Origin of the sequence: Bradyrhizobium betae, assembly GCF_004123905.1 — a bacterium.
GTDB classification, from domain to species: Bacteria; Pseudomonadota; Alphaproteobacteria; order Rhizobiales; family Xanthobacteraceae; genus Bradyrhizobium; species Bradyrhizobium betae_A.
The window spans coordinates 56,497-113,300 of record NZ_MZXW01000008.1 but is presented as its reverse complement, the minus strand read 5'-3'; the positions used below and the strand labels follow the sequence as shown (position 1 = coordinate 113,300).

Genomic DNA, 56,804 nt, shown 5'->3' with positions numbered 1-56,804 from the left:
CATAGGGCGAGCCAGGATCGGTTTCGCTTGCCACCGGTGCATTGTTGCGGCCCTTGCGGCGGGTCTTGCCGATCGGGTGGATCGGCGTGAAGTAGAGCACGTCAAAGCCCATCGCGGCGATGTCAGGCACGCGCGCAATGCAGTCGCGGAGCGTGCCGTGCTGGCCGGAGATCTGGCTCTGGCTGCGCGGCATCATCTGATACCAGGCGCCGAAGCGCGCTCTGTCACGGTCGATGACCAGCGGGAAGAGTGGCGAGCGGGTCAGGTCGGGCCGCGACTGGCTGTCGGCCATGGCTTCGCCGAGCTCGGTTGAAAGCAGCGGGGTCACATCGCCGGTCTGAAGATAATCGTCGCATTGCCTGACAATGACCTCTGCGGCGTCCTGCCGCGCGCCATGCGCCTTGGTCAGAAGGCCGGCGCCCTCGATCGCATCGAGGCTGATATCGGCACCACTGCGCTGTTTTCGCGCGACGGCGTGCGACCACGTCGCGAACTCGTCGGTCCAGGCTTCGATCGCGTAGACATATGGGCCGGGCTCATGGGGCGTGAACGCGCCGGACCAGCGGTCATTGCCGTCAGGCGTCATTGGCTCGCTCCGCCATTCCCGGTCCTGCTCGCGGCGCCAGATCAGTGCGGCACTGACCACGGCGTCGCCATCGCGGTAGATGTCGGCCCAGACCTCGACACGCTCGCCCGCGATCCGCTTCACGGCGAAGCGGCCGCCGTCGATCAAGGGATAGACGTCCTCGATGATGAAAGTGCTGCCGGCTGCGGCACTCTCGACAGTTTGAATTGTCTTGTTCACGGTGATGCCATTGACAAGAAAGCAGGAGCCCGTTTCCCTTGTCGGGAACCTACGCTTTATACCTATATAGAAAGCCGCTTGTGTGTCATTGGTTCCCCAGGGAACGGCCAGCGCGGTTGGCGAGTTGACCCTGACTAACGTCTTCCACCGCCTCGTTAAAATCGATACCCCCGGCCAGAAACTGGCTTGCAAGCTGCGTGCCGAATGGATCTTTTAGCTCAAGCCCAGATCAAGGGCGTTCAGTCCGAATTCGTAGACGCCCTCGGAAAGTTGCGGGTCACCGCGCCCGAGGCGCTCCAATCCATCCTCGACGCCCTGCCGGAGAAGCGGGTCTATCGCTTCGTCGGCGGGCCCGTCGTGGTGCGTGCCTTGCGACATGCGCGCACCGAATTGGCGGCCATCGGCGCGCCGCCGCTGAAATGGGGCATCACCGGCAACGGCAATCTGATCGCACAAGGCGAGACGCGCGAGCCCGTGATCGCCTGGCCCGCCGACCTGCCGCTCGGTTATCACCGGTTGACGCTGACCGACGCCGAAGGAGCAACGGAAGACGTGCCCATGATCGTGGCACCCGAGCGCGCCTTTGGTGGCGATTTCGACCGCGGCTGGCTGCTCGCCGTCCAGCTCTACAGCATCCGCTCGGATCGCAATTGGGGCATCGGCGATTTCACCGACCTTGCCGGCCTCGTCCGGCTCGCCAAGCAACTCGGCGCCGACGGTGTCGGGCTCAACCCGCTGCATGTCCTGTTCGACAATCACCCGGCCGATTGCAGCCCCTATTCGCCGAACAGCCGGCTGTTTCTCAATCCGCTCTATATCGACGTCGAGGCGATCCCGGAATATTCCGCCGATCTCGTGCCTGATGCCACCGCAACCGCCGCGCGGCTGCGTGACGGCGACCGCGTCCCCTATGCCGACATGGCGGCGCTGAAATGGCTGGGCCTGCGCGCGGCCTTCAACAGCTTTGTGAAGAGTGCGAGCGGTGTCCGCCGCAACCAGTTCGACGCCTTCCGGGCCGAGCGCGCGCCGTTGTTGTCCCGCTTTGCCTGCTTCGAAGTGCTGCGCCATCGCTTCACGGCGCCGTGGTGGGAATGGCCGGTGGAATGGCAGCAGCCGGATGAGGCCAAATGCGCGGAGCTGCGCAACGGCCCCGACAGACACGAGGTCGAATTCGTCGAATTCGTGCAATGGACGGCCGATAGCCAATTGCATGCGGCCAAGGAGTTGGCGGGCCAGCTCGGCATGCGTGTCGGGCTCTATCTCGACGTCGCCGTCGGCGTGCAGTCCAACGGCTTCGATGCCTGGAACGAGCAGACCGCGATCTCGCGCCATCTCGCCGTCGGCGCGCCGCCCGACGTGCTCAACACCGCAGGCCAGGACTGGGGGCTCGCCGGCTTCAACTCGGGCGGCCTCGAAGCGCAGTCTTTCGTGCCGTTTGCGGACATGCTGGCAGCCTCGATGCGCCATGCCGGCGCCATCCGGATCGATCACGTCCTCGGGCTGAAGCGGCTTTATCTCGTGCCGCGCGGCTTCAAGCCTGATAACGGCGCCTATGTGCAGATGCCGTTCGAGGCCCTGCTTGGCGCGATCGCGCGCGAGAGCGCGGCGCATAAGTGCATCGTGATCGGCGAGGACCTCGGCACCGTGCCGGAAGGTTTCCGCGAGACCATGCAGGATTTCGGCATCTGGTCCTACCTCGTCATGATGTTCGAGCGGGACGATGCCGGCCATTTCCGCAATATCGACTTCTACCGGCCGAACGCGCTGGTGACGCTGAACACGCATGATCTCTGCACCTATGCAGGCTGGCGCTCCTTCAGCGATCTCAGGATGAAGCTGTCGCTCGGGCTCGATCCCGGCGAGGACGACCAGGCCCGCTGGAATGCGCTCGGTGCGCTCGACGAGATCCTGCGCCAGAACGGCATTACCGCCAACGACCTCTATTCGGTGCTCGGCTTCCTGTCGCGCACGCCGTCGCGGCTCCTGGCGGTGTCGCTGGAGGATCTGCTCGGCGTGCTCGACCAGCCCAACATCCCCGGCACGATCGACGAACATCCGAACTGGCGCCAGCGCCTGCCTGTCACACTCGACAAGATCGCCTCGAAGATCGATCTCGCGGCTTTGAAGGCCGCGACGCGGGAACGTTCGCTGATCGGCGGGAGTTGATCGGCCGAGATTTTCCAAGGGCAGTTTCCAAGGCTCGCAAGACCAAGGCTCGCAAGACATTGTCGCAGAAGATCGAAGACTATGCGCTGATCGGCGACTGCGAGACCGCGGCGCTGGTGGGGCGCAACGGCTCGATCGACTGGCTGTGCTGGCCGGCCTTCGATTCCGATGCCTGCTTTGCCGCCATCCTCGGCACGCCCAGGAACGGCCGCTGGCTGATCACGCCAAGCGAGGACGTTACGGCCATCTCGCGCCGCTATCTCGGCGACACCCTCATCCTCGAAACGCGCTTTGAAACGAAAAGCGGCACCGTCGCGCTGATCGACTTCATGCCGCCGCGCGGCAAGGCCTCCGACATCGTGCGGCTGGTGCGCGGCGTCACGGGCACGGTGAAGATGCGGATGGAGCTTGTGCTCCGCTTCGGCTTCGGCGTCGCCATTCCCTGGGTGCGGCGGATCGACCATTCGCTGCTGGCCATCGCCGGCCAGGACATGACGGTGCTGCGAACGCCCGCCGAGACCCGTGGCGAGGACATGACCACGGTGTCCGATTTCGAGGTGAAGGCCGGCGAGACCGTGCCGTTCGTGTTGACCTACGGTCCCTCGCATCTCGATCCGCCCGCGCCGATCGACCCCGAGATCGCGCTCCAGGAGACCGAAAAATTCTGGCAGGAATGGAGCAGCCGCTCGACGCATGACGGCGAGTATCGCGATCTCATCATGCGTTCGCTGATCACGCTGAAGGCGCTGACCTTCGCTCCCACCGGCGGCATCGTCGCGGCGCCAACCACCTCGTTGCCGGAGAAGCTCGGTGGTAGCAGGAATTGGGACTACCGCTTCTGCTGGCTGCGCGATGCCACCTTCACGCTGCTGGCGCTGATGAACTCGGGCTATACCGAGGAAGCCCTGGCCTGGCACAACTGGCTGTTGCGCGCGGCGGCCGGATCGCCTGATAACATGCAGATCATGTACGGCATCTGGGGCCAGCGGCGGCTGCTGGAATGGGAGGCGGGCTGGCTCGACGGCTATGAGGGCTCGCAGCCGGTGCGCATCGGCAATGCCGCGCATGCGCAGCTCCAGCTCGACGTTTATGGCGAGCTGATCGACGCCTTCCACCAGTCGCGCATGGCCAAGCTCAAGCTCGATGATGAAACCACCTGGGCGCTGGAATGTTCGGTGCTCAATCATCTCGCCGAGGTCTGGGATCAGCCCGATCACGGCATCTGGGAGCGGCGTGGCCAGCCAAGACACTACGTCTTCTCGAAGGTGATGACCTGGGTCGCGTTCGATCGCGGCATCAAGAGCGCCGAGACGTTTGGCTTCAAGGCGCCATTGCTGCATTGGCGCGCGCTGCGCGAGGCGATTCACCGCGATGTCTGCAACAAGGGCTTTGACGCCGAGGAAAACGCCTTCGTCGAGTCCTACGGCTCGAAAATGCTTGATGCCAGCGTGCTGCTGCTGCCGGCCGTCGGCTTCCTGCCGGCGGAGGACCCGCGCATCCGCGGCACCATCGCCGCCGTCGAGAAGCACATGATGCGCGACGGTTTTGTCTTGCGGCACGATCCGCGCGAGATCTCCGACGAGAAGCAGCCGATCGAGGGTGCGTTCCTGGCCTGCTCCCTGTGGCTGGCCGACGCCCATGTGCTGGCCGGCGATCTCGACAAGGCGCAGATCCTGCTCGACCGCGTGGTCGGCATCGCCAACGACGTCGGGCTGCTGGCCGAGGAATATGATTCAGGCGCCCGGCGCCAGACCGGCAATTTCCCGCAGGCGCTGACCCACATCGCCCTGATCAACACCGCGCATAATCTGTCGGCGGCAAGGCACGAGAGCCAGAAGCCGGCGGCGCAGCGGTCGAAGTAATAAACGCCTTGGCTGCATCACCAGCGGAGGTGCGCTCCCTCTTCCGCTTGCGGGGGAGGGCTGGGGTGGGGGTCTCTCCGCTGGGCGAGAATCCCCAAGAGGAGAGAACCCTCACCCGCCGCTACGCGGCGACCTCTCCCGCAAGCGGGAGAGGTTAAGAGACCGCGGCCCGATCAACCAATTCAACAACAACAGGCTTTAACTAGCCCGCCCCATTCCACTTCAAGATCATCTCCATCGCTTCCGCAAAACCGTCCTGCTCGTTGGTCGCGGTGACGTGCGTGGCCTGGTCCTTGACGCTGTCGGTGGCGTTGCCCATGGCGATCGAGGTGCCGCTGACGCGGAACATCGCGAGGTCGTTCTGCATGTCGCCGATGGTGGCGACCGCATCGAGGGAAATGCCGAGGCGCTTGGCCATGGCCTGCACGAAGGTGCCCTTGTCGAAGCCGGGCGGGGTGATGTCGAGATAATAGGTCTGCGAGCGGACTGCGGTCGCCTCGCTGCCGAGCGCCTCCTGCATCGCCTTCTCGCAACGCTCGAGGCCGGCTGCATCGGCGCTGGCGCCGACGATCTTGCAGGCGCTGGCGAGATACGGCGAGAAATCAGTCACGATCGTGGGCTCGGAGCGGATCGTGTGCTGCTCATGCGCGACGTACTTTCCGCTTGGATTGTCGATCAGCCATTTGTCGTAAGTGAACAGCCAGATGTCGGCGCCGAATTCGCGCAGGATCTGCAAGCTGCGCTCGGCGGCGCTTGCCGGGATCAAATGCTGCTCGACCGGATTCATCTCGGGATCGACGATCGAGGAGCCGTTGAACGGGCCAACCGGCAGCCACAGCGCCAGCGGCTCGATCAGGAAGCGCATGCCGATCGCGGGGCGGCTGGAGGTGATGGTGAAGCCGATGCCGGCCTGGTGCAGCCGTTGCACCGCGCTCCTCGCGCGCTCGGTCAGCGTCTTGTCCTTGGTCAGCAGCGTGCCGTCGACGTCGGAGACGACCAGTGAGATTTTCGTCATGGCAGGACCTTAGGGTTTCTCGGTCTCAGCGTTTGTCGCCGCCCAGTTTCAATTGCCTGATGACCCCGTCGACGATCGCCTCGACCGATTCGTCGATCGAGACGGTGATGACGTGCTCGCTCGCCTCGGGCGGCTCCAGCGTCGTGAACTGGCTCGTCAGCAGCCCGGGCGGCATGAAGTGCCCCTTGCGGTGCGCGAGCCGCTCGGCGATCAGCTCCTTGGTGCCCTTCAGGAAGACGAAGCGAACGTCGTCGCGTCCGCGCAGCAACACGTCACGATAGGTGTGCTTCAGCGCCGAGCAGGCGATGATGATGTGCTCGCCCTTGTCGCAAACCGCAGCGATCTCGTCGGCGATGGCGTTGAGCCAGGGCCAGCGGTCCTCGTCGGTGAGGGGGTGGCCGGCCCGCATCTTCTCGACATTGCTGGCGGGGTGAAAGCTGTCGCCGTCCTCGAATCGCCAGCCGAGACGTTTGCCAAGCAATTCCGCAACCGTGCTCTTGCCCGAACCCGACACGCCCATCACGATCAATGCACAAGGTGCTTCAACGCCCGCCACGTATTTCCTCCGGAAGCGCGGCCTGGTCGACGAGCCAGACGGTCTCACCATTCGAGCGCGCGCGTACGGCCGGGAGAGTCTCGCCATTGAGCAGGCGCGTCAAGATCGGCTGCTTGTCATGCCCTGCAATCTCGAACAGCATTTCGCGGCAGGACGCCAGCGCGGGCAGGGTCAGCGAGACCCGCGGCACGAAAGGCGCCACATTGGCCTTGGGCACGCCCACGACCCAGCGCGCGGTCTCCTCGACAGCGGGATAGCCCGGAAAGAGCGAGGCGGTGTGGCCGTCCGGCCCTGCGCCCATCAAAACCAGGTCGAACAGCGGCCGCGACGGATCGAGGCTTTCAGAACCGTAGAAGGCTTGCAGCTCGCGCGCGTAGGCGTCGGCGCTTTGATCCGGATTTTCAGCCGTGGTCGGGATCGGGTGGATTTGGCCGGAGGGCGCATTGTGATCGAGGAAGGTCGCACGCGCGACCGCCATGTTGTTGAGGGGATCGCTGTCGGGCACGAAGCGTTCATCGCCGATGAACCAGTGCACGCGGTCCCACGGGATCTTGCCACGCCAGGTATCGCTGCCGAGCAGCTGATAGAGCTTCTTCGGGCTGGAGCCGCCGGTCAGGCAGATCGCGATCCGTCCGGGATTGGCGCCAATGCGCGCCATTACCCGGTTGGCGGCGGCCTGCGCCAGCGCCTCGGCATCGGCCTCGATGATCAGCTTCGGCTGGTCGGCCGCTTCCATCACGAAAATTTCCGCCAGCTTCGCCCGTCGCGCCGCAGCAGCTCGTCGGCGCAGGCCGGCCCGTCGCTGCCGGCTTCATAGGTCTCGATGCCGTTGGTGCCGGCATTTTTCCACGCATCGAGGAACGGCTGCACCGCCTGCCATCCGGCCTCGACGCCGTCGGCGCGCTGGAACAGGATGTTGTCGCCGATCATGCAGTCGTAGATGAGCGTCTCATAGCCGGTGGAGGGATCGGCCTGGAAATAGTCGCCGTACTTGAATTTCATCTCGACGCCGTCGATCGTGATGCTTGGCCCCGGAATCTTGGCGTTGAACTGGAGCTCGATCGTCTCGGTCGGCGCGATGCCGATGGTGAGGAAGTTCTGCGAGAGCCGGTCGACCGTCGTGCCCGAGAACATCGACAGCGGCGCCTGCTTGAACTTGATCGCGACTTCGGTGCGCTTGTGGCCCAGCGCCTTGCCGGTGCGCAGATAGAAGGGCACGCCGGCCCAGCGCCAATTGTCGATCATCAGTTTCAGCGCGACAAAGGTCTCGGTGGTGCTGCCGGGCTTGACGTCCTCGGTCTTGCGATAGTCCGTGATCTCGTCGTCGCCGATGCGGCCCGCCAGATATTGCGCACGCACCGAGCTCTTCAGCGCTTCCTCTTCGGTCGGCCGCTGGATCGAGGTCAGCACCTCCGCCTTTTCGGATCGCACCGAATGCGCGTCGAAGCGGGCCGGCGGCTCCATCGCGACCAGCGACATCAACTGGAACAGATGGTTCGGCACCATGTCGCGTAGCGCGCCGGTGGCATCATAGAAGCCGCCGCGATGACCGACGCCGAGCTTCTCTTCCACGGTGATCTGGATGTGGTCGATATGGTTACGATTCCAGATCGGCTCGAACATGCCATTGGCAAAGCGCAGCACCAAAATGTTCTGCACCGTCTCCTTGCCGAGATAGTGATCGATCCGGTAGATCTGGTGCTCGTCCATGATGTTCAGCAGCTCGGCGTTCAGCGCACGCGCAGATTCGAGGTCGGTGCCGAACGGCTTTTCGATGATGAGCCGCCGCCAGGCACCGTTCTCCTTCGTCATGCCGGTGCGGCCGAGCTCGCGCGCGGTCGGCGCGAAGGCGGCCGGCGGGGTCGCGAGATAAAACAGCCGGTTGCCGCCGGTGTCCTGCGCGCATTCGAGCGAATCCAGATGCTCGCGCAGGCGATCGAACGAGGGCGGGTCCTTCGGATCGGCCTCGACGAATGTCACGCATTCCAGCAGCTTCCGGGCGATGTCGTCGTCAATGGGCCGCGTTGCGAACTGGCGCAGGCCCTTCATCAGGCTTTCCCGCAGCTCGTCATCCGACTGGCCTTTGCGGGCCACGCCGACGACACAGAACTTCTCCGGCAGCAGGTGCTCGGCGGCCAGATTGTACAGCGACGGCATCACGAGACGGTGAGTGAGGTCACCGGTGACACCAAAAATGACGAAGGCGCAATTTTCCGGCTTGCGCTTTGCTTGCGGGTCTTTTGTCACGAAATATCGGCCTTCGCTTGTTGCGTCTTACTTGGTCTTGTTATTTGGGTTTCGAAGCGTCCGGCCGCTTCGGCTCCTTGTGGCCGCCGAACCCCGCGCGCATCGCGGAGAGAATTTTTTCGGCGAAGGTGTGTTCCCTGCGGGAACGGAAACGTGTGTAGAGCGCCGCGGTCAACACTTCGGCCGGCACGGCTTCGTCGATCGCGGCATTCACGGTCCAGCGTCCTTCGCCGGAATCCTCCACGAAGCCGGAATATTCTTCCAGCGCCGGGCTGTCGGCGAGCGCCGTCGAGGTCAGGTCGAGCAGCCAGGACGGGATCACGCTGCCGCGTCGCCACACCTCTGCAATGTCGGCGAGATCGAAATCGTAGCGATGGTCCGCCGGCAGCGCGTCGATGTTGGCATTCTTGAGAATATCAAAACCTTCGGCATAGGCCTGCATCAGGCCGTATTCGATGCCGTTGTGGATCATCTTGACGAAGTGGCCCGCGCCCACGGGACCGGCATGGATGTAGCCCTGCTCGATGCGGGGATCGCGTCCATCACGTCCGTCGGTGCGCGGAATGTCTCCGGCGCCCGGCGCGAGCGCGGCGAAGATCGGATCGAGCCGGTCGACCACCTGCTTCTCGCCGCCGATCATCATGCAATAGCCGCGGTCGAGTCCCCAGACACCGCCTGATGTGCCGACGTCGACATAGTGGATGCCGCGCGCCTTCAGCGCCTTGCCGCGGCGGACGTCGTCCTGCCAAAAAGTGTTGCCGCCATCGATGATGACGTCGCCGTCCTGCATCACGCCCGCGATCGTATCGATCGTTTGCTCGGTGATGCGGCCTGCAGGCAGCATCACCCAGGCCGTGCGCGGCCGCTCGAGTTTCGAGATGAATTCTTCGAGCGTCGCCGAGCCGACTGCGCCGTCTGCGGCAAGGCCCGCGACGGCCTTGGCGTCCTTGTCATAAACCACGGTCGTATGGCCGTGGCGCATCAGCCGGCGAACGATGTTGCCGCCCATCCGGCCGAGGCCGATCATGCCGAGTTGCATTTGAGATATCCTTAATTCAGTGCGTCGTTAAGCGCTGCGTTGAGCGCCGCAAGACCCTTCTTGAGCGGCCCCTTGAGGTGCACGCGCAGTGCGCGTCGGCCACGCTCGGTGAGCACGTCGAAGTCGCCGCGCGCCTGCGCCGCCTTGATGACGCCAAAGCTCGCCTTCTGGCCCGGCACCGGAAGATCCTTGGCGTCGTCAGCGGTGATCTGGAGGAACACGCCGCTGTCGGGTCCGCCCTTGTAGGCTTGTCCCGTGGAGTGCAGGAAGCGCGGACCGAATTCGGCGGCGGTCGCCAGATGCCGCTTCTCGAGCACGGCCGTCCGCATTTGCTGGAGCGCCTCGATCGTCGCCTTGTCGCGCGCGATGTAGCCAAGCAGGGCAAAATAGTCGCCGCGCCGCGAGCGCGTGATATGTGCCCTGAGCCAGGAGGTGAGGTCGCCATTGGCTCCCATCGTGCGCAACGCGGCGGCGTTGGTGTCGTTGGTATAGAGGTCGACCTCTGCGGTGGTGACAACGGGCTCTTCGGCCGGTAGCGCGCCGGTCTTCTCGTAGGCTGACGTCAACTCGCGGGTCTTGATCTTGGCCGCTTCCACGTCCGGCTGGTCGAACGGGTTGATGCCGAGGATCGAGCCTGCCACAGCGGTCGCCATCTCGAAGCGGAAGAACTCCTGGCCGAGATGGTCGATCGACTTCATGACGATGCGCACGACGGGATGGCCGGCCGCTTCGATCGCGGCAAGCTTGGAGTCGTGGGCGGCGTCCGCGTCGCCTTCGGTGCGGATGTCGATGAAGAAGCGGTCGTTGCCGTAAAGCGCAGGCTCGCCGAGCGGCTCGCCCGCGATCGGGATCAGGCCCTTGCCTTCCTTGCCGGTCGATTCCGCGATCAGCTGCTCGGCCCAGGCGCCGAAATCGGCGATCTTCTTCGACGACAGGATCGTCACCTTGTCGCGGCCTTCGAGCCCAGCGAGGCCCATGGCGAGGCCAAGCTGCACGCCGGGGTTCTCAGCTGGCGGCACGTCCGGCCCGCAGGAGCGGGCCATTGCCAGCGCGTGCTTGACGAAGGTCTTGATGTCGATGCCCGCGGTTGCCGCCGGCACCAGGCCGAACGGCGACAGCACCGAATAGCGTCCGCCGATCGACGGCTCGCCATGGAAGATGCGGGCGTAGTTCAGCGTCTTGGCGGCCTTCTCCAGCGACGAGCCGGGATCGGTCACCGCGATGAAGCGAAAGCCTGTCTTGGCCTTGGGGCCGAGGGCCTGCGCGACGCGGTCATGGAAATAATCCTTCATCGCGTTCGGCTCGGTGGTGCCGCCCGATTTGCTCGACACGATGAACACGGTGTTGGCGATGTCGATCTTCGCCTCCATCGCCCGCACCTGCGCCGGATCGGTTGAATCCAGCACGTGCAGCTTCGGGAAGCCCGGCTTCCGTGCAAAGGTTTCGGCCAGCACCTCCGGTCCAAGGCTCGATCCGCCCATGCCGAGCACGACAGCGTCGGAGAATTTTTGACCCTTTACGCGGTTGGCGTAATCTTCATAGTCGGCAACATCGGTCTTTGCCGCGCTGTCGAGCCAGCCGAGCCATTTGTCCTCGTCGGTGCCAGTCCAGACCGATTTGTCGCGCTGCCACAGCCTGCGGATTTTGGCGGACGCGCGCCATTCCTCGGTGCTCTTCGCGACGGCCTTGCCGAGCCCGTCGCCGAGCGAGAGAAGCTGGCGGTCGATCGCGGGTCCGAGCACGGTTGCCCGCTTGTGGGCGACGGCGCCGTAGAGCTTGTCGGCGGCATCCGCGAACTGCTTGACGCCGTCCTTGACGAGCTCCTCGGTGATCGCGTCGAGCGAGACGCCGGAGCGCTCCAGCTCTTCCAGCACGCGGATGGCGTCCTCGACGTTCTCTTCCAGGCTGTCGCGCGGCTTGCCGTGGTCGCGGAATGCATCGAGCGTTGCCGGCGGCACGGTGTTGATGGTGTCGGGGCCGATCAGCTCCTCGACATAGAGGACGTCGCGGTAATCCTTGTTCTTGGTGCCGGTCGAGGCCCACAGCATGCGCTGCGGCTTGGCGCCCTTGGCGGCGAGCTTGTCCCAGCGCGGGCCCGAGAACAGCCGCTTGTAATCCTGATAGGCGACCTTGGCGTTGGCGATCGCGACCTTGCCCTTGAGCGCAGCGAGCCGCTCCTTCTCGGACGGGTCGTTGGCGCGGGCGATCTTCTCGTCGAGCTGCTTGTCGACGACCGAGTCGATGCGGCTGACGAAGAAGCTCGCCACGCTCGCGACATGCGAGGGATCACCGCCGCCTGCGACGTATTTTTCCAGACCGGCGAGGTAGGCCTCGGCGACCTGGAGGTAGACCGCCTTGGAGAACAGCAGGGTGATGTTGATGCTGATGCCGTCGCCGATCAGCGTCTCGATCGCCGGCAGGCCTTCCGGCGTCGCAGGCACCTTCACCATCAGGTTCTTGCGGTTGACGTCCTTCCAGAGCCGCCGCGCCTCGGCGACCGTGCCGGCGGTGTCCATCGCCAGATAAGGCGAGACTTCCAGGCTGACATAACCGTCGCCGCCCTTGAGGCGGTCATAGACTGGGCGGAGCACGTCGGCGGCGTTCTGGATGTCCTCGACCGCGACGGCCTCGAACAGATCGGCCACGGTCCGGTCGTCGCGCTTGAGCGCCTTGCCGATCGGAGCGTCGTATTCATCCGAGCTGCCGATCGCCTTCTCGAAGATCGAGGGGTTAGAGGTGACGCCCTTGACGCCGTCGGTGTCGATCAACCGCTTCAAATCGCCCTTGGCGATGAAGCCACGGGCCAGGAAGTCCAGCCAGACGGCTTGTCCGTGCTTTTCCAGTTCTTTGACGGGATTCATGATGCTTATTTATCTCCAAGCCTGCGGGCGAGGGGTTTCCGCGCCGGTCCTGACGCGCTATCCTCTAGCTTACATGCTCCCGGGAGGGAACCAATCAACCGTATAGGCGTCATACTCTCAGTCTAACTCCGTCCCGATCATGTCGATCCAGGCGGGAGTGGCGGTGTTGCGTAAAATAGTCGTTGGCCGGGAGGAAGCGGCCAAGGTCTCGTTGCGTAACGTCATCGTGGTTCGGCCGCGAATGGCCATGCTGGGGGAAAGCATGCACGCAGATCCGGACGGCCCTGTGGTTGCCGTCGCCGAAAGTCCGCCATCGGACGCGCCGGCCGTGTGCGTCGACGTGGCTCACGATCTCGAAATCAATCAATGCGCGACGCGCCTGCGGTTGCTGGTCGCGGTGGGCTTTGCCATGACCCTGCTCAGCGCGAGCCTTGCGTTCGACTGGTGGGACGGCCTTTTGGGGAATGGTCTTGGCGACTACGACACGACGGTCGGCTATGCCGGCGTCGCGGTGTTCGGCCTGGTCACCAGCCGGCTGATCTGGATGCTCCCGGCCGAACGGGGGGCGGTGGTGATCGTGACCCCCTGTGGCATCCGTGACCTCCGCATCGGCAATGAATTTCTGCTGTGGGAGTCGATTGCGGAGGTTTCGGCCGAGGAGCGCCGCGGTCACAGGATGATCGTGCTGACGCCGACGCCGGCCTTGCAGCGGCAGCTCTGCTGGATCCGAGGCAAGATCGGAGGTAAGACGCGATCGAAGTCGGGCGGCGTGCGGGATGATCGCATCGTCATTCGCCTCGATGGGCTGGCGACCGATTTTGAGACATTGCTGCGTGCCTGCCGTGACTGTCATGCCGCCAACGATTCACGCACTGCATTGCGGCGAGACCGCGATCAAGGCAGGCAGGACTCGGTCGCACAGGGCCCAGACGCACAAGGCTTGGCCGCACAAGCGTCATAAAGCCGCCTCCGGCGAACGCCTATGCTGCACCGCCGGAAAGGCCGATACCCGGTAACGCCCGGATGTTGCGGCCGAGTGACATTTGCTGGAAATGAGCGAAGATATACATAGATTCGCATAAATAACAGGCAGGTGCCTGTTCGTAACTCACTCGGTTGCCTACGTTGTGCGTTGCGTCGAGTCGGTCGCCGGGTGTCCAATGAATGTCATGGGCTCACGCTGATTCGAGAAGCGGCCTGAGGAACGGTCCAGTAACTGCTTTCGTTTCAGCTTGTAGCGGAAATCACGCGGAGAGGGATCATGTATAACGATTCTCTATTCAATGCTTTCGCTCGGTCGTTCGAGGCGAGAAGCCAGCACGACATGTCGATGGCGGAATATCTGGAATCGTGTCGAAGCGATCCCATGAAATACGCCAACGCGGCCGAACGACTGCTAGCAGCGATCGGCGAGCCTCAGATGATTGACACGGCCAAGGACCCACGCCTTGGCCGTATTTTTTTGAACCGCACCATCCGTACCTATCCGGCCTTCGCCGGCTTCTACGGCATGGAAGAAACCATCGAGCGCATCGTCGGCTTCTTCAGGCACGCGGCGCAGGGCCTCGAAGAGCGCAAGCAGATCCTCTATCTGCTCGGGCCGGTTGGCGGCGGCAAGTCGTCGCTCGCCGAGCGGCTGAAGTCACTGATGGAAGTGCATCCGATCTATGTGCTAAAGGCCGGCGACGAACTCTCGCCCGTGTTCGAGAGCCCGCTCAGCCTGTTCGATCCGGATAACCTCGGGCCGATGCTGGAAGAGAAGTACGGCATTCCGCGCCGGCGTCTCACCGGCTTGATGAGCCCGTGGTGCTACAAGCGGCTCGAAGCCTTCGGCGGCGACATTTCTCAGTTCCGTGTTGCAAAAATCCAGCCGTCGCGGTTGCGCCAGATTGCAGTCTCCAAGACCGAGCCGGGCGACGAGAACAATCAGGACATCTCCTCGCTGGTCGGCAAGGTCGACATCCGCAAGCTCGAGACCTACGCGCAGAACGATCCCGACGCCTACAGCTATTCGGGCGGCCTCAACCGCGCCAACCAGGGCGTGCTTGAGTTCGTCGAGATGTTCAAGGCGCCGATCAAGATGCTGCACCCCCTGCTCACGGCGACGCAGGAAGGCAACTACATCGGCACCGAGAACATCGGCGCGATCCCGTTCACCGGCGTCATCCTCGCGCACTCCAACGAAGCGGAGTGGGCGAGCTTCAAGGCCAACAAGAACAACGAGGCCTTCATCGACCGCATCTGCGTGATCAAGGTGCCTTACTGCCTGCGGGTCACCGAAGAGCAGAAGATCTACGAGAAGCTGATCCAGGGCTCCGAGCTTGCGGCTGCACCCTGCGCGCCGTCGACGCTGGAGACGCTGGCGCGGTTCTCCGTGATGTCGCGCCTGCGCAAGCACGAGAACTCCACCCTGTTCGGCAAGATGCGGGTCTATGACGGCGAGAGCCTGAAGGAATCCGATCCGAAAGCGCGCAGCGTCCAGGAGTATCGTGATGCCGCCGGTGTCGACGAAGGCATGGACGGCGTCTCCACCCGCTTCGCCTTCAAGATCATGGCTGCGACCTTCAACCACGATCCGCAGGAAGTCGCCGCCGACGCCGTGCATCTGATGTACGCGCTGGAGCAGTCGATCCGCCGCGAGCAGCTGCCCGAGGAAGTCGAGAAGCGCTACCTCGAATTCATCAAGGCGGAGCTCGCGCCGCGCTACGCCGAGTTCATCGGAAACGAGATCCAGAAGGCCTATCTCGAATCCTACTCGGATTACGGCCAGAATCTGTTCGACCGCTACGTCGATTATGCCGATGCATGGATCGAGGATCAGGATTTCAAGGATCCCGACACCGGCCAGCTGCTCGATCGCGAGCTTTTGAACCAGGAATTGACGAAAATCGAGAAGCCGGCGGGCATCGCCAATCCCAAGGACTTCCGCAACGAGGTGGTCAAATTCTCGTTACGGTCGCGGGCCCAGAACGGCGGCAAGAATCCGACCTGGACCTCCTACGAGAAGATTCGCGAGGTGATCGAAAAGCGGATATTCTCCCAGGTCGAGGATCTGCTTCCGGTCATCTCCTTCGGGTCGAAGAAGGACGGCGAGACGGAGAAGAAGCACGGCGAGTTCGTCGCACGCATGGTGGAGCGCGGCTACACCGAGCGTCAGGTTCGCCGGCTCGTCGAATGGTACATGCGCGTGAAGCAGGCCGGTTGAGGCGGATGGAAAAGTGCCGATTCACATTATTGACAGGCGCCTGAATCCAGGCGGCAAGAGTCTTGAGAACCGCCAGCGGTTCTTGCGTCGGGCCAAATCCCTGGTGCAGGGCGCCGTCAAGAAGACCTCGCAGGAACGCGACATCAAGGACGTCCTGGAGGGTGGTGAAGTCACGATCCCGCTCGACGGCATGCACGAGCCGCGTTTCCGCCGCGAAGGCGGAACGCGCGACATGGTGCTGCCCGGGAACAAGAAGTTCGTCGAGGGCGACTATCTCCAGCGCTCCGGCCAGGGCAGCGCCAAGGATTCCGGCCCCGGTGAAGGCGACGGCGAGGACGCCTTCCGCTTCGTGCTGAGCCGCGACGAGTTCGTCGATCTCTTCCTCGACGATCTCGAGCTTCCCGATCTCGCCAAGCGCAAGGTTGCACAGACCGAAAGCGAAGGCATCCAGCGCGCCGGCTACACCACCTCGGGTTCGCCCTCCAACATCTCGGTCAGCCGGACGGTCCGGCTCGCGCTGGCGCGCCGCATTGCGCTCAAGCGTCCCCGCAAGGACGAGCTCGAAGAGCTGGAAGCCGCGATCGCCGCATGCACGGATGAGGACGAGCGCGTCGAGCTTGTCGCTCAGCTCGAAAAGCTGAAGGCGAGGTCGAAGCGCATTCCCTTCATCGACCCGCTCGACATCCGCTATCGCCGCTTCGAGACGGTGCCAAAACCCGTCGCGCAGGCCGTGATGTTCTGCCTGATGGACGTCTCGGGCTCGATGTCCGAGCACATGAAGGACCTCGCCAAGCGCTTCTACATGCTGCTCTACGTGTTCCTGAAGCGCCGCTACAAGCATGTCGAGATCGTCTTCATCCGCCACACCGATCGCGCCGAGGAGGTCGACGAGCAGACCTTCTTCTACGGGCCGGCCTCGGGCGGCACGCTGGTCTCCAGCGCGCTGCAGGCGATGCACGAGATCGTGCGCGAGCGCTTCAACCCGTCGGACTGGAACATCTACGCCGCGCAAGCGTCCGACGGCGACAATTCCTATTCCGACGGCGAGCTCACGGGCCTGCTGCTGACCGACAAGATTTTGCCGGTCTGCCAGTTCTTTGCCTATCTCGAGGTTGGCGAGTCAGGCGGCAGCGCCTTCGATCTCTCCGACTCCTCGCTCTGGACCCTCTATGATCGCCTGCGCAACAGCGGGGCGCCACTCTCGATGCGCAAGGTCAGCGAGCGCAGCGAGATCTTTCCGGTGTTCCACGATCTGTTCCAGCGCCGCGAAACTGCCAAGGAGAAAGCCGCTCCATGACGGAAAGATTGTTCGAAGGCGCGGATTGGGATTTCCACACCTTGCAGCGCATCACCGATGCCTGCGAGGAGGTGGCGCTGAAAGATCTCGGTCTCGACGTCTATCCGAACCAGATCGAAGTCATCACCGCCGAGCAGATGCTGGATGCCTACTCCTCCGTCGGCATGCCGCTGTTCTACAAGCACTGGTCGTTCGGCAAGCAGTTCGCGTATCACGAGGCGTCCTACCGCAAGGGCCTGATGGGGCTCGCCTATGAGATCGTGATCAACTCCTCGCCGTGCATCTCCTATCTGATGGAGGAGAACACGGCGACGATGCAGACGCTGGTGATCGCGCACGCCGCCTTCGGCCACAACCACTTCTTCAAGAACAATTATCTGTTCAGGCAGTGGACCGACGCCGACGGCATTCTGGATTATCTCGACTTCGCCAAGACCTACGTCATGCAGTGCGAGGAGCGCTACGGCCGCACCGAGGTCGAGCGCACGCTGGACGCTGCGCACGCGCTGATGTCGCACGGCATCGACCGCTATCCCGGCAAGAAGAAGCTGGACCTGCGCGCCGAAGAAAAGCGGGCAGGGCGCCGCCGCCAGCATGAGGAGGAGGTCTTCAACGATCTCTGGCGTACCGTGCCGAAGGGGGCGTCGAAGACCAAGTCCGCGCTCAGCATCGAGCGTCGCCGCAAGCTGCTCGGACTGCCGCAGGAAAACCTGCTCTATTTCCTCGAGAAGAGCGCGCCGCGGTTGGCGCCCTGGCAACGCGAGTTGCTTCGCATCGTCCGTCACATCGCGCAATATTTCTACCCGCAGAGCCAGACCAAGGTGATGAACGAGGGGACGGCGACCTACGTCCACTATCGCATCATGACCAAGCTGCACGAGCAGGGCCGCATCACCGACGGCAATTTCCTCGAATTTCTGGGATCGCACACCAACGTGGTGTTCCAGCCCGAATTCGATGACCCGCGCTTCTCGGGCTTCAATCCCTATGCGCTCGGCTTTGCCGTGATGCAGGACATCGAGCGCATCGTCACCAGGCCCGAAGACGAGGACCGCGAGTGGTTCCCCGACATCGCCGGCAAGAACGACGTGATGGGCGTGCTGCGCGACGTCTGGGCCAATTACCGCGACGAAAGTTTCATCGCGCAGTTCCTCAGTCCGAAGCTGATGCGGCAGTTCCGCATGTTCCATCTGCACGACGATCCCGAAGAGCGCGCCGGCATCCGGGTCGATGCCATTCACGACGATCGCGGCTTCCGCCGCGTCCGTCGCGAATTGGCGCGGCAGCACGATGTCGGCTACATCGACGCCAATATCGAGGTGGTGGACGTCGATCTCTCCGGCGACCGCCGGCTGATCCTGCACCACCACGTCATCAAGGGCTCGCAGCTCAACGAGACCGACACCAAGCGCGTGCTTCAGCATCTGGCCGATCTCTGGACCTACGACGTCTCGCTGATCGAGGTCGATGCCAACGACAAGGTCTTGCGCGAATATGTCGTGAGCCCGCGTCCGATCACCGCGGCGGCCTGAGGCCGCCGGTTACGCCGAGCGTTTTGCTGGCTTCTTCTTGGCCTTCGACGCGTTCAGCTCCACCGCCGCGCGGATCAGCGCCTTCAACGCTTTCTCGTTGATCTTTTCGCCTTCGCGAATATCGATCGCGCGCCGCACATTTCCGTCGAGGCTGGAATTGAACAGGCCCGCAGGATCGGCGAGCGCCGCGCCCTTGGCAAAGGTCATCTTCACCACCGCCTTGTAGGTCTCGCCGGTGCAGATAATGCCGTCGTGCTCCCACACGGGAACGCCGCGCCACTTCCATTCCTCGACGACCTCAGGATCGGCGTCCTTGATCAGGCCGCGGATCCGCGCCAGCATCTCGCCGCGCCAGTCGCCGAGCTCCTTGATCCTGCCGTCGATCATCCTGGAGGGTGAAGGCCCAGCCGCGTCCTTCGCGGGAGTCTTCTTCGCGGTCACGGCCTCCTTCATGACCTCGCCTCGCGTCGCGTGTCGTCGCGCAGGCCGAGATAGGGCAGCGCGAACAGATAGAGCCCGGTGATGAGCATTGGAATCAGCGGGACGAGCGCCAGGAAGCCAATCCACGCGGCCTGGATCTGCTGCGTCATGGCGACGATGTTGGCGATGACGGCGAGCGTGAAAACGATCGACAACCAGCGATGGATCTGCCGAACCCACATATTCCCGGTCAATGAAACCTCCTCTTGAGATGATCGAATGAAGTCCGCCGGCCGGGCTATTCCGCCCGCGCCAGCACCTCGTCCAGCTTGTTGAAAAACTGCTTCCAGCCGGCATGCGCGCCGCCATAGGCCTGCTTCTGCGTCGGGCTGAAGCCGGCTTGCTCGACGCGCAAATGCGTGCCGGCGCCCGTCGGCGTCAGCGTGAATGTCACGACGCTTTTCAGATCGAACGCGGCGTCCTCATGCGAGAAATTCCAGGTGTAGGCGAGGGTCTTCTGGGGCTCGATGGTGAGCACCTCGCAGTCCAGCACGCCACCCCATTCGCCGCGCAAATTGAAGCGATGACCGACATCAGGCTTGAAGTCGTTCTTCATCAGCCATTCCTCGATCAGATGCGGCTGCGTCAGCGCGCGCCAGATCCGCTCGGCCGGAAAGGCAAATTCGCGTTCGACGACGACGGATCGTGTTTCAGTCATTGGTCCATCCTCTTCAGGAGATCATCGAGCGCATCGAGCCGGTTCTGCCAGAAGCCGGCCATCTGACTGGTCCAGTCGACCAGCGGATTGAGCGCGCCGGGTTGCGCGCTGTAGTGCGTCTGGCGTCCCTCATGCCGGTCGCGCACCAGGCCAGCCTGCTTCAGCGCGCCGAGATGTTTTGAGACCGCCGGCTGGGAAACGCCCGACTGCGCCGTCAGTGCCCCGACCGTCTGCTCGCCCTCGCGGCACAGCCGCTCGAAGATCGCCCGCCGGGTCGGGTCGGCGAGGGTTCTAAACAGGAGGTCGGGTGCGGTCGACATGCGAAATCCATAACTATCAGGTTATGGATTAATTCATAACCTTGGAGTTATGGATAAGTCAAGGCGCTTTCTCCGCTGTCATTGCGAACGTAGCGAAGCAATCCAGAATCCCTCCTCAGTGGCAGTCTGGATTGCTTCGTCGCAAGGGCTCCTCGCAATGACGGTGGAGAATGCGGCGGCGCCACCGCAGGCAACCCTAAGGCCGCAGATACAAATACCCCTGCGACTGCAGCTCGGCCAAACGAACCACGCCGCCCTTTTCCGCGCTGACAAAACCCGGCAGCAGATCCGTCAGCGTGACGTTTTGTGCCTTCATGGTGTTGCCGCACGCGGCGAGCTCGACGCCGTCCTTGGAAAAATCACCGACGCGCTTGCTGATGTCAGGGTTGGCCTGCGCCCAGTGAAACGCCTTCAGCGCGGGACCGTGAATCACCAGCGCGATCGTGACGTGCTCGGGGCCGCCGACGCCGTCGATGTGGTTCTGGACGTTGCCGAGCACGAAATTGACCTTCTCGGCATCGCTGAGATGGTAGACGACCTTCAGCTTGTTCGACGACGGAGCCTCGGTCGCGGCCTTTGCGCTGGAGGCGCCGAACGCTGCGCCCAAAGCCGAGACGGCACTCCACAGCACGTTCCGGCGGTTCATGGCGATCTCCCTGACTTTACCGGACACATATCATTTGTGGCGGAGCGCGGCGAGTTCCTTGCGGTCGGTCACGAGCGAGGCGCATTCGGCATTGTCGGTGCGGTCGAGACGGAACATCCCGTCATCGGCGCCGGCCACCAGCTCCTGATCGAGATCATTGTCCGGCTTGTTGTTCTGCCAGACCCTGACCCGCGCCAGCCGCACGATCGTCGACTTGTCGTCCTTCGACAGCGCAACGCCGATGCCGCCGCCTTCGCAGTCGACGCCGCAGCCGAGCCGGATCTCGGTGCCATCGGTGGTGAACACCGCGTGGTTGCAGGAGCCGCTGGAGTCGAACTCGCCCGAGCGATGGCGGTATCTGAAGCCGAGCCGGAACGAGTTGTGGAGCTGCTTGTCCTCCTTGTCGAGCTCCGCGGAGATCAGCAGCTTCATCGCGGCGACCTTCTGCTTCGGATGCCGCGCCAGGTGCTCGGCGTCGTAGCGCCGGACGAAGCAGGCATAGGCCTTGTCGCCGGGCGTGCCCGCATACATGCGCGCATTGAACGTCTCGGCCTCGGCCTTGGTGGCCTCGCGGATGTCGTCGGCCTCTTCGGCCCGGGCGGCACTGAGGAACGCGGCAAGAGCAAGCGAAACAACGAGGGCAAACTTCATGATCGCACCACACGAGTGAGCCGTTGGCGGCCCCCTGGAGTGGCGGGGGCGGCCGGTTGGCGGTTAGTCGCGGGCGGCGAGCGGTGCGTTCAAGTGCACTTGCCTTGCAATCCCATGGGCAGCCCCGCGCAAGGTTCCAGTCTTAAACACTTTGGAAGGAGGGGTATTGGTAAACCCCTGGTTGTTGCAAATGGCTGGTGGCGCTCAAAATGTCCGAAGGTCACAACTTGCCCAACCTTGCGATCGGCTATTCAGTGCCGCGGCTGCTCACGCTCGTGGGGGCTGGCCTGGTGCTGACATTGCTCTGTGCCGCGCTCGCATTCAGCTGGCAGTACGTCAAGGACATCACCACGTTCCAGATCGCGCTCTGCTATTTCGGCATCGTGTTTTTCGGCCTGGTCACCTGCAAGATGCTCTGGACGTTGATCTCGTCCAGCGAGCCGGTCGTCTTCATCACCCGCATCGGCATTCGCGACACCAGGATCGCCGATGACACGATCTCCTGGAGATCGGTGCGGGACATCTCGATCTTTCGGTATCGCAGCCAGAAAGTTGTCGTGCTGCAGCTCGATCCTCTCCTCGCCGAGCGGTTCGACGGGGGCTTTCTGAAGCGCGTCTTGGTGCTGCTGAACAAGCCAATTGGTGCTGACGGCGTGCTCGTCAATGCGGGCGGCCTGACCATGGATGGAGAAAGGCTGTTCGACACCTGCAAGCAATATTGGGCAGCCGGCCGATTGGCCTATTCCGGTCGCGCAGCAGCCGAGCCTGAGCCTGTCAGCTAAGGCGATGTGGAATTTCCGCATCGGCCGAGTCGATGCGCCAGCCGCAGGCTAGGCCTTGTTGCGGGGCGCGCCCGCATACATCTGCGCAGCCGCGGGCGCTTTCTCAATTCTTCGACACCGTCATCGCAGGACAGAATTCAGATAGTTCCGCGCGTTGATTTAGTCGCAAGCTGGACCAGGAAGGTTCAAGTAACGTGTTGCCGCCGCTCTCTGGAACTCGATCTTGCGATTCCTCCGGCATTGTCCCAGTTCGTCAATGTGATAGCCTTCACAGACAACCTCATCTCGACGTCGTAGGCTGGGACTGCCTCTTGCAAGTTTGTGGAGTGCCCCGCGATGGGCGAAATTCGCAACTTCAGATCCGGAAATCAGGATGGGCCGCCTCCACACGGCCCGATGCCCCGCCGCCTCGCAGCCATCATTGTCGGTGACATCGCGTCCTACAGTCGCTTGATGCAGGCCGATGAGGAAGGCACGCATGTCCGCGTCAAGCGGATCGAGCGGGATCTGATCCAGCCCAGCATCGTCGAGCACCATGGCAGTCTGGTGAAGACGACGGGCGACGGATTCATCGCCATTTTTGATAGCCCCGTCGAGGCCGTGCGATGTAGCATCGTCATCCAGCAGAATCTCGTCGGCCGCAACGCCTCGCTTCCGAAGGATTCCCGCATCGAGTACCGGATCGGCGTCAATCTCGGTGATGTCATCGTGGAGCCGGACGATGTCTACGGCGACGGCGTCAACATCGCCACACGCCTCGAGGGCATTGCCGAGCCTGGTCAGGTCTACATCTCGGGTGCGATCTACGAGCAGATCAAGCACAAGGTGGTGTGCGGCTATGAGTCGCTCGGCGATCGCAAGGTCAAGAACATTACGGATCCCGTGCGCGTCTATCGCGTGCTGCCGGACGCTGACGCGGTCGGCAGGACGCGAGGCCGGCGCGAGAATACCCTCATCTTCCTGCTAGCCATCACGCTGCTGGTCATTGCCGCCGGCGTGCTCTGGTACCTGCTGGCGCAGACGCCCGGCCGGAGGAGCGAGCAGGCAGCCATGCCGACCGCGTCTCCCGCCGCGTCCCCCAGCCCGCAGCCTCCGCCGCGCGAAGCCGCGACACAGACGCCGCAGCCGTCGCCCTCGTTGGCTTTGTCAACTCCGTCGCCCGCCCCGGCGCCGAGCCCATCGGTGACACCGGTCCGCGAACCCGAGATGATCGCCATTCGCGGCGGCAGCTTCGCGATGGGAAGCAACGATGATCCGACCGAGCGTCCCGTCCACCAGGTCTCGATCAAACCGTTCTCGATCGGCAAATATCCGGTGACGGTGCAGGAATGGAACGAATGCGCGGCTGCAAAGGCGTGCGGCTTCACGGCCACCGGCAAAGACAATGCGCCGATCAGCAATGTGAGTTGGACCGACGCGCAGCAATATGTGGGGTATCTCGCGCAGGCGACGAAGAAGCCCTACCGGCTTCCGAGCGAAGCCGAATGGGAATACGCGGCGCGCGGCGGTACGCAGAGCAAATATTGGTGGGGCGACAAGCTCCAGCCAGGCATGGCCGGATGCAAGGATTGCGGTGACCTCGCGGCCGAGCAGCCGGCGAAGGTCGGCAGCTTCAAGCCGAATCCGTTCGGCCTCCACGACATGGGTGGCGGTATCGATCAGTGGGTCGAGGACTGCTGGCACAAGAGCTATCAGGGCGCACCCAGCGACGGCTCGGCCTGGGGTGGCGGGGACTGCGCATCGCATGTCCTGCGTTCGGGCTCGTGGAAGAACGATTCGAGATATGTGAGGCCGTCCAACCGTGATGGCTACGACACCAACGTCCGTTACCCCACGCATGGATTCCGCGTCGCGCTCAGCCCGTAAGTGCTGGAGTAGATTTGATGAAAGTCATTTATTGTGCCGCGCTGGCGGCGGCGCTCGCATTGCTTCCGGGCGCAGCCTTCTCGCAGGGCAAGACCGCGCCCAAGGACGCCAAGCTCTACTTCATCACCCCGTATGACGGGCAGAAGGTCCGCGGCGGATTCTGGGTCCGGTTCGGCTTGCGCAACATGGGCGTGACGCATGCCGGCGACGAATACCAGAACGCCGGTCATCATCATCTGTTGGTCGACGTCAACGAGCCCATCGATCCCAAGGAGCCGATCCTCCAGGACAAGTCGCATCTTCATTTCGGGGCAGGGCAGACCGAGACCTTCCTCGAGCTTCCGCCGGGGACGCACACGCTGCAACTCGTGCTGGGCGATGCCAAGCACTATCCGTTCGATCCGCCCGTTGTGTCGGACAAGATCACCGTACGCGTCAGGCAGCCATCTCAGCGCGGCAAATGATCACCGCAGGCTGGCGTTGAACTTGTCCAGCGCCGCCGAACCCGGGCACAGCGTATCCGCTTCCAGCGTGTTGAGCGGCGTCTCGACCGTGTCGAGATGCGCGTGCAAATCTTCCGCGTCGGGATCGACATAGAGCAGACCGGTGACGATCTGGCCCTTGGCGGCGTGCCTCGCGAGGAAGGTCTGGGCGCCCAGCCGGTCGTGCGGATCGTAGTCGGCGTCGATCTTCCGCAGCGCGATCTTGCTGCCGTCATGCTGCTCCACCACCTGCACCGTGCCCGGCGCATAGTCCACCGCGATGGGATCGCGGCCGACCAGCACGTCGAGCCGGTTCACGGCGTCATTGTGCTCGCGGACATAGTCAAAGCTCTTGGTCGAGCCGGCGTGGTTATTGAAGGCGATGCAGGGGCTGATGACGTCGATGAAGGACGCGCCCTTGTGGCCGATCGCGGCCGCGATCAGCGGCACCAGCTGGCTCTTGTCGCCGGAGAACGAGCGCGCGACGAAGGTGGCGCCGAGCTGAAGCGCCATCGCGACGAGGTCGATGGCGTTGTCGGTGTTGGTGACGCCCTTCTTGCTCTTCGAGCCGCGGTCGGCGGTGGCCGAGAACTGGCCCTTGGTCAGGCCATAAACGCCGTTGTTCTCGACGATGTAGGTCATGTTGACGCCGCGCCGGATCGAATGCGCGAACTGGCCGAAGCCGATCGAGGCGGAATCGCCGTCGCCGGAGACGCCGAGATAGACCAGATCGCGGTTGGCGAGGTTCGCGCCAGTCAGCACGCTGGGCATGCGGCCGTGCACGGTGTTGAAGCCGTGTGAATTGCCGAGGAAATAATCCGGCGTCTTCGACGAGCAGCCGATCCCGGAGATCTTTGCAACCCGATGTGGCTCGATCGACAGCTCGTAGCAGGCCTCGATGATCGAGGCCGTGATCGAATCATGGCCGCAGCCGGCGCACAGCGTCGAGATCTTGCCCTCGTAGTCGCGATGGGTGTAGCCGAGCTCGTTCTTCTTGAGGCCCGGATGATGGAATTTCGGCTTTGCAATATAGGTCATGACACGGCCTTGCGGAGCGGGGTCACCTTGAGGTGATCCTGGTGGTCGCCAATGGCTTTTGCGATGAAACGGGCGGTGATCGGGGTGCCGTCGTAGTGCACGATCGGCACGAGGCGGACGGGGTCGATGCCGTTCTCGTTGACGATGAGCTGACGGAGCTGGGCATCACGGTTCTGCTCAACGACGTAGACGAAATCATGCTCGGCGAGGAAGCTTGCCACGCTCGAATGGAACGGGAAGGCGCGGATGCGCAGGCGGTCGAGCTGATGCCCGCGCGTTTCCAATAGTCCGATCGCCTCGTCCATTGCGGGTGAGGTCGAGCCAAAATAGATCACGCCGTATTTGGTCGGCCGTTCCGCGTTGGCCTGCAAGGGCCGCGGCACCAGGTCCTGCGCGGTCTCGAACTTGCGGACGAGGCGCTGCATGTTGTCGGCATAGACCGAGCCTTCCTCGGAATAGCGCGCATAACGGTCGCGCGAGGTGCCGCGGGTAAAATAGGAGCCCTTGGTCGGATGCGTGCCGGGATAGGTGCGGTAGGGGATGCCGTCGCCGTCGACGTCGAGATAGCGGCCGAAGTCACGGCCTTCCTCCAGCATCTCCGTGGTCATCACCTTGCCGCGGTCATACTGTTTCGCGTCATCCCACTTCAACGGGCGGCAGAGCCGGTGGTTCATTCCGATGTCGAGGTCGAGCATCAGGAAGATCGTGGTCTGCAGCCGTTCGGCAAGATCGAACGCGGCCGCCGCGAACTCGAAGGCTTCAGCCGGATCTTCCGGGAACAGCAGTACGTGCTTGGTATCGCCGTGCGAAGCATAAGCGCAGGCGATGATGTCGCATTGCTGGGTGCGGGTCGGCATGCCCGTCGAGGGACCGGCGCGCTGGATGTTCATGATCACGGCCGGGATCTCGGCGAAGTATGAGAGGCCGATGAACTCTGTCATCAAGGAGATGCCGGGGCCTGACGTCGCGGTGAAGGCGCGCGCGCCGTTCCAGGACGCGCCGATGACGATACCGATCGAGGCGAGTTCGTCCTCGCCCTGCACGATCGCGTACTTCGCCTTGCCGGTCTCGGCATCGTGCCGGTACTTCTTGCAATGGGCGGTGAAGGCTTCCGCCACCGACGAGGACGGCGTGATCGGATACCACGCACACACCGTCGCGCCGCCATAGACGGCGCCGAGCGCGGCGGCGCTGTTGCCCTCGATGAAGATGCGGTCGCCGACCTTGTCGGACTTCTTGATGCGCAAGCCCAGCGGGCATTTCAAATTCTGCAGCGCCCAGTCGCGGCCGAGATGCAGCGCGTGGACGTTGGAGGAGAGCAGCTTCTCCTTGCCCTTGTACTGCTCGCCGATCAGCTGCTCGATTAGCTTCGGATCCATGTCGAGCAGCGCACTGAGCGCGCCGAGATAGATGATGTTCTTGAACAGCTGGCGCTGGCGCGGATCGGTGTAGGTCGAGTTGGTGATCGCGGTTAAGGGCACGCCAATCACGGTGATGTCGTCGCGGAATTTGGTCGACGGCATCGGCTTGGTGGAATCGTAGAACAGATAGCCGCCCGGCTCGATGCCGGCGACGTCCTTGTCCCAGGTCTGCGGGTTCATCGCCACCATCATGTCGACGCCGCCGCGGGCGCCGAGATGGCCGTCTTCCGTCACACGCACCTCGTACCAGGTCGGCAGGCCCTGGATGTTGGAGGGGAATATGTTGCGCGGCGACACCGGCACGCCATGGCGCAGGATCGCGCGCGCGAACATCTCGTTGGCGCTGGCCGAGCCCGAGCCGTTGACGTTGGCGAAGCGGACGACGAAGTCGTTTACGCTGCTGAGCGGCTTTTTGTCGGACATGTCGAACCTGCGTGAGTCATCTCGATGAAATATTTCTGCATGTCCCAGGCACCGGTGGGACAGCGCTCGGCGCACAGCCCGCAATGCAGGCAGACATCCTCGTCCTTGACCATCACGCGCCCGGTCTTGAGGTCGCTGGAGACGTAGAGGTCCTGGTCCGGATGCGGCGAGGGTGCCTTCAAGCGATGGCGCAGATCATCTTCTTCGCCATTTTGCGTGAAGGTAATGCAGTCCATGGGACAGATGTCGACACAGGCATCGCATTCGATGCAGAGCGAGGTCGAGAACACGGTCTGCACGTCGCAGTTCAGGCAGCGTTCCGCTTCGCCCAGCGCGAGCTTGACGTCGTAGCCGAGCTCGACCTCGGTGCGGATGTCCTTCAACGCGATCACCTTGTCGCGATGCGGCACCTTGTAGCGCTTGTCGTTGGAGATGTCGTTGTCATAGCTCCATTCGTGGATGCCCATCTTTTGCGACGAGACATGCACCTCCGGCAGCGGGCGCTCGGTGATGTCCTCGCCCGACAGCAGCTTGTGGATCGATAGCGCGGCGTCATGGCCCTGCGCCACCGCCCAGATGATGTTCTTCGGCCCGAACGCGGCGTCGCCGCCGAAGAACACTTTTGGATTGGTCGAGACGAAGGTTTTGGGATCGACCTTGGGCATGTGCCATTTGTCGAACTCGATGCCGCAATCCTGCTCGATCCAGGGGAAGGCGTTCTCCTGGCCGACCGCGACCAGCACGTCGTCGCAGGTGATCGTCTCGTCCGGCTCGCCCGACGGCACCAGGTTGCGCCTGCCCTTGGCGTCGTATTCGGCCTTCACCTTCTGGAAGGTGACGCCGATCAGCTTGCCGGCGACATGCTTGAAAGCCACCGGGACCATGTAATTGAGGATCGGAATGTCCTCATGGAGCGCGTCTTCCTTCTCCCAGGGCGAGGCCTTCATCTCCTCGAAGCCGGAGCGGACGACCACTTTGACGCTCTCGCCGCCAAGGCGGCGAGCGGTGCGGCAGCAATCCATCGCGGTGTTGCCGCCGCCGAGCACGATCACGCGCTTGCCGATCTTGTCGATGTGCCCGAAGGAGACCGACGACAGCCAGTCGATGCCGATATGGATGTTGGCGGCTGCTTCCTTGCGTCCGGGAATGTCGAGCTCGCGTCCGCGCGGCGCGCCGGAGCCGACGAAGATCGCGTCGTACTTCTCCGCGAGCAGCGCCTTCATGCTCTCGATGCGATGGCCGCCTTTGAAGTCGACGCCGAGATTGAGGATGTAGCCGGTCTCCTCGTCGATCACCGAATTGGGCAGGCGGAATTTCGGGATTTGCGTGCGCATCATGCCGCCGGCCTGGGGATCGCCGTCGAACACGGTGCAGTGATAGCCGAGCGGCGCGAGATCGCGCGCCACCGTCAGCGACGCCGGACCGCCGCCGACGAACGCGACGCGCTTGCCGTTCTTCGCAGTGGGATGCGGCAGGCGCTGCGTGATGTCGTCCTTGAAGTCCGCGGCGACGCGCTTGAGACGGCAGATCGCGACAGGTGTCTCCTCGACGCGTCCACGCCGGCACGCCGGCTCGCATGGACGATCGCAGGTGCGTCCCAGGATTCCGGGAAACACGTTCGATTTCCAATTGATCATGTAGGCGTCGCTGTAGCGGCCTTGGGCGATCAGTCGAATATATTCGGGAACCGGGGTGTGTGCAGGACAGGCCCACTGGCAATCGACCACTTTGTGAAAGTAGTCGGGGGCCGCGATATCGGTCGGTTTCATTCCTACCCTGTCCGCGCAGGCTCAAAGACCCGGCGGCCTTTTCTTTGAGCTTGTCGAACGCTTAACGCGCGGCGATCTGGTTTCTGAATGACGTCATTGGGTTAGCTTATTAGAACCGCTCCGAAGTACAACGGCAAATTTGGGGGATCACCCGCTTTCATGGGAGCTGCGCGCGCACGTCATTAATGGCCGCGCGCAGTGATGCGGCGGTGCAATATGTTGCGATGCAGATGGCGCTTTAGTTATTCGCGATGTCGCTCTTCGCGAGGTCCCACATCAGGCTGTAGGTGCCGACGGAGACCGGCAACGGAAGCGGCGATGCAGCAGGGCCGGTGAAGCGTTCGGCGATCACAGCCGACACCGCGCCGACCTGCGTGCCGTCGATCAGCACGAACCAGTCGCGTGCACCTTCATTGCGCTCGGCTGGAATATCTGCCGTTGCACCCGACAATTCGGGCTCGCTCTCGAGCAGATGCATCGAGATGATGCCTTCGCGGTCTTGCGGCGCCAGTTTTTCTTGCAGTGCATCACGCCATGCGCCGGCATTGTCGGGCGTCGGCCGCAGCCGTACCAGGCCGAGCGCGGCGCCGCGGCCGGTGCCCTTGCTGATGGTGATGCGTGCGACCACGCGCAGCATGTTCTTGAAATGCGCCATGCTTCGCCGCGACCATTCGGTCTGGTTGGCGAGCCGCGCCCGGTAGGCGGGACTGTCGAGCACCTCTAACGTCGCGGTCGAATACAGCGAGAGATATTTGGGATTGGCGGCGTGCGCGACATAGCGCCGCGCCTCCAGAAATCCCTCGATCGCGACGCGCTCTTCCAGATGCTCGCGATCGTACCAGCGGTTGAAATCGGCTTCATCTGCCGCGTCGATGTTCATCGACGTCAGCAGCATGCCTGTCCCGGCGAGCGGCATTTTCTTGTTGTCCTTTTTTCGTGCGTCAGCGCGCGGCCTTCGACGCGAGATCGGCGATCGACTTCATGACCGCGTCCCGCACGCCGGCATCATAGAGCGAATGCCCGGCCTCTTCCACGATCCTGACCTCGGAACCCGGCCAAAGTTTCGCGAGCCGCTCCGATGTCTCAGGAGGGCACAACAGATCGTAGCGGCCCTGCACAATGATGCCGGGAATGCCGGCGAGCCGGCCCGCGTTCCGCAGCAACTGGTCTTCGCTCATGAAGGAATTGTTGACGAAATAATGCGCCTCCATGAACGGCGTCGCCGGCAGCGTGCGCCAGACGTTCAGCGACGTCAGGTCGATCCGCGTCTTGGCTGCCTTGTGCTCCGACAGGGCGCGTTCGGTGTCGTGCCAGGCGCGCGAGGCGGGACCGTGCACGGCTGGATCGGCATCGAGGATGCGGCGATAGTAAGTTTCCACCGGTCGCGCACGTTCTTCCGGCGGCAGCACGCTCAAAAAATCCTCGTAGAGCGCGGGATAGAATTGCGAGAGGCGCGAGGTGAAGGCCGTCTCGACTTCCGCCCGCGTGCCCAGAAAGGTCGCGCGGAGCGCAATGCCCGAGACGCGCTCGGGATGGGCCTGCGCATAAGCCAACGCCAGCGTCGCGCCCCAGGAGCCGCCGACCACCATCCAGCGGTCGAAGCCGAACTTTTCGCGGATTTTCTCCATGTCCGCGATCAGATGCGCGGTCGTGTTGTTTTCCCGCGATCCCTTCGGACGGCTGCGGCCGCAGCCGCGCTGGTCGAACAGCACGGCGCAGAAGCGATCGGGATCAAAGAGCCGGCGATGGTCGGGCTGGCAGCCGGAGCCCGGCCCGCCATGCAGATAGATCGCGGGAATGCCATCGGCGCGGCCGACACTCTCGACATAGAGCTCGTGGCCGTCGCCGACATCCAGCATCTCGGAGGTCAGCGGTGCAAAGGAATCGGCGCGGTTGGCCGATGCGGCCGCGTCGGCGTCAGGCACCATTCTCGGATTCCAGGGTGCCGCCGGCGAAATTGCGGTAGAGGAAGCGGTTGGTCTCGCCCTCGGCCTCGCGCTCAGCCTGCTTGAAGATGGTCTCGTGCAGCGGCGACAGCGCGCAGGCCGGGTCGGTGTTGGCTGCGTCGCCGGTCAGCGCAAAAGCCTGGCAGCGGCAGCCGCCGAAATCGATCTCGCGGAATTCGCAAGACTTGCACGGCTCCTTCATCCAGCCGGTGCCACGATAGCGGTTGAAGGCGTCGGAGTTTTGCCAGATCCAGGCGATCGAATGGTTGGAGCGCACGGACAAGAAATCGAGCCCGGTGATGCTCTCCGCGGCATGGCAGGGCAGCACCTTGCCGGCCGGCGAGATGTTGAAGAACTGCCGGCCCCAGCCACCCATGCACTTCTTTGGCCGCAGCGCGTAATAATCCGGCACGACGTAGTCGATCGCGAGCGTACCCTTGAGCCGATCACGCGCCTCCTCGACGAGGCGGGTGCACTCGTCAAGCTGCGCCACCGTCGGCATCAGCGCGGCGCGGTTCCTCAGCGCCCAGCCGTAATACTGGACATTGGCGACCTCGAGCCGGTCGGCGTCGAGATCAACAGACATCTGGATGATGTCGGGGAGCTGGTGCAGGTTCTGCCGGTGCATCACCGCGTTCACGGTGAGCGGCAGATCGAGCTCGCGCGTCCACTTTGCCACTTCGAGCTTCTTGCGATGCCCGTTCTTGTAGCCGGCGACGCGGTCGGCGAGGCCCTCTTCAACACCCTGGAAACTAATCTGCACATGGCATAGCCCGGCATCGGCCAGCTCACCCAGCCGCTCGCGCGTCAGCAGCACGGCCGAGGTGATCAGATTGGTGTAGAGGCCGACGTCGCTGGCATGCTTGACCAGCTCGACCAGGTCCTTCCGCGCCGTCGGCTCGCCGCCGGAAAAATGCACCTGGAGCACGCCGATCTCGGCGAGCTCGCTCAAAACCTTCTTCCACTCATCCGTGGTCAGCTCCTTGCCCGAGCGATCGAGCTCGACAGGGTTGGAGCAATAGGGGCATTGCAGCGGACAGCGATGCGTGATCTCGAGCAGCACCGCGAGCGGAATGCCAAAGGTCTCCGCCGTCGAGCGGCTTTTCTCCAGCACCGCAAGGCTGTCGCTGGTATCGGGCGGGATGATCGGGAGCACATCGCTCATGGCGTCTTCTCCCTGATCTCGGTGAGAAAGCCCTTGTCGGCGAGATCCTGCAGCATGACGATGACGTCGGCGAGGATCGCCTCGCGCGGGGCGGCGTATTTCGCTGCGAGCTGGTCGGACACGTCACCAACACTGCGCTGGCCGTTGCAGAGTTGCAAGACCTCGACCGCGATCTCATCAGGCGCCAGCACCCGTTCCGGCGCCAGGATCACCCAGACTTTTCGCGTCTCGTCATATTTGAGCTTGGCATGCCGCGGCAGCACGGGGCGGCTTGCCTCGCTGACGCTGATGTTCCGCGGCCCGGCCATCGCTTATCCCTTAACTCGCCTTGGGCACAAACGCGCCCGGCGGAATGTTGCCCTCGACATAGGCGTGCTGGAGCGCGTCGAGTTGCACCCACAGCACGTTGGTCTTGAAGATCAGCGCGTTGCACACAAGCGCGCGCTGCTCCGGCGTTGTGGCATGCACCTTGACATAGTCGAGCGCAAAGCCGGCATCGCGCGGCGCCTGCGCCAGCCGCCGCTTGAAGTAGCTCATGATGTCAGGATTGACGAAGTTGTAGTGCTCCAGCATGCCGGAGATGCGTTCCTCGTGCAGGTTCGGCGCGAACAGCTCGGTGAGCGAGGAGGCGATCGCCTCCAGCGGCGACTTCTCGCGGCAGTAATGGACATAGGCCTCCACCGCAAAGCGCGTCGCCGGCAAAATGCCTTCGGTCGATTCCACATAGGCCGGGTCGAGGCCGAGGCCGCTGGTCAGCTTCAGCCAGCGCTCGATGCCGCCTTCGCTGCCGACATCGCCGTCATGATCCTCGATGCGGTGGCGCCATTCCAGCCGCGTGGCGCGGTCGCGGAAGCGCGAGATCACCACCGCGTCCTTGATCGGGATCGTGCTCTGGTAATAGTAGCGGTTCAGCGCCCAGGCCTGCACCTGGCCCTTGTTCAGCTTGCCGCCGTGCAAAAGCTTATGGAACGGATGCAGGCTGTGATAGCGTGTGGCGCCGATATGGCGCAGCGTCGCCTCCAGCTCATCGGCGCTCGTGAGCCTGATGTCCTTGCCAACAGAGAGCGCAGTCATTCCAGTCAGTGACGCGGCATTCACAGCACGATCTCCGTTCCGTCGGCGGGTATCTGCCAGCCCGCTTCTTCGATTGCCTTGCGCTCGGGTGTGTCAGGCAGCAGCGCCGGATTCGAGTTATTGATATGCAGAAATATCTTCTTGTCGATCCTGAGGTCGGCCAGCCGGGCAATCGCGCCATCGTGACCGGACATCGCGACGTGGCCCATGCTCTTGCCGGTCTTGTGGCCGAGCCCGGCCCTGATCATCTCGTCGTCCTGCCACACCGTGCCGTCGAAGAACACCAGCGCAGCGCCGTCGATCTCGGCCTTGAGCGCATCGGTCACTTCGGCGCAGGCGGCAATGAAATAGAAGCAGTTGCCGGTGGTCTTGTCGGTGATCTTGAGGCCCAGCGTATCGCCATCGCCGGTCTCGCCGCCGGGGTGGGCCTTGCCTTCCAGATACCAGGCCGATTTGCCCGGCACCGCAAAGGGCCGCACCTCCAGCCCTGAGCGTGCGCCATCGGGCAATCGCGGCTCAAACGGGTCGCTGATCCCGATCGGCTGCCGCTTGACGTTCTTCTCGTTCAGCACATTGAAGATGCTGTTGCTGGCCAGGATCGCCAGCACCTTCTCATGCGCATAGACCGTGAAGGGCGAGCCTTCGCGCATCGACAGCAGGCCCGCGACCGCATCCACCTCGCTGTTGGTCAGGATCACGCCCGCAACAGGCGTATGGCGCAGCGCGCCCGGCTTGGGGTGCAACTGCGGCGTGGCATTCAATTGCTGGCGCAGATCGGGGGAGGCGTTGATCAGAAACCAATGCTCGCCATCGCCACTGAAGGCGACCGAGGCCTGGCTTCTCTGAAGCTCATGTCCGCCGCTACGTGCCGCCCGGCAGCCCTCACACCCGCAATTCCATTGCGGGACTCCGCCGCCGGCCCCGGCGCCCAGGACGACGACGCGAAGCATGATACGTCTCCTGGAAGCAACGTCGCCAGGTGGATATCAGGCCGACACAGTTTCCGTCGTCCGGAAACGGTTCGTGACCGAAATACCCACCTGCGCAGAACGCAAACGCGCCAACCGCTTACTTGCGGGTGGCGCTCACATACATGTTGATTTCCATGCCGCAGGGCACTTCGATGATCTTCGGGGTTTTCCAGGCCATTTTGGCTCTCCATATTCGCGAATTCGGACGTATCCGCCCAACGGTTAAAGTAATGCGGGCGCAAAAGTTCGCCAGTGAAATTTTCCCGAGAAAGTCCATGTTGCGCCGCGAAAAATGATGGGGAACATCACTTCTGGTGACGCTGCCTTGCGCCCGGCGCATTCGGTCGCGAACCCTGTCCTGATAAAGCAGTTGTGAGTGCAGTGCAGCTTTCAATCCGGTACAGGCGACCCAAGTGGAATTCGGCGATGCCCAAATATTTCTTCAACACCCGTATCGGCGACGAATTGATCGTGGATCCTGACGGCGAGGATTTGCGCAACCCTGACCGTGCCTGGGAGGTCGCCCGCCAGATGATCCTGGAAGTCCTGAAGTCCGAGGGCACCCAGCCGGCCCTGATGGAGGCGGTGATCGAGGTGACCGACGACGACGGGGAGATCGTGCTCGAATTCCCCTTCACCGAGGCCCTGCTGGACGTCCCGGACCAATCCGCGACGCGGCATTGAGGTCCCACACCCCCGCTCCCTCCGCCGTCATTGCTCCCTCCGTCGTCATTGCGAGCGAAGCGAAGCAATCCAGAATGCCTCCGAGCAGGCAGTCTGGATTGCTTCGTCGCAAGAGCTCCTCGCTGGCGGCGGAGGGAGCAATGACGGGGGAGGTTACCCCTGCGAAATCCGCATGGCTTTGCTGCGTTCCCGGCGCTAAAAGACGCCGGTCATACGGAGCAAGCCATGCAAGATCTCTGGCGCCTGTCGGCAGCCGACCTCGCTACCCTCGTCAAAGCCAAAAAAGTGTCCGCGAAAGAGGCCGCCAAGGCCGGTCTCGCCCGCCTGGAGGCCGTAAATCCCCAGCTCAACGCCGTGATCGACCACCGGCCCGAGGACGTGCTCAAGCAGGCTGACGCCGTCGATGCCGCCATCGCGCGGGGCGAGGACACAGGTGTGCTCGCCGGCGTGCCCGTCACCATCAAGGCCAATGTCGACCAGGAAGGCTTTGCCACCACCAACGGCTTAAAACTTCAGCGCGACCTGATCGCGCGCGAGGACAATCCGGTGGTCGCCAATTTCCGCAAATCCGGCGCCATTCTCCTTGGGCGCACCAATTGCCCGGCCTTCTCCTACCGCTGGTTCACCACCAACCTCGTCCATGGCGATACCAAGAACCCCCGCGACGCCTCGCTGACCCCGGGCGGCTCGTCCGGCGGCGCCGGCTCAGCGGTCGCGGCCGGCATCGGTCACATCGCCCACGGCACCGACATCGCCGGCTCGATCCGCTACCCCGCCTATGCCTGCGGCGTGCACGGCCTGCGCCCGACTTTGGGCCGCATCCCGGCCTTCAACCCGGCGCTGCCGGAGCGCCCGATCGGGCCGCAGATCATGGCGGTGTCGGGCCCGCTGGCCCGCACGGTCAACGACCTCAGGATTTCGCTTGCCGCCATGTCGGCCCGCGACGTCCGCGACCCCTGGTTCGTGCCGGCGCCGCTGGAAGGCCCCGCGCGTCCCAAGCGCGCCGCGCTCTGCCTCAATCCGGATGGCCTCGCCACCACGCCGGAGGTCAAGGCCGCGGTGATCGACGCCGGCAAGCGCCTCGAGCGCGCGGGCTGGACCGTCGAGACGATCGAGAACACCCCGCCAATGCGCGAAGCCGTCGAGTGGCAGCGAAAGCTCTGGCTCGGCGACGGCTACGAGGCGCAGCTGGACATGGCCGAGCGCGAGGGCGATCCCGGCGCACTGGCCTGCCTCCGCGGCAACCGCGCCAAAGTCACGCCGATGGACCAGGCCAACTACGCACAGGCGTTGACCCGCCGCGCCACGTTGACCCGCGACTGGATGCTGTTCTTCGAAAAATATGCCGTGGTGCTGACGCCGGTCTCGGGCGAGCTGCCATTCCCCGATCATCTCGACCGCAAGGACGCCGCTTCCTTCGACCGCGTCTGGGAAGCGCAGATGCCGCAGATCGCAACGCCCTTCATGGGATTGCCCGGCCTCGTGGTCTCCACCGGTCTCGTCGGCAAGGCGCCCGTCGGCGTGCACATCGTCTCCGGCCGCTATCGCGAGGACCTGTGTCTCCTCGCAGGCGAAGCGATCGAGGCGGGCGGCGTGCCGCCGTCGCCGATCGACCCCGTGGGTTAGCGATGTCTGTTATCTACGACTTCAAGGCCAATTCGCTTCTCGGCGACGAGGTGCCGATGCGCCGCTTCGAGGGGCAGGTGCTGCTGATCGTCAACACCGCGAGCAAATGCGGCTTCACGCCGCAATATCGCGGTCTGGAGGATCTGCACCGCGATCTCTCGCCGCGCGGCTTCTCGGTGCTCGGCTTTCCCTGCAACCAGTTCGGCGCGCAGGAGCCGGGACAGGCGAGTGAGATCCAGGCGTTCTGCTCCACCAATTACGACGTCACCTTCCCGTTGTTCGAGAAGATCGACGTCAACGGTGCCCATGCGCATCCCTTGTATGAGTACCTGAAACGCCAGCAATCCGGCCTGTTGGGGGCCTCCATCAAATGGAATTTCACCAAATTCCTGGTGGACCGTGCAGGCCGAGTGATCGCGCGCTACGCGCCGACCGCGCGGCCCGAAGGACTGCGGAATCAAATCGAGACCCTGTTATGAGCGAGACAATCATGAGCGACGAATTTCCGGACCGCCTGTCGGTCGATCCGAACAGCCCCTATTACAACGCGGATATTCTTTCGCGCGACGTCGGCATTCGATTCAAGGGCGTCGAGAAGACCAATGTCGAGGAGTACTGCATCAGCGAAGGCTGGGTCCGCGTCACCGCCGGCAACGCCAAGGACCGCCACGGCAACCCGCTGACCATCAAGGTGCACGGCCCGGTGGAGCCGTATTTCAGGGATAAGAAGTAAGCTGGACGCGCCTCCCTCCTCGTCATTGCGAGGAGCTCTTGGGACGAAGCAATCCAGACTATTTCCGCAGTGACAGTCTGGATTGCTTCGCTCCGCTCGCAATGACGACGTCTCTCACCGTTACCGAAGGCCAACCCCCATGTCCGTCCGCATCGTCGACGTCCGCGAGATCACCAAACCGATCTCATCGCCGATCCGCAACGCCTATATCGACTTCACCAAGATGACGACGAGCCTCGTCGCCGTGGTCACTGACGTCGTCCGCGACGGCAAACGCGTCGTCGGCTACGGCTTCAACTCCAACGGCCGCTACGGCCAGGGCGGCCTGATCCGCGAGCGTTTCGCCTCGCGCATTCTCGAAGCCGATCCGAAGTCGCTGCTCAACGTATCAGGCGATAATCTCGACCCCGACAAGGTCTGGGCCGCGATGATGACCAACGAGAAGCCTGGCGGCCATGGCGAACGCTCGGTCGCGGTCGGCACCATCGACATGGCGGTGTGGGATGCGGTGGCGAAGATCGCGGGCCAACCGCTGTTTCGTCTGCTCGCCGAACGCCACGGCGTGACCGCCAATCCGCGCGTGTTCGTCTACGCCGCAGGCGGCTACTATTATCCCGGCAAGGATCTCTCGATGCTGCGGGCTGAGATGCGCGGCTATCTCGATCGCGGCTACAACGTCGTCAAGATGAAGATCGGCGGCGCCTCGATCGAGGACGATCGCACCCGCATCGAGGCGGTGCTGAAGGAGATCGGCAAGGACGCGCAGCTCGCTGTCGATGCGAACGGCCGCTTCAACCTGGAGACCGGCATCGCCTACGCCAAGATGCTGCGCGATTATCCCTTGTTCTGGTACGAGGAAGTCGGAGATCCCCTCGACTACGCGCTGCAGGCCGCACTCGCCGAATTCTATCCGGGCCCGATGGCAACCGGCGAGAATCTCTTCAGTCACCAGGACGCCCGCAACCTTATCCGCTACGGCGGCATGCGCCCGGATCGCGACTGGCTGCAATTCGACTGCGCGCTGTCCTATGGCCTGTGCGAATACCAGCGCACGCTGGACGTGCTGAAAACCCACGGCTGGTCGCCCAGCCGCTGTATCCCGCACGGCGGCCACCAGATGTCGCTCAACATCGCAGCCGGCCTCGGCTTAGGCGGCAACGAAAGCTACCCGGATCTTTTCCAGCCCTACGGCGGTTTCCCCGACGGCGTCCGCGTCGAGAACGGCCACATCACCATGCCCGACCTCCCGGGCATCGGCTTCGAAGGCAAGTCCGATCTCTACAAGGAGATGAAGGCGCTGGCGGAGTAGCGGTGGCTGTTGAGGCACGACGGCCGCGCCACACACTCCGCTGTCGTCCCCGCGAACGCGGGGACCCATAACCCCAGGGAGGAGTCGTGGCGCGCGCTGGTAACTCCGAGTCATCACCAAACCCGGCCCCGTGGCTATGGGTCCCGGATCTGCGCTTCGCTTGTCCGGGACGACAGTTGAGTTCGCACGGCCGCCACCCGTGACGGCAACATCGGCTGCCATGCGCCATACATCAGCGTGCGCCACAGCCATTCGATCGGGCCGTATCGATAGTACCGGAGCCACCACGCGCTGAACAGCACCTGGCCGGCGTAGACGGCGATGCCGATGGCGAGGGCCTGGGCTATGCCCAGCCGCCCGAACAGGCCGAGGCCGTAACCGTAAAAGATCCAGCCGAAGATGACGGATTGTGCGACGTAGTTGGTGAATGCCATCTGGCCCAACGGCGCCGCCCAGCCAAGCAGTCTCTTGCCGCGCTCAAAGCTGGCGATGCCGAGGATGGCGGCCCCATAGCCCAGCGCCAGCAGGATGGTGCCGAGTGGCTCGATGCCGACATGGAGCAAGGCCGCGCCGAGACCGATACTGGGGAGCGCGATGACGAACAGGCCGCGAATATTTTGCAGAATGCCGCTGCGCCAGGCGAGCGCTCCGACTAGAAACAGCCCGATCGTGCGTGAAAAGACGAACGCGTGCAGGGACGCGATGAGGGGAATCTCGCGGAGACGGAACGCCAGCACATCGAGGAAGCCGCCCGTCGCATAGATGCGATTTGCATCCATGACATCCCGCCAGATCGCGGCCCTGCTGGGATACAATCCAGCCGGGGGAAGGGCCTGCATGGCCAGATACAGCGCCAGAAACGCAAGCGCGGCCAGCGCCAGCAGCCAGCGCGGAGCAAACAGGAGCGGCAGCACGATAAATCCCGCGAGCGCGTATTCGGTGAGGATATCGCCGTTCCAGATCAGGCACAAATGAATGACGCCGAACACCAGCAGCACAGCGAGCCGGCGCAGCAGCAGCGAGGTGCGGCGCTCGCTGTTCGCGAGGCGATCGAATTGAATGGCAAGGCCTGCGCCGAACAGCAGCGAAAACAGCGCAAACGCCTTGAGTTCCACGGCCTGCGTCAGGATCATTTCGATTGCGTCATCGAGCGGCGATGCGTGCGTCTTGGGACCAAGGAACTGCTCGAAGATCGAAAGGCGAAATTCCATGACAAGGTTGATTGCCATGACGCCGAGCAGGGCGATGCCCCGCAGCACGTCGATGGCGTCAATGCGCTCCGAGGGATTTGTTGGCCGGGGAAATGCGGCGCGATCGGAAGTCATGGGAGAATTCCAGATGGGCCAAGGCGCTCGCCACAATCTCTGTCATTGCGAGCCACCGGGTCCGCGCGAAGCGCGGCCCGATGACAGGCTCCGCGAAGCAATCCAGAGTCTTTCCGCGGAGGCAATCTGGATTGCTTCGTCGCAAGGGCTCCTCGCAATGACGGCGGTGGGAGCGGGACGCCTACGACAACCGCATATCCAGCAGCCGCCGCCCTTCGCCCTTCAGCAACTTCTTCACCGCGCTCGAGGCCACGACCTCGCCGTCATTGGCGTAGGCTTCGTGGTTCTTCTCGATGTCGTCGAGGCGGTAGAGGTAGTTGACCATCACGCCGGCGGATTCGCGGACGCCCTTGGGCGAGAGGTCGCCGAGCCAGTTGATGCGCTCGAGCCGTGCGCCGTTGCCGAGATGGAAGCGGGCGACGGAATCGATCAGCTTGCCCTTCGGCGTGCGGGCCTTGAGGAAGTAATGCGCCGCGAGCGGCTCGATCACGCCGCGCATCAGCGTGGTCGTCTCGGGGTTCTCGAACCATTTGGGATCGTCGAGGCGCTTCAGCACCTCGCGGTCCTCGTCCGACAGCGGCAGCTCCTTGTCCTGCTTGATCCATTGCATGAAGCCCGGCACCGGCGACAGCGTCACGAACGTATCCAGCTTCGGGGTCTCGCGGCGCAGCTCCTCGACCACCTGCTTGATGAGGAAGCTGCCGAAGGAGATGCCGCCTAAGCCGCGCTGGGTGTTGGAGATCGAATAGAACACGGCGGTGCGCGCGCGCTCGATCGGCAGGTGCTGGCGGTCGACCGCGAGCAGCGGCGCGATCGCACCGGGAATGGTCTCCGTCAGTGCGACCTCGACGAAAATCAAGGGCTCGTCGACCATCGCGGGATGGAAGAACGCGTAGCAGCGGCGATCGGCCGGATCGATGCGGCGGCGCAGATCGTCCCAGTCGGAGATCTCGTGCACGGCTTCGTAGCGGATGATCTTTTCGAGGATGTTGGCCGGGGTCGACCAGTCAATCCGGCGCAGCACGAGAAACCCCCTGTTGAACCACGACGAGAGAAGATGGGAGACGTCGCGATCGAGCGCGGCGAAATCGGTGTGCCCCTTCATCATGCCGAGCAAATCGGCACGCATGGCGACGAGATCGCCGGTGCCGCCCGGCGCGCGGTTGAGGCGGCGGATCAGCTCCTGCCGCCGCGGCTCGGATGCGAAATGCAGCGCGCTTGCGTCTTCATCACTGGGCTTGGCGCGCCATTTTTCGATCGCCTTGGACAGGCGTTCCCGGTCCGGCCCGAAATCGCGCACCAATCCTTCGAAGAAAGCGCGGCGTCCTGCCGCATCCAACTCCTGGTAGATGTCGAGCACCTCACGCGCCAAGGCGGTGCCGGACGCTTCGCCCCGGCCTGACAGCAGCGCGCCGCAGAGCTCGATCAGCCCGTCGGCGTCCTGTTTGGTGTCGGCAGAGTCGCGGCGCAGCAGCGTGCGGCCGCGCTCGGAGATGGTGGCGAGCAGGTCGGAGAAGAAGGCGTTGGCCATCTGGGCTTTTTCAGGTCCGGGTTTGTGCGTTGCGGAAGCTTACACGGGATTTAGGCGGATGCCGATCACAATCAAGCGGAGGAATGCGGCAACTTTCGTTGGGCGGTGCATTCCGGGAATGCGGTCATGCCCCGCGAGGGCGGGCATCGGTATCTCGCGGCCTGTCGCGCCGCTCCGCGAATGCAATTGGTCCCTCCATGATCCGGTCTCCGACGCCAGGAGAAAGCCTCGTCAATCACCGGATTTCCTGAGCTGGACCAGGCTGAACGAACCGATGTCGGTTGTCCGGACGAAAGCGAAGCCGGCCGAGCCCGCCAGCTTGCGATACTCGGCCTCCGTCCGCTCGCAGCCGCCGGGTCCCCGCAGCATGTTGAGATCGCTCATGACGCAGGAGCGATCCCGGGGGTCCGTCGTGGCGCGCTCCGGCATGATCCGCTCGATCACGATCAGCGTCCCACCGGACGGCAGCGCGTTCCGGCAATTGCGCAGGATGATCCGGCAACGGTCGTCATTCCAGTTATGGAGAATGCTCTTCATCACGATTGTGTCGGCACCGCTCGGGACTTCTTCAAAGAAGCTGCCGGCGACGAACCGACAGCGATCGGCGATACCGAGCCGTTCGAAATGCGCGCGCGCGCTTGCCTCGCAACGCGCGAGATCAAGGACGACGCCTTCCAGATGAGGGTTGTGTTGAAGTACGCTGCCGATCAATTCGCCGTTGCCGCCACCGAGGTCCATGACGAGGCGCGCGGCTGCGAAGTCGTGCGCCGCAACGATCTTGGGCACGATGGATCGCGTCAGGCTGACCATCGCAGCGTTGAACCGGCGGTTTGCTTCCGGCGCATTGCCTGAGGCGGCATAACGGTCATCGCCTTCTCCGCGCAATTGGGTCGCAGTCTTGCCGGTGCGAACCGAATCGACCAGTCCGCTCCAGGATTGTGTGAGCATCTCGCCCTCAAAGAGAATCCAGTCCTTGAACGATGGGTCGGCGGTCTCGCCGAGCTGCAGGCCGAGATCGGTCATGGCAAACCGATCCCCTTCGGCGCGCCTGCAGAGGCCAATTGTCGTCAGACCGATGAGCAGTCTGCGCAGTGCGTTTTCGTCGGCAGATACCGCACTGGCAAGCTCGGACACCGACTTCGACTCATCGCGGATGGCCTCGGCGAGATTGAGCTTCGCGGCGGCATAGATCACCGCGGTGATGCGATGTGATTGCACGAGATCAAGCACGGATGCCGGCCCGCTCATGTGTTGCCTCCTGCCAATGCTGCGCTCAATCGGTCGGGACAAACCCCGTTTCTTGCACGATTGCCTTCCACCGGTCGGATTCGGATGCGATCAACCGTGCGAAGTCGTTCATCGCGATCACATCGGGCTCGACGGCCAGCTTTGCCATGCCGGCCCTGACCTCGTCGGTGCGCACGGCCGCATGGATCGCGGCATTTAGCTTATCAACAATCGGCGCCGGTGTCTTCGCCGGAACGAAAAAAGCAAACCATGTGAGATCCTCGAGCGAGGGGTATCCGGCTTCCCGCACCGTCGGTACCGCCGGAACGAACGAGCTGCGGCGCGGCCCGGTGGTCGCCAGGGCGCGAATATCTCCAGATTGGACAAGTCCGAGCGCGCTGCCGATCGGCATGACCGTCGCTGCTATCACGCCCTTGACCAGATCCTGAATCGCGCCACCGCCCTGATAAGGCACGTGAAGAAAATCGAAGCCCGCGATGCGGCCCAGCATCGTACCGAGAAAATGCAGGGTGGTTCCGGCGCCCGGCGTGCCAAAAGTGGCAAGCTTCGGATTGGCGCGGCACCAGGCAACGAAATCCGCCAGCGTCTTGACGTCGGCCGGTACCGTTGGGCCGACCGTCAGCAATGTCGGGGTCGAGGCCACGGTCGACACTGGCGTGAAATCCCGCGGCTGGTACCTCAACGTCTTGTAGACGTGCGGAAAGAACATCATGAAGCCGAGCGGCGCGAACAGCATGGTCGATCCGTCGGCATCGGCGTTCTTCACCGCCTCCGCCGCGATGCGACCGCCTGCTCCTGGCCGATTCTCGACCACGAAGGTTTCCGCATAGTCGCTCATCTGCCCGACCACCAGCCGCGCCATGGCGTCCTGTAGTCCGGGTGAGAAACCTGTCAGAATGTGCGCGGTTTTTGCGAGCGGCTGTGCGAGCGCGCGCGGCACGAGGCACGAAGCGGAGCTCGCCACACAGGCCGCCGACGCGGCCAATACGTCACGACGCGTGATCATCACTGTCTCCTGGATCCATTTGGTGTGTCCGCGCGGGTCCTGCTATTGAATGTACCACGTGCCGGATAAACGGACTTGGTCGCCGGCTTACATTTTCCTTACCGGCAGCTTATCCTTGCAAAGGATTTCAGCGATCGACCGCGGCTGCAGGGAAACGGCTTGCGCTATCTCTTTGAAGATTTTTCACTCGACATCGAGCGGCGCGAGCTGCGCCGCGGAACGGATGCGGTCGCCATCACGCCGCAGGTGTTCGACCTGCTCGGCTATCTGATCGGCAACCGCGAGCGCGTGGTCAGCAAGGACGATCTGATCCGCGCCATTTGGGATGGCCGTATCGTCTCCGACGTCGCCCTGACCACCCGACTCAATGCCGTGCGCAAGGCGATCGGCGATTCCGGAGAGGCGCAGCGCCTGATCAAGACCTTTCCGCGTAAGGGCGTCCGCTTCGTCGCTGAGGTCCGCGAAGTGCCGACGACCGCAACTGTCGCCGTCTTGCCGAGCCCCGCTGCAGGCAAGCCGTCGCTCGTGGTTCTTCCCTTCGCCAATCTGAGCCCCGATCCCGCGCAGGAATATTTCGTCGACGGCGTAACCGAGAGCCTGACCACGGATCTGTCCCGAATGGCCGGCATCTTTGTGATCGGCCGTAACACCGCTTTCACCTACAAGGGTATGCATGTTGATCTGAAGCAGCTAGGCCGCGAACTCGGCGTTCGCTACGTGCTCGAGGGCTCGGTGCAGCGGGCCGGAAGCCGGATGCGCATCAACGTCCAGCTCATTGATGCCGAGACCGGAAGTCACTTATGGGGCGAACGTTTCGACAAGCAGGTAGCAGATCTTTTTGACATGCAGGACGAGATCGGAGCGCGTCTCGCCAATCAATTGGGAACCGAGCTCGTCAGGGTAGAGGCACGGCGCGCTGCGCGGGCGCCACATCCAGATTCGACGGACCTTTATTTCCAGGGCATGGCGTATCTGAATCGCGGAACGGATCCCACTAGCCTGTCGCAGGCTCGCCCGTTCTTCGAACAAGCGCTCCTGCTGGACGCAACGAACGTCGAAGCCAGGGTGGGAATCGCAGACGTCGATACCATGCGGGCGACCTCCATGCTGATCGATCGGACGGCGCCTCTGCAAGTGGTCGAAGCGTACTTAACGAGGATACTTGCCCACACGCCCAATCACGCGAGGGCGCATTGCCTGATGGGCGTCGTCCAGATTTTCACAAAGCGCGCCGCACAGGGCATCGCCGAATGTGAGCGGGCGTTGGTGCTGGATCGAAATCTGGCCACGGCCCACGCGTGGATTGGGCTCGGTAAAAACAATCTCGGTCGAGCCGAGGAGACCGAGGCCCACATCATGGAAGCATTCCGGCTCTCTCCCCGCGATAACAAGGCCTCTTCCTGGATGAATACGGCAGGCGTCGCGCAATCATATCTTGGCGCCGATGAGGCCGCCGTGCGCTGGTTCAAGCAATCGATCGAGACCAATCGGAATATTGCGCCGTTTGTTCATTTCTATCTCGCCGCCGGGCAGGCGCATCTTGGTCAGATCAGGGAAGCACGGGTATGTGTGCAGGCTGGGCTCACCCTCGCTCCGAACTTCAGCGTCGCCCAATTCCAGGCCAGTTCGCCAACGGATCATCCGACCTGTCTTGCGCAGCGAGCTCGCATTGCCGAGGGCTTACGCAAGGCAGGACTTCCTGAAGAGTAAATGTTGCGGAGATCATCGTGGTCTGAGGAATTCGTAGGGCTATCGCGTCGTTTGACATAACGGCCATCGCGAAGCTGACCGGCCGCCGCATCTGCGGCTACCCCTTCCCCGCAAATTCCGTCGGCGTCCGCCCCGTCACCTGACGGAACGCGGCCGAGAACGCCGGCACGCTGGCATAGCCGAGTTGCGTCGCGAGCTGCTTCACCGACACGTTGGCATCAATCGACAGCCGCTGGATCGCCGCCGCAATCCTCGCGCGCTGGCACCAGCTCTTGAAGCTCAGCTGCGTCTCGCTCGAAAACAACCGCGACAGCGTCCGCGCGGAGGTTCCGACCTCGCGCGCCAGCGTGTCGATGTCGTGCAGGCCGGTGGGATCGTCGAGCACGATCATGGCGGCGCGCCGGCAGCGCGGCTCGTGCGGCAGCGGCACGAAGGTCGCGGAATCCTCGGCCTGGTGCAATTCCAGCATCACCAGCCGCACGAGTAGCTCGGTGCGCTCTTCGGTGTTGCGTGCGTCGAACAGCGCGAGAATCGCCTGGTTGAGCAGCGGCGACACCCGCACCACGAATTCCCTGGTCAGCCCCGCATAGCGCCTTTCGCGCTTGAGCCAGGGCAGGTCGAAATACAGCGTGCGCATCTCGATGTCGGCGAGCAGGTCGAGGGCGTGCTCGAGCCCGGCCGGCACCCACACCGCGCGGTCGGGCGGCACCAGCCAGCGTCCCTCGGGCGTCGTTACCTGCATCGTGCCCTTGGCGGCATAGATCAGCTGCGCCTCGCGATGCATATGCGGATCGATCCGCATGCCCTTGGGATAGTCGCGCGCAACCAGATGCACGCCTGCCGGCGAGCGATGGTTGCTCCGGACCTCCCGCAGGATTGGCGTTTCCAAGACAGTCATTGGCAGCATCCCGTCATGGGTCCGACATATAACTCATTTCGGAGCAGGAGAGGATTCGAATGAACAGCCCCAGCCGGGTCATCAGTTTCGTCAACGCAGGCCATTTCATCGACCACTATGCGATGCTGATCTTTGCCGCCGCCGTGATCATCATGGGCCCCGCGCTCGGCATGGCCTATTCGGAACTCTTGCCTTATGCGACGCCGGGCTTCGTGGCCTTCGGCGCCGGCTCGCTGATCACCGGCTGGCTCGGCGACCGCTGGAGCCGCCGCCACATGATGCTGATCTTCTTCGTCGGCATCGGGCTCTCCATGATCTCGGTCGGCTTCGTGCAGACCCCGGCGCAGCTCGGCGCCGCACTATTCGCGATCGGCATTTTTGCCTCGATCTATCATCCCGTCGGCACCGCCATGATCGTGTCCTATGCCGACCGGCTCGGCCGCGAGATGGGCATCAACGGCGTCTGGGGCAATCTCGGTGTGGCCTCCTCGGCGCTGGTCACCGGCGTGATCGGCCAATATCTCGGCTGGCGTTTTGCTTTCATCGTCCCTGGTATCGTCACCATCCTGATCGGCGTCGCCTTTGCCATGCTGGTGGTGCATGAGGACCGCAAGGGCTCGAAGCAGGCGGCACCGCAAGCGCGCGTGGCGAAGAAGGACATGTGGCGCGTGATCCTGTCGCTGCTCATCGTCGTGATAGCGATCTCGACGACGTTCAATGCCGTCACCGTCGCGCTGCCAAAGCTGTTCGCGGAGCGGCTTGCGGATCTGACCAAGAGCCCGGCGCTGTTAGGGGTGATCGCAGCCTGCGTCTACGTGTTCGGCGCGATGACGCAGTACACGATCGGCCGGTTGCTCGACCGCTATTCGCTGAAGACGGTGGCGTTGCCGCTGTCCTTCATGCTGGCGCCGTTTTTGTATCTTGCCGCGAGCCTGTCCAACCTGCCGCTGATTCTCGTGTCGATCGGCATCGTCATGGGCGCGTTCGGACAGGTCACGGTGAACGACGCCATGGTCGGCAAATACACCAGCGAGGAATGGCGCTCGCGCGCCTATGCGGTGCGCTACTTCATTGGCTTCACCGCGGCCGGCGCCTCGGTCGGCCTGGTCGCCTGGCTCTACGAGCAAGGCGGCTTCGTCACCATGCTGCACGCCTTCGCCGCCCTCTGCCTGCTGGCAATCGCAGCCGCGATCATCCTGCCCCGCGAGATCAGGACGCCGCAGGCGGTGTGAGGCGGTTACTCTCTCCGCCCGTCATTGCGAGCGCAGCGAAGCAATCCAGAATCTTTCCGCGGAGGGACTCTGGATTGCTTCCGCCTTCGCTAAAGCTTCGGCGGACAAGTCGCTGCGCTCGCAATGACCGAGGAGGGGGCTGGCGGCGGAGGCACGTAGAACCACTCCGCTCACGGCCCGCCCACAATGCCATCATGCCCCTGTTTTGCCCGACGGAGCAAGTTCTTTCGGTAAGACCGAAATTTCTCGGGCCTTATCAGGCCCCCCTCTACTGTGCATGGGGTTGTTTCGCACTTTTGCCAACAGGCCCCGGCACGCCGCTTGCATTTATCCCCTGCGGGTATCTGTCCTCCTCCCGAGGCCCTGCATGGATATGCCGTCCGATCTCCCGGTCCGGAGCCTGATCGATCGGGCCGCGACCGGTGTGGCGTATGATCCGCTCGAAGCGGCGAGCGAGCATCCAAAATTCGTCCATCACCTCGGCAATCCCCTGTTTCTGGCGCTGACCGCGCTCGGTGTCGTGTTCGGCGACATCGGCACCAGTCCGCTCTACGCCTTCCAGGTCGCGCTCTCCGGCCTCGGCCATCCCGCGCCCGTGGCAGCCGAGGTGATCGGGATCGTCTCGCTCATTCTTTGGGCGCTGATCGCCATGGTGGCGCTGAAATACGTCGTGTTCATCCTGCGGGCAGACAATGACGGGGAGGGCGGCATCCTGGCCCTGCTGTCGCTCGTCGCCGCCGAGAAGGTGGCGAACGGCGCGAAGCTTCCGATCCTCGTCCTGCTCGGCGTGATCGGCGCCTCGCTGCTCTATGGCGACGGTGTCATCACGCCGGCGATCTCGGTGCTGTCGGCGATGGAGGGCCTCAAGCTGGTCGCACCCGCCTTCGAGCACTTCATCCTGCCGGCGACGCTCGCCGTGCTGATCGGCCTGTTCGTGATCCAGCGCCATGGCACCGGCAGCATCGGAAAATTGTTCGGACCGGTCATGGTGATCTGGTTCGTCGTGATCGCCGCGCTCGGCGTCGCCAATGTCTGGAAGGCGCCGGCGATCCTGCTGGCGGTCAATCCGCTCGCCGCGGCGCAGTTTCTGGTCTCCGATGTCAAGGTCGCCTTCGTCGTGATCGGCGCCGTCTTCCTCGCACTGACCGGCGGCGAGGCGCTCTATGCCGACATGGGCCATGTCGGCGCCACCGCGATCCGCCGCGCCTGGTTCGCGCTGGTGCTGCCGGCCCTGATGCTGAACTATTTTGGCCAGGGCGCGCTGGTGCTGTCCGATCCCGGTGCCGCGGACAATCCGTTCTACAAGCTTGCACCGGGCTGGGCGCTGATTCCGATGGTGGTCCTCGCAACCTTCGCCACCATCATCGCGTCCCAGGCGCTGATATCAGGCGTGTTCTCGCTGACGCGGCAGGCGATGCAGATGGGGCTCGTGCCGCGAGCACGGATCACGCCGACGTCCTATGACGAGGCCGGCCAGATCTACGTGCCCGCCGCCAACTGGCTGCTGATGACCGGCACGCTGCTCACCGTGATCATGTTCCGCTCGTCGGAGAACCTCGCTGCCGCCTACGGCATCGCCGTGTCGGGCACGATGCTGATCACCACCATCCTGCTTTATCACGTCGCCCGTTCGCGCTGGACATGGCCGCGCCGGCTGGCGCTGCCCGTCATCCTCGCCTTCGGCGCGATCGATGCCACCTTCCTGGTCTCGAACTCGCTGAAGATCTTCGAGGGCGGCTGGTTTCCGCTGGTCGTCGGTACCGCCATCGCCGCGCTGATGCTGTCCTGGCGCAGGGGCTCATCCATGGTGCGGCAGCGTCTCAACGACATGTCGATGCCGCTAAAGGAATTTCTCGGCTACGCCGACACCGCCGTGATCGGCCGCGCGCCCGGCATGGGCGTGTGGCTGACCAAGGTCGAGCACGGCGTCTCGCCGATGCTGCTGCGCCATATCGAGCACAACCGCGTGCTGCACGAGACCGTGGTGCTGCTGACATACGTCTCCGATCGCCGGCCGCGCGTGCCGTTCGGCGAGCGTCACTCGGTGCATCGCCTCGGCCGCGGTTTCTATCGCATCCAGGTCCGGCTCGGCTTCATGCAGACGCCGGACATTCCGCTCACGCTCGACAATTGCAACAAGCTCGGCTTCGACGCCGATCTCGAGCACAAGAACTATTATCTCGCCCACGAGACCATCGTCCGCCGCGAGAGCGGATCGGCGATCGATCCGGTCTCGTTCGGCATCTTCTCGTTCCTGAACCGCATCGCCAGCCGCGCGCCCGACTTCTTCAAGATTCCCCACGACGCGGTGATCGAGGTCGGCTTCCGCGTCGAGGTCTAGCTCAAGCATGATCCGGAACAGTGCGAAGCGGTTTTCCTCGCGACAAACGCGGAACGCGTTTGGGCTGAACTGAATCGCCAAGGCGGCGGCGGTGCCTGATCGATTAGTGTTGGACATCGTTCGAGCCAATACTATAGGTATTTGGGGGTAGACTTTTTTGGTATGAGCGATGGAATTGCGGCAGCTCCGATATTTTCTGGCCGTTGCCAGGACGCTCAGTTTTACCAAGGCAGCCGCCGAGCTCCATATCGCCCAGCCTCCACTCAGCAGGCAGATCGCAAACCTCGAGGCAGAGCTTGACGTCGGGCTGGTCGAGCGAAGCCCTCGGGGCGTCAAGCTCACCCGGGCCGGCGCGTTATTGGTTGAGCGCGCGAACGAGATCCTGCAGAAAGTGGAGCAGACCAGGCGTGAGGTAGCGGCGTTCAACGACAAGCGCAGGCGTCTGTTCAAGATCGGCTTCGACCTCTCGCTACTGTACGGACGGACCCCACGGATATTTCGATATCTGCGCGAGAGCTATGCCGAGTATGACTTCGAGTATGCCGAGGTCGCATCCGCCGACCAGGTGCGGGCTGTCCGAGACGGAGAGATTGATCTGGCCCTCGGGCTGACCCTCCTGGTCGATGATCAGGTCGAGCAAGTCGTCATCCGGAACGAGCAGCTGATGCTCGCGCTTGCAATCGGCCATCCGGCATTCCGCGGGCGCGACCAGCCGATCAAGTTGTCGGAGGTCAGCAATGAGACACTGATACTCTACGATGAGCGGGCGTCCGGGGGACCGCGCCATCCCGTCACACGCTTCATGGAACTTGTCGGGTTCACACCTGCCAACACGATGACGATCCGCGGACTGGCGGCTGCGCTCGGCCTGGTCGCCGCGGGGGTCGGCATCAGCATCGTGCCGGCCAGGGCCCTTCTCATGCGTGGACAGGATATCTGCTTCGCGCCGCTGGCCGAAGATGGCGGAAGCTCGCCTGTGGTCGTGACGATCCGGCGGGGAACGAACGGCGAGATCGTGGCAAGTATTCTCGCGGAGGTGGACCGGCTGACCAGATTCGATCTGTCCTCATCGATACGCGCGATTTTCTGATGCGGCTATCGCGCAGCCGATCAAGCACAGTTACAACATGCTGCGTGCGCTGGTGATCCAGCGGGTGAGCGATGCCGATGGGCGGTCAGATCCCACAATCGGCGACCGCCCCTTCAGCATCAAAGGATCAGGACGCGGTCGCCGATTTGGCAGGGCGTTATTTCGTGTTCTCGCCCGCGGCCGCCTTCTCAATCAGGTCCGCGATCGCTTTGGGCTGCGAGACATACACCGCGTGGCTTCCCTTGACCTCGATAGTGACGCTTCCGGCGCGCTTTGCCATGAAACGTTCGAAGTCGGGATCGATCTTTTTGTCCTCGGTCGCGACGGCATACCAGCTCGGCTTGGACTTCCATGCGGCATCCTTGACGATCGCACCCAGCGCCTTCTCGCTCACGGGCACCTGCGACCGGGCCATGAAATCCGCATCCGCCTTCGGAAGGTCCGCCGCGAAATCGTGGTGGAAGGTTTCCTGATTGAGCGTCAGAAAGCCGTCGGTGCTCTTCACCACATTGTTGGTCGCCGGCGGAAACTTGCTCCGGACCTCCACGATATTTTCGTTCGCATCCGGTGCCAAGGCCGCGACATACACCAGTGCCTGCACTTCGGGCACGTTTCCCGCCTGCGTGATCACAATGCCCCCGTAGCTGTGGCCGACCAGGACGACCGGTCCCCCCGCCTGCTTGATAGCCCGCTGCGTGGCCGCGACGTCGTCTTCCAACGATGTCTCCGGCTCCTGCACGACGGTCACCCTATAACCATCGCGCGACAGGATATCGGAGACGGCCCTCCAGCCCGAACCGTCCGCAAAGGCTCCGTGGACCAGCACCACGTTCTTGATCGGCTGGGCGGCATGAGCCACCCCGAAAGACGAACCAAGGCCGACGACGATGGCTGCGACAGACAAGACCCTTTTCATGAGATTTCCCATTTGAGAGGTGGAGTGACTATAGCGAGGCTTTGAGATCGAGAAGAACGGTCGGGATCAGTTCGGAAACGGTCGGGTGGATCGGCACCGCCCAGCGGAGCGTCTCGATGGGCTGGTCGGCGTTCATCATGTCGAGGATCCCGTGGATCGCTTCATCGCCGCCAGTGCCGAGGATCGCTGCGCCGAGGATGCGCCGCGTGTCCGCATCAGCCACGATCTTCATGAGGCCGTGCGTCTCGCCCTTTTCGACCGCGCGACCGACGCGTGTCATCGGGCGTTTCGCGTGCAGAAGCCGACGGCCGCTTCGAACGGCCTCCGCCTCGGTCATTCCGATCCGGCCGAGCGGCGGATCGATGTACAGCGCATAGCCGGTGAGGCGCTCGCTCACCTTGCGATTCTCGCCATCCAGCAGGTTGGCCGCGACGATCTCGAAATCATTGTAGGCGGTGTGCGTGAATGCACCCCGACCGTTGCAGTCGCCCATTGCGTAGACGCCGGCGACATTGGTCTGCAATTCGTCGTCCACGATGATGTAGCCGCGCGCGTCGGTCTCGATCCCGGCGCGATCGAGACCCAATTCATCGGTGTTGGGGCGACGTCCGACGGCCATCAGCACGTGGCTGCCGATCGCCGGCGAGCTGTCCATTTTGCAATCGACGGACACTGCGATGCCGTTCTCGTGCTTTGCGAAGCCAATGCAATCCGCACCGGTGCGAACGGTGATCCCTTCGTGTTCAAGGATTGCGCGCACCTCTTCCGAAATGTCCGGATCCTCACGCGCGATCAGCCGATTCATGCGCTCGACGATCGTGACCTCCGCGCCGAAGCGGCGGTACATCTGTGCAAATTCGAGGCCGATATAGCTCCCGCCGATCACGACGAGATGCCGCGGCAACTCGTCGAGCGCCACCATGTCGGTATTGGTGAGCACCGTTAGGTCCTTGACGCCCGGCATATCGGGCACGACCGCGCGGCCGCCGACATTGATGAAGATGCGCGGCGCAGTCAGTTGCTCGCCATTCACCTCGACGCTCTTGGTCCCGGTGAAGCGAGCATGCCCGCGAATGAGCTCGACGTTCTGCATGGCGACCAGCCAGTTCTCGTTGGCGGCCCGAGAGTCCAAGATGACCTTTCGAGCTCTGGCTGCGACAGCGGGCATGTCGATCTCCACGGCACCGCCGACCTTGAACCCATAGTCTTCTCCCCGTCTGGCCGTGTGGGCGGCATAAGCGCTCGCGACCAACGTCTTGGTCGGCTTGCAACCTGTGTTGACGCAGGTCCCTCCCACGAGATGGCGCTCGATGATCGCCACCTTCATGCCGGCATCGTTCAGCCGCCCGGCAAGCGAAGGACCTGCCTGTCCCGCACCAATGATGATCGCATCGAAATCGCGCCCCTTCATCGAATATCCTCCATTTCATAGGCTGTGGCCGGTGCGACAGGTGTCCGGCGACGGCGAGGCTTTGTCATCGGTGCTTATCTGGACGTCTTGGCGCCGGCGTGAGCCGGCTCACGCGATGACGATGTGCACGTCAACATTACCGCGGATGGCGTTGGAATAAGGGCAGATCTGATGGGCTTCCGCGACCAGCCGCTCCGCAGTCGTCCGCTCGACCCCCGGAAGGCTGGCCGAGAGCTGGACGACCAGGCCAAAGCCGCCCTGACCGTTCGGGCCGATCCCTACGGTCGCCGAAATCGACGAGTCGGCAGCGATGTCGATCTTTCTTTTACTGCCCACCAGCTTCAAGGCACTCAGGAAGCAGGCTGAATAACCGGCCGCGAAGAGCTGCTCCGGATTGGTGCCCGGGCCGCCAGTGCCGCCAAGCTCCTTCGGCGTGCTCACCTCCAGGTCGAAGGTTTCGTCCTCGGTATATGCACGTCCATCACGACCGCCGATTGCGGTGGCCGTCGTGCGATACTTGGCTTCAATCGTCATAGCTGCTCCTTGGATCGGTAAGGGGATGGCGCCATGCCTTGCCCTGAGGCGTGAAAGGGTGGCTCTGCCGCTTGAGGGACGTGAGCGGCAGCGCAGATGGACAGCTGCGCGGTGCTCGAAGAGGCGTTCGGACGCGCCGCCAACGGAGGATACTTGCAAGGGAGGATACTTGCCGTGACCTCAGTGTGCCGCGCGCGATGCCCCGCGCCGGGCCTCGCTGACGGTCAGCCAGATGGCCGAAACGAGGAAGTAGAAGGCGCCGAACGCGGCATAGGGAGCGATGTCGGCGATGCCGACGGGTGTCGGGCCATACGCGATCTTGACCATAAAGATGCCTGCCAGGGCGGATTGCGCGCCGCTCAGGATCATTGCCCATTGCGCGCCATAGGATTTCCAGCGGCCGACGGCGGTGGCGAGCTGGAAGATGCCGGCAAAGCCAGCCCAGATACCGAACACCAACAGCACGCTTGCCATGCCGTCGCTCAGCGCAACGGCGACGGCAATGGCCGTGACGATGCTGACGACGAAGTTGAGGAGCTGCGATCTGTTACGGGTGATGCCGCCGCTGCGCTGGGCATCGACGAAGTTGGCGATCGCGTCCCAGGCCGGATAGCCGACCAGCATGATCGCGGCCAACGGCGGGTTGTTCTTTGCAAGGCCGAGGGCGACCGCCACCCAGGCGGCCGAAAACGCGAAGCGCGTGAAATAATAGATCTTGAGCCATTCCGAGGTCGACCAGGCAGAGTCATTGTCGATGCGCGTCACAAAACATCTCCACTTCTTCAGGCGTGTCCCGAACGGAGGGTTCACGGTGCGAGTTCGTTTGCTCTCGCTGCCGATCAGATATTGATCAAACAGCGATCAAGCCAATACCTTAGGTATTGGTGCCAAGACCTTTATGGTATGATGAGCGGAGGGGCGTGTGGCGTCACTGGCAGAAGGTCCAAGCGCGAAATGGCCAGCGGGCTCGGCCAAGCCGCCGTTGATGGGCAACTAGCTGGAGGCGAGCGAACCATCAATGCCGCGGAGGCGGCGATCGTCCGCCGCATCTTCGCCGATGACCGCGCCTTCCTGGTTCACGCTGCCGCCGTTGTCTGCTCGCGTGCCCTCTCACCGAAGTTTCGTGAGGCGCTCTAAACAAGGCACTAAAGCGCAAAGACAATTCAAACCAAACTCATCGCGCTTTTGGGTGGCACGTGCTGCGACGATGGCATCATGAACCTGTTTTGCCCGACGCGTCAAGTTTATTTCGTAAAATGCGAAAATTCTCAATGCCGACAACCCGGTGCCTACTGTGCATGGGGTTGTTTCGCGATTTTTTGCCGGACCGGCCTCTAGGACTTCACCACCGCCACCGCTTGCGCCTTCTTCCTCGCCCGCCAGTTCTCGAAGCGCTGCACCACCACGAAGAAGGCCGGCACGAACAGCACCGCGAGGCAGGTCGAGGCCAGCATCCCTGAGAACACCGTGATGCCGATCGACTTGCGGGCGCTGGCACCGGCACCGGTCGCGATCACCAGCGGCACCACGCCGAGGATGAAGGCGAACGACGTCATCAGGATCGGGCGGAAGCGGGCGCGCGCCGCCTCGATCGCACTTTCCAGCACCGGCTTGCCGTCGCGGTTGTGCAGCTCGAGCCCGACCTCGACGATCAGGATCGCGTTCTTGGCCGACAGCGCGATCAAGAGGATCAGACCGATCTGGCAATAGAGGTTGTTGTCGATCTTCAGGCCGGAGAGGATCAGCATCGGTCCGAGCAGCGACAGCGGCACCGCGAGGATCACCGAGATCGGCGCGTACCAGCTCTCGTACTGACCGGCCAGCACCATGTAGACCAGCAGCATCGCGAGCCCGAACACCCAGTAGATCTGGTTACTGACTGCCTTCTCCTGATAGGACATCGCGGTCCATTCGAAGCCGGTACCCGGCGGCAGCGTCTTTGCCGCGATGTCCTCCATCAGCGTCAGCGACTGGCCGGACGAATAGCCCTGCGCCGGCAGGCCGATGATGGTCGAGGACGGATAGAGGTTGTAGAGGCTGATCAGCGACGGACCGGTGGCCGGCGTGATCGTGGCGACGGTGCCGATCGGAATCATGTCGCCGTTCGAGTTGCGCACCTGCATGTTGGCGATGTCGCGCTCGGTGATGCGGAAGGCGGGATCGGCTTGCGTATAGACCTGGAACACGCGGCCGAACTTGTTGAACTGGTTGACATAGGACGAGCCGAGATAGGTCGACAGCGCCGAGAACACTTGATCGGTCGTGACGTGCAGCGTCTGGGTCTTGATGCGGTCGATCTCGACGTTGAACTGTGGCACCGACGAGCGGAACGAGGACTGCACGCGCTGGAGCGCGCTCTGACTCTGGCCGTTGGAGACCATCGCGCCGGTAATCGCCTGCAGCTTGGCGAAATCGCTGTTGCCGTCGCGGAGCTCGACCTGCATCGAGAAGCCGGCCGCGTTGCCGATGCCTTGAATGGGCGGCGGCGGCAGCACCAGCGTGCGCGCCTCCATGATCACCGCGAGCTTGTCGTTGAGCCCGTACACCAGCGAGCGCAAATCCTCGCCGGGGCCTTTGCGCGCCTCCCAGTCCTTCAGGATGATGTACGCGACGCCGGCATTGGCAAGGCTGGCGCTGCTGTCGAGCGCGGAGATGCCGGCGATGGTGATGACCTGCTGAACGCCCGGCGTCTCCTTGATGATCCCGCTGGCCCGGTCGAGCACCGTCTGGGTCCGCTCCAGCGAAGCGCCGTCGGGCAGCTGGATGGCGGCGATCAGATAGCCTTGATCCTCGATCGGCAGGAAGCCGGTCGGCACCCGCGACAGGCCGTAGCCGCTGAGCCCGATCACCACCAGCGCGAATGCGACCGAGACGGTGGCGTGCCTGCACAGGAAGGTGATCAGCCGCGTATAGCCACGCTCGACGCGGTTATA

At 63.3% G+C, this 56,804-nt stretch carries 52 protein-coding genes (2 of these 52 only partly in view); 19 read left to right on the top strand and 33 right to left on the bottom strand.

Annotated features, from left to right (window positions below):
* Positions 1–805, bottom strand: partial view of a maltotransferase domain-containing protein gene (locus tag B5V03_RS05190; RefSeq protein ID WP_129268198.1) — the 5' portion only. Its footprint begins 1,142 nt before the window's first position; only the first 805 of its 1,947 coding nucleotides appear in the window; its start codon is at positions 803–805; its stop codon lies off the left edge, out of view.
* Between the two features lie 204 nt (positions 806–1,009).
* On the opposite strand from B5V03_RS05190, the gene malQ reads away from it, so the two are divergent.
* Positions 1,010–2,971, top strand: coding sequence for a 4-alpha-glucanotransferase (gene malQ / locus B5V03_RS05185; protein WP_129268197.1), 1,962 nt, complete (start codon positions 1,010–1,012; stop codon positions 2,969–2,971).
* Between the two features lie 59 nt (positions 2,972–3,030).
* Positions 3,031–4,833 carry a glycoside hydrolase family 15 protein gene (locus B5V03_RS05180; protein WP_129268196.1) on the top strand — a complete coding sequence of 601 codons (1,803 nt, stop codon included), beginning with the start codon at positions 3,031–3,033 and terminating at the stop codon, positions 4,831–4,833.
* 202 nt (positions 4,834–5,035) lie between these two features.
* On the opposite strand, the gene B5V03_RS05170 is transcribed toward B5V03_RS05180, so the two are convergent.
* The 6 genes from B5V03_RS05170 to B5V03_RS05145 are packed head-to-tail and all read right to left on the bottom strand — an operon-like array spanning position 5,036 to position 12,551.
* A complete protein-coding gene (locus B5V03_RS05170) occupies positions 5,036–5,848 on the bottom strand; it encodes an HAD family hydrolase (protein WP_129268195.1) in 813 nt (270 codons plus the stop codon).
* 25 nt (positions 5,849–5,873) lie between these two features.
* Positions 5,874–6,404, bottom strand: coding sequence for a gluconokinase (locus B5V03_RS05165; RefSeq protein WP_129268194.1), 531 nt, complete (start codon positions 6,402–6,404; stop codon positions 5,874–5,876).
* A complete protein-coding gene (gene pgl, locus B5V03_RS05160; RefSeq protein WP_164987800.1) occupies positions 6,391–7,140 on the bottom strand; it encodes a 6-phosphogluconolactonase in 750 nt (249 codons plus the stop codon). The genes B5V03_RS05165 and pgl overlap by 14 nt, the downstream gene beginning before the upstream one ends.
* Positions 7,140–8,651, bottom strand: coding sequence for a glucose-6-phosphate dehydrogenase (gene zwf / locus B5V03_RS05155; RefSeq protein WP_129268192.1), 1,512 nt, complete (start codon positions 8,649–8,651; stop codon positions 7,140–7,142). Before zwf ends, pgl begins: the two co-directional genes overlap by 1 nt.
* 40 nt (positions 8,652–8,691) lie before the next feature.
* Positions 8,692–9,690: a phosphogluconate dehydrogenase (NAD(+)-dependent, decarboxylating) gene (gnd, locus tag B5V03_RS05150; RefSeq protein ID WP_129268191.1), complete on the bottom strand. Its 999-nt coding sequence runs from the start codon at positions 9,688–9,690 to the stop codon at positions 8,692–8,694.
* Positions 9,691–9,701: 11 nt separating this feature from the next.
* Positions 9,702–12,551: a bifunctional transaldolase/phosoglucose isomerase gene (locus B5V03_RS05145; RefSeq protein ID WP_129268190.1), complete on the bottom strand. Its 2,850-nt coding sequence runs from the start codon at positions 12,549–12,551 to the stop codon at positions 9,702–9,704.
* 241 nt (positions 12,552–12,792) lie between these two features.
* On the opposite strand from B5V03_RS05145, the gene B5V03_RS05140 reads away from it, so the two are divergent.
* From B5V03_RS05140 to B5V03_RS05125, 4 genes are all read left to right on the top strand, one after another.
* Positions 12,793–13,512 carry an STM3941 family protein gene (locus B5V03_RS05140; protein WP_129268259.1) on the top strand — a complete coding sequence of 240 codons (720 nt, stop codon included), beginning with the start codon at positions 12,793–12,795 and terminating at the stop codon, positions 13,510–13,512.
* Between the two features lie 300 nt (positions 13,513–13,812).
* Positions 13,813–15,756 carry a PrkA family serine protein kinase gene (locus B5V03_RS05135; protein ID WP_129268189.1) on the top strand — a complete coding sequence of 648 codons (1,944 nt, stop codon included), beginning with the start codon at positions 13,813–13,815 and terminating at the stop codon, positions 15,754–15,756.
* 19 nt (positions 15,757–15,775) lie between these two features.
* Positions 15,776–17,053, top strand: coding sequence for a YeaH/YhbH family protein (locus tag B5V03_RS05130; RefSeq protein WP_206736121.1), 1,278 nt, complete (start codon positions 15,776–15,778; stop codon positions 17,051–17,053).
* Positions 17,050–18,585 (top strand): SpoVR family protein, encoded by a 1,536-nt coding sequence (locus B5V03_RS05125; protein ID WP_129268187.1) that lies wholly within the window; start codon positions 17,050–17,052, stop codon positions 18,583–18,585. The genes B5V03_RS05130 and B5V03_RS05125 overlap by 4 nt, the downstream gene beginning before the upstream one ends.
* 9 nt (positions 18,586–18,594) lie before the next feature.
* Here the strand turns inward: B5V03_RS05125 and B5V03_RS05120 are convergent, their stop codons facing one another.
* From B5V03_RS05120 to B5V03_RS05095, 6 genes are all read right to left on the bottom strand, one after another.
* Positions 18,595–19,038 (bottom strand): DUF1801 domain-containing protein, encoded by a 444-nt coding sequence (locus tag B5V03_RS05120; protein ID WP_129268186.1) that lies wholly within the window; start codon positions 19,036–19,038, stop codon positions 18,595–18,597.
* Positions 19,035–19,247: a hypothetical protein gene (locus tag B5V03_RS05115; RefSeq protein ID WP_129268258.1), complete on the bottom strand. Its 213-nt coding sequence runs from the start codon at positions 19,245–19,247 to the stop codon at positions 19,035–19,037. The genes B5V03_RS05120 and B5V03_RS05115 overlap by 4 nt, the downstream gene beginning before the upstream one ends.
* 56 nt (positions 19,248–19,303) lie before the next feature.
* Positions 19,304–19,723, bottom strand: coding sequence for an SRPBCC family protein (locus tag B5V03_RS05110; RefSeq protein WP_129268185.1), 420 nt, complete (start codon positions 19,721–19,723; stop codon positions 19,304–19,306).
* A complete protein-coding gene (locus B5V03_RS05105; RefSeq protein WP_129268184.1) occupies positions 19,720–20,043 on the bottom strand; it encodes an ArsR/SmtB family transcription factor in 324 nt (107 codons plus the stop codon). Before B5V03_RS05105 ends, B5V03_RS05110 begins: the two co-directional genes overlap by 4 nt.
* Before the next feature lie 196 nt (positions 20,044–20,239).
* Positions 20,240–20,689 (bottom strand): DsrE family protein, encoded by a 450-nt coding sequence (locus B5V03_RS05100; protein WP_129268183.1) that lies wholly within the window; start codon positions 20,687–20,689, stop codon positions 20,240–20,242.
* Positions 20,690–20,719: 30 nt separating this feature from the next.
* Positions 20,720–21,340 (bottom strand): hypothetical protein, encoded by a 621-nt coding sequence (locus tag B5V03_RS05095; protein ID WP_129268182.1) that lies wholly within the window; start codon positions 21,338–21,340, stop codon positions 20,720–20,722.
* A 209-nt stretch (positions 21,341–21,549) separates the two neighbouring features.
* Between B5V03_RS05095 and B5V03_RS05090 the strand changes: the two genes are divergently transcribed.
* The 3 genes from B5V03_RS05090 to B5V03_RS05080 all read left to right on the top strand — a co-directional run bounded on the left by B5V03_RS05090 (position 21,550) and on the right by B5V03_RS05080 (position 24,452).
* Positions 21,550–22,122: an STM3941 family protein gene (locus tag B5V03_RS05090; RefSeq protein ID WP_164987789.1), complete on the top strand. Its 573-nt coding sequence runs from the start codon at positions 21,550–21,552 to the stop codon at positions 22,120–22,122.
* Between the two features lie 336 nt (positions 22,123–22,458).
* Positions 22,459–23,988 carry an SUMF1/EgtB/PvdO family nonheme iron enzyme gene (locus tag B5V03_RS05085; RefSeq protein ID WP_129268180.1) on the top strand — a complete coding sequence of 510 codons (1,530 nt, stop codon included), beginning with the start codon at positions 22,459–22,461 and terminating at the stop codon, positions 23,986–23,988.
* Between the two features lie 17 nt (positions 23,989–24,005).
* Positions 24,006–24,452, top strand: coding sequence for a DUF4399 domain-containing protein (locus tag B5V03_RS05080; protein WP_129268179.1), 447 nt, complete (start codon positions 24,006–24,008; stop codon positions 24,450–24,452).
* Here B5V03_RS05080 and B5V03_RS05075 read toward each other — a convergent pair whose 3' ends face one another.
* The 10 genes from B5V03_RS05075 to pqqA form a co-directional block, all read right to left on the bottom strand.
* Positions 24,453–25,508, bottom strand: coding sequence for a 2-oxoacid:ferredoxin oxidoreductase subunit beta (locus tag B5V03_RS05075; protein WP_129268178.1), 1,056 nt, complete (start codon positions 25,506–25,508; stop codon positions 24,453–24,455). It abuts the gene before it with no gap.
* Entirely contained in the window at positions 25,505–27,352 is a 1,848-nt protein-coding gene (locus tag B5V03_RS05070) for a 2-oxoacid:acceptor oxidoreductase subunit alpha (RefSeq protein ID WP_164987788.1), read from the bottom strand. The genes B5V03_RS05075 and B5V03_RS05070 overlap by 4 nt, the downstream gene beginning before the upstream one ends.
* Positions 27,322–29,121, bottom strand: coding sequence for an FAD-dependent oxidoreductase (locus tag B5V03_RS05065; protein WP_129268177.1), 1,800 nt, complete (start codon positions 29,119–29,121; stop codon positions 27,322–27,324). The genes B5V03_RS05070 and B5V03_RS05065 overlap by 31 nt, the downstream gene beginning before the upstream one ends.
* Positions 29,122–29,359: 238 nt before the next feature.
* Positions 29,360–30,037: a DUF4286 family protein gene (locus B5V03_RS05060; RefSeq protein WP_129268176.1), complete on the bottom strand. Its 678-nt coding sequence runs from the start codon at positions 30,035–30,037 to the stop codon at positions 29,360–29,362.
* Between the two features lie 25 nt (positions 30,038–30,062).
* Positions 30,063–31,049, bottom strand: coding sequence for a prolyl aminopeptidase (pip, locus tag B5V03_RS05055; RefSeq protein WP_129268175.1), 987 nt, complete (start codon positions 31,047–31,049; stop codon positions 30,063–30,065).
* On the bottom strand, positions 31,039–32,232 hold the full coding sequence (gene pqqE, locus B5V03_RS05050) for a pyrroloquinoline quinone biosynthesis protein PqqE (RefSeq protein WP_129268174.1): 1,194 nt from the start codon (positions 32,230–32,232) through the stop codon (positions 31,039–31,041). Before pqqE ends, pip begins: the two co-directional genes overlap by 11 nt.
* Complete coding sequence (gene pqqD, locus B5V03_RS05045; protein ID WP_129268173.1) at positions 32,229–32,540, bottom strand: pyrroloquinoline quinone biosynthesis peptide chaperone PqqD; 312 nt, start codon at positions 32,538–32,540, stop codon at positions 32,229–32,231. Before pqqD ends, pqqE begins: the two co-directional genes overlap by 4 nt.
* Before the next feature lie 10 nt (positions 32,541–32,550).
* On the bottom strand, positions 32,551–33,330 hold the full coding sequence (gene pqqC / locus B5V03_RS05040) for a pyrroloquinoline-quinone synthase PqqC (protein WP_129268172.1): 780 nt from the start codon (positions 33,328–33,330) through the stop codon (positions 32,551–32,553).
* Complete coding sequence (pqqB, locus tag B5V03_RS05035; RefSeq protein WP_129268171.1) at positions 33,327–34,256, bottom strand: pyrroloquinoline quinone biosynthesis protein PqqB; 930 nt, start codon at positions 34,254–34,256, stop codon at positions 33,327–33,329. The genes pqqC and pqqB overlap by 4 nt, the downstream gene beginning before the upstream one ends.
* A 118-nt stretch (positions 34,257–34,374) precedes the next feature.
* Entirely contained in the window at positions 34,375–34,431 is a 57-nt protein-coding gene (gene pqqA, locus B5V03_RS05030; protein ID WP_245502163.1) for a pyrroloquinoline quinone precursor peptide PqqA, read from the bottom strand.
* A 272-nt stretch (positions 34,432–34,703) separates the two neighbouring features.
* Between pqqA and B5V03_RS05025 the strand changes: the two genes are divergently transcribed.
* From B5V03_RS05025 to tarD, 5 genes are all read left to right on the top strand, one after another.
* Positions 34,704–34,961, top strand: a complete 258-nt coding sequence (locus B5V03_RS05025) for a DUF6894 family protein (RefSeq protein ID WP_129268170.1) — start codon at positions 34,704–34,706, stop codon at positions 34,959–34,961.
* A gap of 225 nt (positions 34,962–35,186) precedes the next feature.
* Positions 35,187–36,587, top strand: coding sequence for an amidase family protein (locus B5V03_RS05020; RefSeq protein ID WP_129268169.1), 1,401 nt, complete (start codon positions 35,187–35,189; stop codon positions 36,585–36,587).
* 2 nt (positions 36,588–36,589) lie between these two features.
* On the top strand, positions 36,590–37,066 hold the full coding sequence (locus B5V03_RS05015) for a glutathione peroxidase (protein WP_129268168.1): 477 nt from the start codon (positions 36,590–36,592) through the stop codon (positions 37,064–37,066).
* Positions 37,063–37,320, top strand: a complete 258-nt coding sequence (locus B5V03_RS05010; RefSeq protein WP_015684132.1) for a DUF3297 family protein — start codon at positions 37,063–37,065, stop codon at positions 37,318–37,320. The genes B5V03_RS05015 and B5V03_RS05010 overlap by 4 nt, the downstream gene beginning before the upstream one ends.
* A gap of 139 nt (positions 37,321–37,459) precedes the next feature.
* Positions 37,460–38,629, top strand: a complete 1,170-nt coding sequence (gene tarD, locus B5V03_RS05005; RefSeq protein ID WP_129268167.1) for a D(-)-tartrate dehydratase — start codon at positions 37,460–37,462, stop codon at positions 38,627–38,629.
* A gap of 134 nt (positions 38,630–38,763) precedes the next feature.
* Here the strand turns inward: tarD and B5V03_RS05000 are convergent, their stop codons facing one another.
* The 4 genes from B5V03_RS05000 to B5V03_RS04985 form a co-directional block, all read right to left on the bottom strand.
* Positions 38,764–39,954 carry a DUF418 domain-containing protein gene (locus tag B5V03_RS05000; protein WP_129268166.1) on the bottom strand — a complete coding sequence of 397 codons (1,191 nt, stop codon included), beginning with the start codon at positions 39,952–39,954 and terminating at the stop codon, positions 38,764–38,766.
* Between the two features lie 181 nt (positions 39,955–40,135).
* Positions 40,136–41,485 carry a malonyl-CoA decarboxylase gene (locus B5V03_RS04995; protein ID WP_129268165.1) on the bottom strand — a complete coding sequence of 450 codons (1,350 nt, stop codon included), beginning with the start codon at positions 41,483–41,485 and terminating at the stop codon, positions 40,136–40,138.
* 231 nt (positions 41,486–41,716) lie between these two features.
* Complete coding sequence (locus B5V03_RS04990; protein WP_129268164.1) at positions 41,717–42,733, bottom strand: methyltransferase; 1,017 nt, start codon at positions 42,731–42,733, stop codon at positions 41,717–41,719.
* A 25-nt stretch (positions 42,734–42,758) separates the two neighbouring features.
* Complete coding sequence (locus B5V03_RS04985) at positions 42,759–43,595, bottom strand: Bug family tripartite tricarboxylate transporter substrate binding protein (protein WP_245502159.1); 837 nt, start codon at positions 43,593–43,595, stop codon at positions 42,759–42,761.
* A 303-nt stretch (positions 43,596–43,898) separates the two neighbouring features.
* Here B5V03_RS04985 and B5V03_RS04980 point away from each other — a divergent pair, with 303 nt between their 5' ends.
* Positions 43,899–45,449, top strand: a complete 1,551-nt coding sequence (locus B5V03_RS04980; RefSeq protein WP_129268255.1) for a winged helix-turn-helix domain-containing tetratricopeptide repeat protein — start codon at positions 43,899–43,901, stop codon at positions 45,447–45,449.
* Between the two features lie 97 nt (positions 45,450–45,546).
* Here the strand turns inward: B5V03_RS04980 and B5V03_RS04975 are convergent, their stop codons facing one another.
* Positions 45,547–46,347, bottom strand: coding sequence for an AraC family transcriptional regulator (locus tag B5V03_RS04975; RefSeq protein WP_164987787.1), 801 nt, complete (start codon positions 46,345–46,347; stop codon positions 45,547–45,549).
* A 59-nt stretch (positions 46,348–46,406) separates the two neighbouring features.
* Here B5V03_RS04975 and B5V03_RS04970 point away from each other — a divergent pair, with 59 nt between their 5' ends.
* From B5V03_RS04970 to B5V03_RS04960, 3 genes are all read left to right on the top strand, one after another.
* Positions 46,407–47,579, top strand: coding sequence for an MFS transporter (locus B5V03_RS04970; protein WP_129268161.1), 1,173 nt, complete (start codon positions 46,407–46,409; stop codon positions 47,577–47,579).
* A gap of 367 nt (positions 47,580–47,946) precedes the next feature.
* Positions 47,947–49,920, top strand: a complete 1,974-nt coding sequence (locus B5V03_RS04965; protein WP_245502158.1) for a potassium transporter Kup — start codon at positions 47,947–47,949, stop codon at positions 49,918–49,920.
* A gap of 169 nt (positions 49,921–50,089) precedes the next feature.
* Positions 50,090–51,010: a LysR family transcriptional regulator gene (locus tag B5V03_RS04960; protein ID WP_129268160.1), complete on the top strand. Its 921-nt coding sequence runs from the start codon at positions 50,090–50,092 to the stop codon at positions 51,008–51,010.
* 157 nt (positions 51,011–51,167) lie between these two features.
* On the opposite strand, the gene B5V03_RS04955 is transcribed toward B5V03_RS04960, so the two are convergent.
* The 4 genes from B5V03_RS04955 to B5V03_RS04940 all read right to left on the bottom strand — a co-directional run bounded on the left by B5V03_RS04955 (position 51,168) and on the right by B5V03_RS04940 (position 54,636).
* Positions 51,168–51,926, bottom strand: coding sequence for an alpha/beta fold hydrolase (locus B5V03_RS04955; protein ID WP_129268253.1), 759 nt, complete (start codon positions 51,924–51,926; stop codon positions 51,168–51,170).
* A gap of 28 nt (positions 51,927–51,954) precedes the next feature.
* The gene (locus B5V03_RS04950; RefSeq protein ID WP_129268159.1) at positions 51,955–53,337 is read right to left on the bottom strand and encodes an FAD-containing oxidoreductase; all 1,383 of its coding nucleotides are present in this window, start codon (positions 53,335–53,337) and stop codon (positions 51,955–51,957) included.
* A 108-nt stretch (positions 53,338–53,445) separates the two neighbouring features.
* On the bottom strand, positions 53,446–53,871 hold the full coding sequence (locus B5V03_RS04945; protein ID WP_129268158.1) for an organic hydroperoxide resistance protein: 426 nt from the start codon (positions 53,869–53,871) through the stop codon (positions 53,446–53,448).
* A gap of 180 nt (positions 53,872–54,051) precedes the next feature.
* The gene (locus B5V03_RS04940) at positions 54,052–54,636 is read right to left on the bottom strand and encodes a DUF308 domain-containing protein (protein ID WP_245502156.1); all 585 of its coding nucleotides are present in this window, start codon (positions 54,634–54,636) and stop codon (positions 54,052–54,054) included.
* A gap of 189 nt (positions 54,637–54,825) precedes the next feature.
* On the opposite strand from B5V03_RS04940, the gene B5V03_RS04935 reads away from it, so the two are divergent.
* The gene (locus B5V03_RS04935) at positions 54,826–55,008 is read left to right on the top strand and encodes a hypothetical protein (protein ID WP_129268157.1); all 183 of its coding nucleotides are present in this window, start codon (positions 54,826–54,828) and stop codon (positions 55,006–55,008) included.
* 197 nt (positions 55,009–55,205) lie between these two features.
* Here the strand turns inward: B5V03_RS04935 and B5V03_RS04930 are convergent, their stop codons facing one another.
* Positions 55,206–56,804 carry the 3' portion of an efflux RND transporter permease subunit gene (locus tag B5V03_RS04930; protein ID WP_129268156.1) on the bottom strand. Its footprint extends 1,551 nt past the window's final position, so only the last 1,599 of its 3,150 coding nucleotides appear in the window; its start codon lies beyond the right edge, outside the window — the gene reads right to left on this strand; its stop codon occupies positions 55,206–55,208.

Excerpts from the sequence above, each read along its gene's own strand:
- B5V03_RS05000 (WP_129268166.1), bottom strand. The coding sequence starts at position 39,954 with ATGACTTCCGATCGCGCCGCATTTCCCCGGCCAACAAATCCCTCGGAG.
- B5V03_RS05010 (WP_015684132.1), top strand. The coding sequence starts at position 37,063 with ATGAGCGAGACAATCATGAGCGACGAATTTCCGGACCGCCTGTCGGTC.
- pgl (WP_164987800.1), bottom strand. The coding sequence starts at position 7,140 with ATGGAAGCGGCCGACCAGCCGAAGCTGATCATCGAGGCCGATGCCGAG.
- malQ (WP_129268197.1), top strand. The coding sequence starts at position 1,010 with ATGGATCTTTTAGCTCAAGCCCAGATCAAGGGCGTTCAGTCCGAATTC.
- B5V03_RS04995 (WP_129268165.1), bottom strand. The coding sequence starts at position 41,485 with ATGGCCAACGCCTTCTTCTCCGACCTGCTCGCCACCATCTCCGAGCGC.
- gnd (WP_129268191.1), bottom strand. The coding sequence starts at position 9,690 with ATGCAACTCGGCATGATCGGCCTCGGCCGGATGGGCGGCAACATCGTT.
- B5V03_RS05090 (WP_164987789.1), top strand. The coding sequence starts at position 21,550 with ATGTCCGAAGGTCACAACTTGCCCAACCTTGCGATCGGCTATTCAGTG.
- pqqB (WP_129268171.1), bottom strand. The coding sequence starts at position 34,256 with ATGCTTCGCGTCGTCGTCCTGGGCGCCGGGGCCGGCGGCGGAGTCCCG.
- pqqE (WP_129268174.1), bottom strand. The coding sequence starts at position 32,232 with ATGAGCGATGTGCTCCCGATCATCCCGCCCGATACCAGCGACAGCCTT.
- B5V03_RS04970 (WP_129268161.1), top strand. The coding sequence starts at position 46,407 with ATGAACAGCCCCAGCCGGGTCATCAGTTTCGTCAACGCAGGCCATTTC.
- B5V03_RS04955 (WP_129268253.1), bottom strand. The coding sequence starts at position 51,926 with ATGAAAAGGGTCTTGTCTGTCGCAGCCATCGTCGTCGGCCTTGGTTCG.
- B5V03_RS05135 (WP_129268189.1), top strand. The coding sequence starts at position 13,813 with ATGTATAACGATTCTCTATTCAATGCTTTCGCTCGGTCGTTCGAGGCG.
- B5V03_RS04960 (WP_129268160.1), top strand. The coding sequence starts at position 50,090 with ATGGAATTGCGGCAGCTCCGATATTTTCTGGCCGTTGCCAGGACGCTC.
- B5V03_RS05140 (WP_129268259.1), top strand. The coding sequence starts at position 12,793 with ATGGCCATGCTGGGGGAAAGCATGCACGCAGATCCGGACGGCCCTGTG.
- B5V03_RS05085 (WP_129268180.1), top strand. The coding sequence starts at position 22,459 with ATGGGCGAAATTCGCAACTTCAGATCCGGAAATCAGGATGGGCCGCCT.
- B5V03_RS05020 (WP_129268169.1), top strand. The coding sequence starts at position 35,187 with ATGCAAGATCTCTGGCGCCTGTCGGCAGCCGACCTCGCTACCCTCGTC.
- B5V03_RS04935 (WP_129268157.1), top strand. The coding sequence starts at position 54,826 with ATGGCCAGCGGGCTCGGCCAAGCCGCCGTTGATGGGCAACTAGCTGGA.
- B5V03_RS04975 (WP_164987787.1), bottom strand. The coding sequence starts at position 46,347 with ATGACTGTCTTGGAAACGCCAATCCTGCGGGAGGTCCGGAGCAACCAT.
- B5V03_RS05080 (WP_129268179.1), top strand. The coding sequence starts at position 24,006 with ATGAAAGTCATTTATTGTGCCGCGCTGGCGGCGGCGCTCGCATTGCTT.
- B5V03_RS05125 (WP_129268187.1), top strand. The coding sequence starts at position 17,050 with ATGACGGAAAGATTGTTCGAAGGCGCGGATTGGGATTTCCACACCTTG.
- B5V03_RS04945 (WP_129268158.1), bottom strand. The coding sequence starts at position 53,871 with ATGACGATTGAAGCCAAGTATCGCACGACGGCCACCGCAATCGGCGGT.
- pip (WP_129268175.1), bottom strand. The coding sequence starts at position 31,049 with ATGGTGCCTGACGCCGACGCGGCCGCATCGGCCAACCGCGCCGATTCC.
- B5V03_RS05120 (WP_129268186.1), bottom strand. The coding sequence starts at position 19,038 with ATGAAGGAGGCCGTGACCGCGAAGAAGACTCCCGCGAAGGACGCGGCT.
- B5V03_RS05075 (WP_129268178.1), bottom strand. The coding sequence starts at position 25,508 with ATGACCTATATTGCAAAGCCGAAATTCCATCATCCGGGCCTCAAGAAG.
- B5V03_RS05070 (WP_164987788.1), bottom strand. The coding sequence starts at position 27,352 with ATGTCCGACAAAAAGCCGCTCAGCAGCGTAAACGACTTCGTCGTCCGC.
- B5V03_RS05115 (WP_129268258.1), bottom strand. The coding sequence starts at position 19,247 with ATGTGGGTTCGGCAGATCCATCGCTGGTTGTCGATCGTTTTCACGCTC.
- B5V03_RS04965 (WP_245502158.1), top strand. The coding sequence starts at position 47,947 with ATGGATATGCCGTCCGATCTCCCGGTCCGGAGCCTGATCGATCGGGCC.
- B5V03_RS04990 (WP_129268164.1), bottom strand. The coding sequence starts at position 42,733 with ATGAGCGGGCCGGCATCCGTGCTTGATCTCGTGCAATCACATCGCATC.
- B5V03_RS05105 (WP_129268184.1), bottom strand. The coding sequence starts at position 20,043 with ATGTCGACCGCACCCGACCTCCTGTTTAGAACCCTCGCCGACCCGACC.
- B5V03_RS05060 (WP_129268176.1), bottom strand. The coding sequence starts at position 30,037 with ATGCCGCTCGCCGGGACAGGCATGCTGCTGACGTCGATGAACATCGAC.
- B5V03_RS05110 (WP_129268185.1), bottom strand. The coding sequence starts at position 19,723 with ATGACTGAAACACGATCCGTCGTCGTCGAACGCGAATTTGCCTTTCCG.
- B5V03_RS04950 (WP_129268159.1), bottom strand. The coding sequence starts at position 53,337 with ATGAAGGGGCGCGATTTCGATGCGATCATCATTGGTGCGGGACAGGCA.
- B5V03_RS05015 (WP_129268168.1), top strand. The coding sequence starts at position 36,590 with ATGTCTGTTATCTACGACTTCAAGGCCAATTCGCTTCTCGGCGACGAG.
- B5V03_RS05145 (WP_129268190.1), bottom strand. The coding sequence starts at position 12,551 with ATGAATCCCGTCAAAGAACTGGAAAAGCACGGACAAGCCGTCTGGCTG.
- B5V03_RS05170 (WP_129268195.1), bottom strand. The coding sequence starts at position 5,848 with ATGACGAAAATCTCACTGGTCGTCTCCGACGTCGACGGCACGCTGCTG.
- pqqD (WP_129268173.1), bottom strand. The coding sequence starts at position 32,540 with ATGGCCGGGCCGCGGAACATCAGCGTCAGCGAGGCAAGCCGCCCCGTG.
- B5V03_RS05095 (WP_129268182.1), bottom strand. The coding sequence starts at position 21,340 with ATGAAGTTTGCCCTCGTTGTTTCGCTTGCTCTTGCCGCGTTCCTCAGT.
- tarD (WP_129268167.1), top strand. The coding sequence starts at position 37,460 with ATGTCCGTCCGCATCGTCGACGTCCGCGAGATCACCAAACCGATCTCA.
- B5V03_RS05065 (WP_129268177.1), bottom strand. The coding sequence starts at position 29,121 with ATGAAACCGACCGATATCGCGGCCCCCGACTACTTTCACAAAGTGGTC.
- B5V03_RS04985 (WP_245502159.1), bottom strand. The coding sequence starts at position 43,595 with ATGGCGCGGCTGGTGGTCGGGCAGATGAGCGACTATGCGGAAACCTTC.
- B5V03_RS05025 (WP_129268170.1), top strand. The coding sequence starts at position 34,704 with ATGCCCAAATATTTCTTCAACACCCGTATCGGCGACGAATTGATCGTG.
- B5V03_RS05100 (WP_129268183.1), bottom strand. The coding sequence starts at position 20,689 with ATGAACCGCCGGAACGTGCTGTGGAGTGCCGTCTCGGCTTTGGGCGCA.